The organism is Pseudobutyrivibrio sp. 49 (genome assembly GCF_900100545.1).
In the GTDB taxonomy this organism is placed as follows: Bacteria; Bacillota; Clostridia; order Lachnospirales; family Lachnospiraceae; genus Pseudobutyrivibrio.
Genome location: NZ_FNDP01000009.1, coordinates 57,672 through 115,342, shown reverse-complemented (window position 1 = coordinate 115,342; position 57,671 = coordinate 57,672). Strand labels below are relative to the sequence as shown.

At 40.8% G+C, this 57,671-nt stretch carries 43 protein-coding genes (2 of these 43 cut by a window edge); 36 read left to right on the top strand and 7 right to left on the bottom strand.

What is annotated here, in order from left to right:
• The 6 genes from BLP54_RS09445 to BLP54_RS09420 all read left to right on the top strand — a co-directional run.
• A protein-coding gene (locus BLP54_RS09445; RefSeq protein ID WP_090169105.1) for a collagen binding domain-containing protein crosses the window boundary here: on the top strand, window positions 1-2,324 show its 3' portion. It extends 4 nt beyond the left edge of the window; 2,324 of the gene's 2,328 nt are visible here — the last part of the coding sequence; the start codon falls outside the window, past its left edge; the stop codon is at window positions 2,322-2,324.
• Complete coding sequence (locus tag BLP54_RS09440) at window positions 2,290-2,910, top strand: class D sortase (RefSeq protein WP_176754520.1); 621 nt, start codon at window positions 2,290-2,292, stop codon at window positions 2,908-2,910. Before BLP54_RS09445 ends, BLP54_RS09440 begins: the two co-directional genes overlap by 35 nt.
• A 252-nt stretch (window positions 2,911-3,162) precedes the next feature.
• Window positions 3,163-3,837 (top strand): hydrogenase nickel incorporation protein HypB, encoded by a 675-nt coding sequence (gene hypB, locus BLP54_RS09435; RefSeq protein ID WP_090169100.1) that lies wholly within the window; start codon window positions 3,163-3,165, stop codon window positions 3,835-3,837.
• 69 nt (window positions 3,838-3,906) lie between these two features.
• Window positions 3,907-6,690, top strand: coding sequence for an FAD-dependent oxidoreductase (locus BLP54_RS09430; protein ID WP_442960171.1), 2,784 nt, complete (start codon window positions 3,907-3,909; stop codon window positions 6,688-6,690).
• A gap of 88 nt (window positions 6,691-6,778) precedes the next feature.
• On the top strand, window positions 6,779-7,777 hold the full coding sequence (locus BLP54_RS09425; protein ID WP_090169097.1) for an alpha/beta hydrolase: 999 nt from the start codon (window positions 6,779-6,781) through the stop codon (window positions 7,775-7,777).
• A gap of 114 nt (window positions 7,778-7,891) precedes the next feature.
• A complete protein-coding gene (locus BLP54_RS09420; protein WP_090169095.1) occupies window positions 7,892-8,647 on the top strand; it encodes a helix-turn-helix domain-containing protein in 756 nt (251 codons plus the stop codon).
• A 406-nt stretch (window positions 8,648-9,053) separates the two neighbouring features.
• On the opposite strand, the gene BLP54_RS09415 is transcribed toward BLP54_RS09420, so the two are convergent.
• The 5 genes from BLP54_RS09415 to BLP54_RS09395 form a co-directional block, all read right to left on the bottom strand.
• Window positions 9,054-9,656, bottom strand: a complete 603-nt coding sequence (locus tag BLP54_RS09415) for a cytidylate kinase-like family protein (protein ID WP_090169094.1) — start codon at window positions 9,654-9,656, stop codon at window positions 9,054-9,056.
• A gap of 33 nt (window positions 9,657-9,689) precedes the next feature.
• Entirely contained in the window at window positions 9,690-10,346 is a 657-nt protein-coding gene (locus BLP54_RS09410) for an arginase family protein (protein WP_090169092.1), read from the bottom strand.
• Between the two features lie 3 nt (window positions 10,347-10,349).
• Window positions 10,350-11,858: a TrkH family potassium uptake protein gene (locus BLP54_RS09405; RefSeq protein WP_090169090.1), complete on the bottom strand. Its 1,509-nt coding sequence runs from the start codon at window positions 11,856-11,858 to the stop codon at window positions 10,350-10,352.
• Window positions 11,859-11,865: 7 nt separating this feature from the next.
• Window positions 11,866-13,254 carry a Trk system potassium transporter TrkA gene (gene trkA / locus BLP54_RS09400; RefSeq protein ID WP_090169088.1) on the bottom strand — a complete coding sequence of 463 codons (1,389 nt, stop codon included), beginning with the start codon at window positions 13,252-13,254 and terminating at the stop codon, window positions 11,866-11,868.
• An 83-nt stretch (window positions 13,255-13,337) separates the two neighbouring features.
• The gene (locus BLP54_RS09395; protein WP_090169086.1) at window positions 13,338-13,838 is read right to left on the bottom strand and encodes a hypothetical protein; all 501 of its coding nucleotides are present in this window, start codon (window positions 13,836-13,838) and stop codon (window positions 13,338-13,340) included.
• Window positions 13,839-13,990: 152 nt separating this feature from the next.
• Here BLP54_RS09395 and guaA point away from each other — a divergent pair, with 152 nt between their 5' ends.
• The 6 genes from guaA to BLP54_RS09360 all read left to right on the top strand — a co-directional run bounded on the left by guaA (window position 13,991) and on the right by BLP54_RS09360 (window position 22,815).
• Window positions 13,991-15,538 carry a glutamine-hydrolyzing GMP synthase gene (gene guaA / locus BLP54_RS09390; RefSeq protein WP_090169085.1) on the top strand — a complete coding sequence of 516 codons (1,548 nt, stop codon included), beginning with the start codon at window positions 13,991-13,993 and terminating at the stop codon, window positions 15,536-15,538.
• Window positions 15,539-15,777: 239 nt separating this feature from the next.
• A complete protein-coding gene (locus tag BLP54_RS16100) occupies window positions 15,778-16,884 on the top strand; it encodes a GNAT family N-acetyltransferase (protein ID WP_242870676.1) in 1,107 nt (368 codons plus the stop codon).
• A 554-nt stretch (window positions 16,885-17,438) separates the two neighbouring features.
• The gene (locus tag BLP54_RS09375; RefSeq protein ID WP_143002011.1) at window positions 17,439-18,236 is read left to right on the top strand and encodes a PDDEXK family nuclease; all 798 of its coding nucleotides are present in this window, start codon (window positions 17,439-17,441) and stop codon (window positions 18,234-18,236) included.
• A gap of 91 nt (window positions 18,237-18,327) precedes the next feature.
• The gene (locus BLP54_RS09370) at window positions 18,328-18,810 is read left to right on the top strand and encodes a GNAT family N-acetyltransferase (RefSeq protein ID WP_090169081.1); all 483 of its coding nucleotides are present in this window, start codon (window positions 18,328-18,330) and stop codon (window positions 18,808-18,810) included.
• 248 nt (window positions 18,811-19,058) lie between these two features.
• Window positions 19,059-21,446 (top strand): response regulator, encoded by a 2,388-nt coding sequence (locus BLP54_RS09365; RefSeq protein WP_090169079.1) that lies wholly within the window; start codon window positions 19,059-19,061, stop codon window positions 21,444-21,446.
• Window positions 21,439-22,815, top strand: coding sequence for an ABC transporter substrate-binding protein (locus BLP54_RS09360; protein ID WP_090169077.1), 1,377 nt, complete (start codon window positions 21,439-21,441; stop codon window positions 22,813-22,815). The genes BLP54_RS09365 and BLP54_RS09360 overlap by 8 nt, the downstream gene beginning before the upstream one ends.
• A gap of 6 nt (window positions 22,816-22,821) precedes the next feature.
• On the opposite strand, the gene BLP54_RS09355 is transcribed toward BLP54_RS09360, so the two are convergent.
• The gene (locus tag BLP54_RS09355) at window positions 22,822-23,403 is read right to left on the bottom strand and encodes an Hpt domain-containing protein (protein WP_090169075.1); all 582 of its coding nucleotides are present in this window, start codon (window positions 23,401-23,403) and stop codon (window positions 22,822-22,824) included.
• A 123-nt stretch (window positions 23,404-23,526) separates the two neighbouring features.
• On the opposite strand from BLP54_RS09355, the gene BLP54_RS09350 reads away from it, so the two are divergent.
• From BLP54_RS09350 to BLP54_RS09245, 23 genes are all read left to right on the top strand, one after another.
• On the top strand, window positions 23,527-24,561 hold the full coding sequence (locus tag BLP54_RS09350) for an HD domain-containing phosphohydrolase (RefSeq protein WP_090169073.1): 1,035 nt from the start codon (window positions 23,527-23,529) through the stop codon (window positions 24,559-24,561).
• A 1-nt stretch (window position 24,562) separates the two neighbouring features.
• Window positions 24,563-24,721 (top strand): hypothetical protein, encoded by a 159-nt coding sequence (locus tag BLP54_RS16095; protein ID WP_242870675.1) that lies wholly within the window; start codon window positions 24,563-24,565, stop codon window positions 24,719-24,721.
• Window positions 24,685-25,437 carry an aldose 1-epimerase family protein gene (locus BLP54_RS09345; protein WP_242870674.1) on the top strand — a complete coding sequence of 251 codons (753 nt, stop codon included), beginning with the start codon at window positions 24,685-24,687 and terminating at the stop codon, window positions 25,435-25,437. The genes BLP54_RS16095 and BLP54_RS09345 overlap by 37 nt, the downstream gene beginning before the upstream one ends.
• 83 nt (window positions 25,438-25,520) lie before the next feature.
• Window positions 25,521-26,657 (top strand): GGDEF domain-containing protein, encoded by a 1,137-nt coding sequence (locus BLP54_RS09340; RefSeq protein WP_090169070.1) that lies wholly within the window; start codon window positions 25,521-25,523, stop codon window positions 26,655-26,657.
• A gap of 92 nt (window positions 26,658-26,749) precedes the next feature.
• Complete coding sequence (locus tag BLP54_RS09335) at window positions 26,750-27,094, top strand: helix-turn-helix domain-containing protein (protein WP_090169068.1); 345 nt, start codon at window positions 26,750-26,752, stop codon at window positions 27,092-27,094.
• A 94-nt stretch (window positions 27,095-27,188) separates the two neighbouring features.
• Window positions 27,189-28,118, top strand: a complete 930-nt coding sequence (locus BLP54_RS09330) for an alpha/beta hydrolase (protein WP_090169066.1) — start codon at window positions 27,189-27,191, stop codon at window positions 28,116-28,118.
• A gap of 129 nt (window positions 28,119-28,247) precedes the next feature.
• On the top strand, window positions 28,248-28,934 hold the full coding sequence (locus BLP54_RS09325; RefSeq protein WP_242870673.1) for a GntR family transcriptional regulator: 687 nt from the start codon (window positions 28,248-28,250) through the stop codon (window positions 28,932-28,934).
• A gap of 139 nt (window positions 28,935-29,073) precedes the next feature.
• Window positions 29,074-30,033: an ABC transporter permease gene (locus tag BLP54_RS09320; protein ID WP_072910937.1), complete on the top strand. Its 960-nt coding sequence runs from the start codon at window positions 29,074-29,076 to the stop codon at window positions 30,031-30,033.
• A gap of 12 nt (window positions 30,034-30,045) precedes the next feature.
• A complete protein-coding gene (locus BLP54_RS09315) occupies window positions 30,046-31,011 on the top strand; it encodes a carbohydrate ABC transporter permease (RefSeq protein ID WP_090169063.1) in 966 nt (321 codons plus the stop codon).
• Between the two features lie 72 nt (window positions 31,012-31,083).
• The gene (locus tag BLP54_RS09310) at window positions 31,084-32,757 is read left to right on the top strand and encodes a type 2 periplasmic-binding domain-containing protein (RefSeq protein ID WP_090169061.1); all 1,674 of its coding nucleotides are present in this window, start codon (window positions 31,084-31,086) and stop codon (window positions 32,755-32,757) included.
• A 112-nt stretch (window positions 32,758-32,869) separates the two neighbouring features.
• Window positions 32,870-33,520, top strand: coding sequence for a YesL family protein (locus BLP54_RS09305; protein ID WP_090169059.1), 651 nt, complete (start codon window positions 32,870-32,872; stop codon window positions 33,518-33,520).
• Complete coding sequence (locus tag BLP54_RS09300) at window positions 33,492-35,633, top strand: glycoside hydrolase family 3 protein (RefSeq protein ID WP_090169057.1); 2,142 nt, start codon at window positions 33,492-33,494, stop codon at window positions 35,631-35,633. Before BLP54_RS09305 ends, BLP54_RS09300 begins: the two co-directional genes overlap by 29 nt.
• A 12-nt stretch (window positions 35,634-35,645) precedes the next feature.
• Window positions 35,646-37,349: an SGNH/GDSL hydrolase family protein gene (locus tag BLP54_RS09295; RefSeq protein WP_242870672.1), complete on the top strand. Its 1,704-nt coding sequence runs from the start codon at window positions 35,646-35,648 to the stop codon at window positions 37,347-37,349.
• A 12-nt stretch (window positions 37,350-37,361) separates the two neighbouring features.
• A complete protein-coding gene (locus tag BLP54_RS09290; protein ID WP_090169055.1) occupies window positions 37,362-38,912 on the top strand; it encodes a glycoside hydrolase family 43 protein in 1,551 nt (516 codons plus the stop codon).
• Window positions 38,913-38,992: 80 nt separating this feature from the next.
• Window positions 38,993-40,537 carry a sensor histidine kinase gene (locus tag BLP54_RS09285; RefSeq protein WP_242870671.1) on the top strand — a complete coding sequence of 515 codons (1,545 nt, stop codon included), beginning with the start codon at window positions 38,993-38,995 and terminating at the stop codon, window positions 40,535-40,537.
• 2 nt (window positions 40,538-40,539) lie between these two features.
• Window positions 40,540-42,120 (top strand): response regulator transcription factor, encoded by a 1,581-nt coding sequence (locus BLP54_RS09280; protein ID WP_090169051.1) that lies wholly within the window; start codon window positions 40,540-40,542, stop codon window positions 42,118-42,120.
• A gap of 143 nt (window positions 42,121-42,263) precedes the next feature.
• On the top strand, window positions 42,264-43,937 hold the full coding sequence (locus BLP54_RS09275) for an extracellular solute-binding protein (RefSeq protein ID WP_090169048.1): 1,674 nt from the start codon (window positions 42,264-42,266) through the stop codon (window positions 43,935-43,937).
• Window positions 43,938-44,030: 93 nt separating this feature from the next.
• Window positions 44,031-44,948: an ABC transporter permease gene (locus BLP54_RS09270; RefSeq protein WP_090169047.1), complete on the top strand. Its 918-nt coding sequence runs from the start codon at window positions 44,031-44,033 to the stop codon at window positions 44,946-44,948.
• A 66-nt stretch (window positions 44,949-45,014) separates the two neighbouring features.
• Window positions 45,015-45,917 (top strand): carbohydrate ABC transporter permease, encoded by a 903-nt coding sequence (locus BLP54_RS09265; RefSeq protein WP_090169122.1) that lies wholly within the window; start codon window positions 45,015-45,017, stop codon window positions 45,915-45,917.
• Between the two features lie 21 nt (window positions 45,918-45,938).
• Window positions 45,939-47,063 carry a glycosyl hydrolase family 8 gene (locus BLP54_RS09260; RefSeq protein WP_090169045.1) on the top strand — a complete coding sequence of 375 codons (1,125 nt, stop codon included), beginning with the start codon at window positions 45,939-45,941 and terminating at the stop codon, window positions 47,061-47,063.
• Between the two features lie 103 nt (window positions 47,064-47,166).
• Entirely contained in the window at window positions 47,167-48,861 is a 1,695-nt protein-coding gene (locus BLP54_RS09255) for a phospho-sugar mutase (protein ID WP_090169043.1), read from the top strand.
• 105 nt (window positions 48,862-48,966) lie between these two features.
• A complete protein-coding gene (locus BLP54_RS09250; RefSeq protein ID WP_090169041.1) occupies window positions 48,967-51,780 on the top strand; it encodes a glycoside hydrolase family 3 protein in 2,814 nt (937 codons plus the stop codon).
• Between the two features lie 176 nt (window positions 51,781-51,956).
• Window positions 51,957-53,723, top strand: coding sequence for a methyl-accepting chemotaxis protein (locus BLP54_RS09245; RefSeq protein ID WP_090169039.1), 1,767 nt, complete (start codon window positions 51,957-51,959; stop codon window positions 53,721-53,723).
• A gap of 58 nt (window positions 53,724-53,781) precedes the next feature.
• On the opposite strand, the gene guaB is transcribed toward BLP54_RS09245, so the two are convergent.
• Window positions 53,782-55,239: an IMP dehydrogenase gene (gene guaB, locus BLP54_RS09240; protein ID WP_090169038.1), complete on the bottom strand. Its 1,458-nt coding sequence runs from the start codon at window positions 55,237-55,239 to the stop codon at window positions 53,782-53,784.
• Window positions 55,240-55,596: 357 nt separating this feature from the next.
• On the opposite strand from guaB, the gene nifJ reads away from it, so the two are divergent.
• A protein-coding gene (gene nifJ / locus BLP54_RS09235; RefSeq protein WP_090169036.1) for a pyruvate:ferredoxin (flavodoxin) oxidoreductase crosses the window boundary here: on the top strand, window positions 55,597-57,671 show its 5' portion. Its footprint extends 1,459 nt past the window's final position; 2,075 of the gene's 3,534 nt are visible here — the first part of the coding sequence; the start codon lies at window positions 55,597-55,599; its stop codon lies off the right edge, out of view.

The following is a 57,671-nucleotide window of genomic DNA, read 5'->3' as shown; positions in this document are numbered from 1 at the left end:
AAAAAAGTGTATTTAGCCTTTTGTTAGGGGTGATTGTACTTTTTATGACAATCAGCCCTAATTTTATTGCTCAGGCACATGAGCTTGAGAATGAGGCAAAAGAAAATGTTGTTAAAAGTGTTACCTTTTTAGCAAACGGAAATCCAGTATCTGATGGGGATACGGTTTCATTAAATGATGAATTTCAGGTAGAGTACAGGCTTGAATCTCCACTTTACATGAATTATTCAGATGAGGATAAAGAAGAGGGGCATATTTATCTGGCTGAGGGAGATGTTGTTGATCTTCCATCGATAATGAGCACAGCCTTCGATTTATCTAACATAGAAGATTTTGATCTTAATCTTGATGATGGAACAAAATTTGGAACAGTAAGTGTTTCACCATCTGGAGAGGTTAAGCTTACAGTTACTTATTCAGAAAATAAGAATGTAAATGATGTTGTAGTTGGCCTTACCTTAGGCCTAGATTCAAAGGTGGTTAAGGATAAGCAGCAGTATACTTTCCAGATTCCAAGCATTGAGCCAAAAACAGTGATAGTAGATTTTGATGAGGAAGACCCAGAAAATCCAACACCACAGGAGCCTGAGGATGTCACAACTCTTTCTAAGGATGGCGGTGTGTTTAAAGAAGATGGAACTGCCAGCTGGGAGATTAATCTTACTAACAACGGTTCTGAGCTTACTGATGTTGTATTATATGATTTCTTTAGCACAGATAAGACTACTGAGTTTGAACTCCTTACAGACAGTGTTGTTGTAAAGGATGAGTCAGGAAAGGTCCTTGAAGAGGGCGTTGATTACACTCTTTCGTATGAGAAGGGGTGTACAGGCACATCTGAGGGTGGACAGAAGTACAGCTGGAAGTTGGAGCTTGGCAAGGTATCACCTAACCAGAAATTCACAGTTACCTATGACACAAAAATAAAAGATTATGATAAGTTCCTTGCTAACAATCATTCCATTCCTGCAAACAAAGCATGGGTAGAGTACAGCTATCTTAACGGTGATGAGCCTGTATTTATTCAGGGCATGACTGTTGAAAAGCAGGGAACAGGAAAGAACGTTGCCAAGTATTCAGTAATTGAAAAATATCCGATGGCCACAGATCCTGTTAAACATCAGATTACATGGCAGATAATTGTAAATAAAAACTGGAGAGAGCTTACAAATGCTTCAGTAACAGAAAAGCTTGGCGAAGGCCAAAAGCTTGCAAAGGTTAAATCTATATGGATATACGATCGTAAGTGGAAGGTTATTCCATCTGAGGATATCAAGCCAATCAAGGTTTCTGACGACGAGTATAGATTTGATTTTGGCGATTTATTAAACGGTAACATGGCTGTTATTAACGTTGTGACAGAGCTTACCGATGAAGAACTTCCTGTATGGGAAGCTGCAAATTGTGATAAATATTATAGGAATTATGCAATTCTCGAGTGTGACCAGCACGAGAGAGTGAGCTTTGGTACAAGTACACGCTGCAGATGGAAGACTAACCTTCTTCAGAAGAGTGGAAAGATAGATGAAGCCACTAAAAACATAGAGTATACAGTAGTAATTAACGCTGGCGGTCAGACTCTTCCAGAAAGACTAGAGCTCAAGGATACCTTGGGAAAGAGCCTTTCTTTTGTGGCAGATTCAGTGAAGCTTTATTTTGCTAAAGTAGATTCTTCTACTAAGGAAGTAGAAAAAGGCGAACTTATCGAAGAAGGATATACAAAAAATATTTCTAAAGAAGGGGATAACGAGGTACTTACCTTAATTGCTCCAGAGTTTAAGGAGAACAATTATACTTATGTTCTTACTTACACTGTTACTCCTAAGGAAATTGTTAAAGATGGTGATTACACCAACAGCATTCAGCTTTTAGGTTACGGTGAGGAAGAAATTCAGAGAGTTGAGGAGACTATAGCTTATAAGAATTTTGGCGGAGGCTGGGCTGAGGATCCAAAGAAGCCATCTAAGACAGAACCTACACCAACACCAGTTGTAACACCTACACCAACACCACAGCCATCCTCTAATTCTTCTAATGGAAGTGGAAGTGGTTCATCGTCTTCATCAGGTTCATCCAGCTCGTCATCAGATGATCCAAATAAAGTAGTAGGCTACGGCGAGACTGTTATTTCAATTGGTTCAGATATGGTTCCTGGGGCTGCTATCGGAGGAACTGATACTGATACAATAAATGCTGGTAGTAGCTTGGCTAAAACAGGCGGTTTCATTGGTACAGTTGCAGGTTATCTTGCAGGTATCCTTCTCATTGTAGGTGGATGCATAATTGCTTTTGGCGGAAGAAAAAAAGCAGGTAATGAAAAATAAATCAATTATAAAATTAGTAGTTGGGATTACTCTGATTTCAATAGGGTTTGGGCTTATCCTAAGCTCAGTGCTTGTGAATGTAAAACAGCATATTGAGCAGGATAAGCTTATAGTTGAGTTCAAGGAGGCAATTGAAGCCTCAGAGACTCAGGAAGAAGCCTTTACAGAACCTACGTTGGATAATCCAGCCATCGAAGGAGATGTTCTATATAATTTAAGGATTCCATCAATAGAATCTGAAAATCCGGTCCGCGAGGGAATCAGCAAGGGTGTACTTGCTGATTCTCTCGGACACGAACCGGGGACAGCTTATATTGGTGAAAAGGGCAACTGTGTCATTGCCGGCCACAGAAATTACACCTTCGGAAAGTTTTTCAATCGTCTGGATGAGGTTCAGGTGGGAGACGAGATTTACGTTGATACCAAAACAGGTACACGTAAGTATATTGTTAAAGAAATAAAGGTTGTTGAGCCAGAGGATGTTTCTGTTTTGGAGTCGGCTGATGAGGAGCAACTTACTTTATACACATGCACTCCAATTTATGTAGCAACACATCGACTTGTTATCATTGCAGATCCCGTTTGACACTTTCCACAGATTTTTCATACAGTTGTTGTATACTATTCCTATATTGAATAGGTGCATTCCAAAAGATAATACACACCTGTGTATTAATGGCGTTTTGTACTAGAATTTATACGGACTTAAGACACGAAACCTAATTGACATTTTTTTATCAATTAGGTTATATTTATATTCAGAGGAAACTCTAATTACTCGTTAGAGTTTACATAAACGAGGTTTATTACACACTCATTTAATTGCGTGGAGGAATAAATGGAAGACTATAAAGTAATAGAAGTAAAGCAGAGCATCTTTGAAGATAACGATGCAGATGCTGAGAAGCTTAGGGGCGAGCTTAAAGCTCAGAAGACATTTTTAGTTAATCTTATGTCTGCTCCAGGCTCAGGAAAGACCACCACTTTATGCCAGACAATCTCACGTCTTAAGGACGAGATGCAAATCGGCGTAATGGAGGCTGATATTGATTCTGATGTGGATGCTGCCACTATTCAAAAAGCTGGCGCTCGCGCAATTCAGATACACACAGGAGGCATGTGCCATTTGGATGCCGATATGACCCGTCAGGGACTTAAGGAGTTTGGCACAGAAGATTTAGATCTTGTCTTTCTGGAAAACGTTGGAAATTTGGTTTGTCCAGCAGAATTCGATACAGGTTCATTGAAGAATGCTATGATTCTCTCAGTTCCAGAGGGAGACGACAAGCCACTTAAATACCCACTGATGTTTTCAGTATGTGATGTGGTGCTTATCAACAAATGTGACACCCTGCCGGTGTTCACGGAGTTCTCAAAAGAGGCTGTAAAAGAAAGAATTCACAAGTTAAATCCAAATGCAAAAGTCATATTTGTTTCGGCAAAAACTGGCGATGGCTTTGATGAATGGGTTGACTGGTTGAGGGGCCAAGTGAATTCTTTCGTTAATGATTAGTCTTTTTGAGGTTGAGTATAAATAGTTTAGTAAGGTTTTAGTTAAAAGGAGGAAATAAATAATATGGGTATGGGACCAGACCGTTTAGGAGATTTTTATCCAGATTGGGTAAATGAGTTAAAAGATGAGGATCTCCGTCCAGAGATTCTTCAGCTTGGTAAGGTAATCACAGACCGTGCAAAGATTAAGCTTGGTCTTCAGAAGATTACAAAGTACGATCCAGAGTACTGGGCTGTAGCAAACCTTGCACCTACAAAGGAGATTGCTGAGCTTGCACTTCAGATGGGTGGCATCAGAAAGCCTAAGACATTCAAGCAGATGCTTGAAATTACAGGTCTTGATGAGAAGACTCTTGAGGAGAGATTAGAGCAGGCTAGCTACACAGGTCTTTTAGAGTGGAACTATGAGAATGAAGCTCATGAGAAGCAGTGGGTTCTTCCAATGTTTGTTCCAGGTTCTGCTGAGTTCTCTAATATGAACAGAGATGTTCTTAAGGAGCACCCAGAGATGGGACGCTTCTTTGAGCGTATGAGCCGTCTTCCACTTGAAGGGCTTACACATATGGTACCACCAGGAGGCGCTGGTGTAGGTATGCATGTTATCCCTGTAGAGGAAGCTATCGGAATGGATCAGGAAGCAATTGGACTCGAGAAGATTTCTTACTGGCTCGATAAGTACGAAGGAAAGTATGCAAAGTCTCCATGTTCATGCCGTCTTTCGAGACAGACATATAATGAAGGTTGTGCAGATGATCCAGAGGGTTGGTGTATCGCCGTTGGTGATATGGCTGACTATGTTGTTGAGACAAACAAGGGTGGCGTTTATATCACTAGAGAAGAGGCTCTTGATATTTTCAAGCAGGCTGAGGAGAATGGTTTTGTTCACCAGATTACTAATATCGATGGCGAGAACAAGATTTTCGCTATCTGTAACTGTAATGTAAATGTATGTTACGCACTTCGTACATCACAGCTTTTCAATACTCCTAACATGTCACGTTCAGCATATGTTGCTCACGTTACAGCCGAGGATTGTGTTGCTTGTGGTAAGTGTGTTGAGAATTGTCCAGCAGGTGCTGTTAAGCTTGGTCAGAAGCTTTGCACAGCTGATGGAAAGCAGGTTGAGTATCCAAAGCACGTTCTTCCTACAGAGAAGAAGTGGACTCCAGATGACTGGGATGACGATTATAGAGACAACAATAGAATTAACTGCTATGAGACAGGTACAGCTCCATGTAAGACAGCTTGTCCTGCACACATCGCTATCCAGGGTTACCTTCGTATGGCTGCTCAGGGACGCTACAAGGAAGCTCTTGCTCTTATTAAGCAGGACAATCCACTTCCAGCTATCTGCGGTCGTGTATGTAACAGACGTTGTGAGGCAGCTTGTACAAGAGGTACAGTTGATGAGGCTATCGCAATTGATGAGGTTAAGCGTTTCTTAGCTGAGATGGATCTCAAGGCTGAGACAAGATATATTCCAAAGAAGATTGTTCCTTCACAGAAGGGCGAGTTCAACGAGAAGATTGCTATCATTGGTGCAGGTCCTGCAGGTCTTTCATGTGCTTACTACTTAGCACTTAAGGGCTACAAGCCAACAATCTTCGAGAAGAGCAAGTATCCAGGTGGTATGCTCCGCTATGGTATTCCTTCATTCGTACTTGAGAACAACGTTATCGATGCTGAAATCGAAATCATCAAGGAGCTTGGTGTAGAGATTAAGTGTGGCGTTGAAGTAGGTAAGGATATTTCACTTGCAGAGCTTCGTTCACAGGGCTACAAGGCATTCTATGTAGCTATCGGTTGCCAGGGTGGTAACCTTCCAAACGTTCCTGGTGATAAGGCTATCGGTACAGCTACAGCTGTTGATTTCCTTCACGAATGTTCAGAGAACGAGAAGTACGATATCAAGGGCGACCTTGTTGTTATCGGTGGCGGTAATGTTGCTATCGACGTTGCTCGTTCTGCTAGACGTGTTGGTGATGAGAAGGTTTCTATGTTCTGTCTTGAGAGCAGAGACATCATGCCAGCTTCACCAGAGGAAATCGAAATCGTAGAGTCAGAGGGCGTAGAGCTCAACTGTGGTTGGGGTCCTAAGGAAGTTCTCGTTGACGAGGCAGGCGCTGTAAAGGGTATCGTTCTTAAGAAGTGTACACGTGTTAAGGATGAAACAGGCCGTTTCTCTCCACAGTACGATGAGAATGATACAATGACAGTAGAGTGTAAGCACGTTATCTTCTCAGTAGGACAGCGTAGCGTTTACGGAGATCTCTTCAAGGATTCTAATGTAGTTATCGAGAGAGGCCCTAAGGCTGATGCTCTTACATACCAGACAGATGAGCCAGATATCTTCGTTGGTGGTGATATGTACACTGGCCCAAGATTTGCTATCGATGCTATCGCAGCAGGTCGCGAGGGTGCTATCTCAATCCACAGATTTGTACAGCCTAACAGCTCACTTACAATCGGACGTAACCGTCGTGATTTCATCGAGCTTGATAAGGAAAATCTCATGATTGGTGATTACGATCACAGCCCACGTCAGATTCCAGGTGTTTCTAAGACAACTGTTGATGGTGAGCTTACATTCCGTGATAAGACTGTAGAGCTTACAGAGGAGCAGATTAAGATTGAGACAGCTAGATGTCTCAAGTGCGGTGCTTCTGTTGTTGATGAGAATAAGTGTATCGGTTGTGGTGTTTGCACAACTAAGTGCGAATTCGACGCAATCAAGCTTTACCGCGAGCATCCAGAGTGCTCAAAGATGACTCCTTCAGAGGAGAAGCTTAAGCACATCCTTCCATACGGATTAAAGCAGGCCGTAAAGGTTACTTTCAAGGGTGGACGTAAGTAAAATATAACAAACTACACTTAGGTGTGGTAAAATAAAGCCTAGCGGAAGCTATCTAGCTCCGCTAGGCTTGTTTTATTGGAGGACTAGAATGAATTTTTACTTATTTAATGAAGGCTTCGGCGAAGCAGTGCGCACCATAATATTAGTTTATCTTATTCTCACATTCGTATTTACGGTTTATTCCGTGGCGCGAATGTATTATTTTGAACATATTGCAAATGATGTTAAGGGCGGCAGAGCAAGAGTTAAGGAGCTGTCAGCCAGCGGAAGATATATCCAGATGCCAGTATATTCTATGCAGGATATGGCTGCGGATAAGCATAAAAGAGATGTAAGACTTATGTATTTTCCTGCTGATGAGCCAAGGGATAACAGGTTTGCAATGGTCCTTCCAGGAGGTGGCTATGCTCATGTATGCCTCAAGGAAGAAGGCTATCCAGTGGCAGCTGAGCTTAATAAGATGGGAATCAACGCCTTTGTGCTTGATTACAGAGCAGGTCGTGATTGTGCCCCATTTGCTCCCATGGAAGATTTAGGAGAGGCGCTTCGCCTTATTCAGGATAATCCTGAGAAATTCGATGTGACAATAGAGGATTATGCACTTATAGGTTTTTCTGCTGGAGGAAATCTTGCAGGAATATTTGGAAGTAAAAGTCATGGCTATTTAGATTATGATTTACCAAAGCCAGGAGCACTTATTCTTGGATATCCATGGACATGTGTAAATGACTTCCTACATCATCCTTATTGGAATATTTGGATTGGATTACTTGGAGTATGGCTTTCAAACAGGGGTAGTTACTACATGTTTGGACTTAGACACATTAAAAGTGGAAGAGAAAAGCTTGATGTTGCAAAATATATAGAAGAGGATTATCCAAAGACTTTCATGTATTCAGGTAGTTGGGATGTGCTTGTGCCAGCCAGCCGCCATGCAGATGTATTCGATGCTGCATTGACTGAGCATGGTGTAGAACACGAGTATAAGAAGTATTTTGGAATACCACATGGCATCGGACTTGGCAAACGTACCAAAGCACACGCGTGGCTCGAAGAAGCGGTTTCGTTTTGGGAAGCTGTTATATAGAGATTCTATTTTTCATAGAGTTTGAGTTTTGGGGGATTCTAGTTTACATAGGTACAATTCTTACGTTTTTTCATATAGCATTAAGATGTAACAGATAGAGCGTCAGGAGGTCACATGTTAGATTTACTAAAGACTGGTTCATTTATTTCAGAAATGAGGAAGGACAAGGGGCTAACACAAAAACAGCTTGCTGATTTGGTAGGTGTTAGTGACAAAGCTGTCTCTAGATGGGAGACAGGTAAAGGATTACCAGACACTAGCATAATGCCAGAACTATGTAAGGCTCTTGATATTAATGTAAATGAACTGTTATCCGGTGAGCGCCTGAACGCAGAGGCTTATAGCGGAAAGGCGGAAGAGATTATGGTTGATTTAGTGAAAGATGTTCAGAATAACAATAAAGCTAGAAAACTAGAATTATTAGGTTTGATACTGGGATTGTTGCTCTTGTTAATAGGTTTATTTGGAATAATGATAGTGGGTGGCAGTGAGGTAGTATATTTTATTGATCCACCATCATTTATTATGGTGCTGGCAATCCAGTTAATTATACTTGCAGCCAGTGGCCAGATTGGATGTTTTATCAAGGCATTTAAGTATGTGTTTAGAAAGAAAACTTTGGTTGAGAGTGAGCTTGCTGAAGATGTGGCTAAATGTGAGTATGCTATAAAAATCGCACAAAAATCTGCACTCCTAGGAGGTGCAATTTCTAGCATCATAGGATTTGTTACAGTATTTGCCATTGTATGGCGCAAAGCATATGACGTACTTGGTCCTAACATGGCAGTAGCAGTATTGTCACTTTTCTATGGTGTGTTATTCGCACTACTCCTTATACCAATTCAAGGCAGATTGCATAATATGAAATAAATAGGGAATTATTCGAAGAGACTTAGCTTATGACTGAGTCTCTTTTTGAGACTATGCATCCCAAATGTTAGTGTCAGCACTTTGGGATGCATAATTTTTAATATAATTTTTGTATTATGCATCCTATAAGTATGTTTTATGATTTTGGGATGAATGCTAATACATCCTAAATGTATAGTTCTCCTATTTGGGATGCATTTAAAATTAAATAATGCATCCTAAAAGTTAGATATTCAGATTTGGGATGCATTTTTCTGAAATGGAATCAATTTTAATACATCCCCAAAATGATTTTGTCTATCTAGGGATGCATAGTTGATATTTTTGTGCCATATACAATGTAACAAGCTGGATGAAGAAAAAAGACCTTAGCCAATATGACTAAGGTCTTCAACTAAATCCATATTTATTCTGGGAATTTTTCTGCTAATTTACAGATTGTGTCGACGCAAATTTCTTCTCCAAAGGCTCCGCTGTCTAGAATAACATCATATTCTCGGAAATCACCCCAGTTTTTATCTGTATAGTATTTGTAGTAGGTCTTACGTTGTTTATCCTTCTTGGCTAAGCGCTTTTCGATGCTGACGTTTTCTATGTTCTCGTAGCGTTCTAATACACGTTTCTTACGATGCTCCATGTCAGCGTGAATCATTACGTTCATGCAACGAATGCCTTCTTTGCGAAGGATATAGTCAGCACAACGACCAACGATTACGCAAGGTCCCTTACTTGCACAATCGAGGATAACCTTTTTCTGTGCGATAAAAATCTCATCCTGTGGGCTCTGGAAATACATTGTCCCAGCAGCTGAAATATCAAACCACATTGCTGTTGAGGAAGTATATTCGCCCTGAGTTTCGATAAGTTCCTTGGCATAGCCGCTTTCTACAGCAACTCGATTTACAATTTCCCCATCATAAAAAGGAATATTTAATTGCTTAGCAACAGCTTCCCCAATGCTATGACCACCGCTGCCGAATTCTCTGGATATAGTAATTACTGGATACATAGTGGTTCCCTCCAATCTATTTTCTTACCCTTATTATATGATATTTTCGGATAAAAAGTCAAAAAGAGTTGTATTTGTCAGATTATTAATTTTTCCACCAGCTGCGGCGTTTTCGCCTGAGTCGCCGCATATATCTACGCCAATTATTTTGTGGTTCATACACAATTCTGAGAGCATTTCTAACATGGTTGAAAGAGTCATATCTCCCTGATCCCAATCTGTGATGGAATCGTCTGTGCGCATAACATCCTTATCTATAGAAATATATATAGGTAAATCCCTTGGAAGCGTATCTATAGGTACTTCTTCACCTACGCCATAGGTGTAGATGCCTTTAAGATGTGGAAGGGTCTCCTGTGCCTCTAAAACCCATCCTCCGCAGGAGGTAATCATACCAAAGCTAGGAGGCTGGTTGTCAGGATGATGATCAAAAAGAACAAGGTTGAAATCCTCCTGAACTTTTGTGAGCCAAAGCAGGCTTAGATAATGATAGTTGCCAGAATCTATAAAATGGATTCCGTCAGCGCCAAAAGGCACAAGCCTATCTATCAGGACTTCCTTGGCAAGGTCGTCCAGATAGCAGCGTGTGCCTTCTATTGATTTGCAATCTAAAATGCAACAATCTTCAATTTTCTCGTAGAATGACTGATAGTCGTAGGCTTCAGTCATCTTCATTAGTACTGTATTCATATATTATTTGAAATCGTCGTTAAGTACCTTTCCGGCATGTTTTAATTCTTTGTGCTTGCGTTTTGTAAATAAGTCCTGCCAGATATTAGGATGGAAGAGCATCAAAATAGGGAAGAGCTCAAGTCGTCCTGCCAGCATATCAAGAATAAGAACAATCTTAGATAAATCTGTGTAGAACGCAAAGTTACGTGTAGGACCTACCATGCTGAGACCAGGTCCTATGTTACTGAGGCAGGCGATTACAGATGTAAATACAGTTGAAAAGTCCAGGTTTTCAAAGGATAAAACAAATACACTTACGAAGAATACTAGCATAAATGTACCAAAGAAAACGTTGTTTGATCGAACTGTATCGTGAGTAACAGGCTTGCCATCCATAAGAGTCTTTCTTACGCTACGTGGATGAATGTAGCTGATAAGCTCTTTGTGTACAGCTTTTCCCATAAGCACGAAACGTGAAACCTTAATACCACCACCTGTGGAACCTGCGCAGGCACCGATAAACATGAGAAGTACTAAAACACAACGGCTTGTCTGTGGCCATAAATCAAAGTCTGCAGTAGAGAAACCTGTTGATGACTGGATTGAGGTAACCTGAAAGGCTGCCTTGGTAAGTGCATCGAAAAGTCCGGCACTACAGCTTATAGTGTTTGCAGTAATGATAGCTATTGAGACACCAGTAAGGAGAGCGTACATTCTAACTTCCTCCATACGGAAGGCATCTCTTGCGTGATGGAACAGTACATAGTAGTAGAAGTTGAAATTTACACCAAATACAAACATGAAAATAGCAACAATCCACTGACATGCCACGTTGAATCCACCAATGCTGCTTGAGTAAATACCAAATCCTCCAGTACCTGCTGTTGCGATACCTGTATTGATAGCTTCAAATGGAGTCATTCCTGCTAAAAGAAGAAGAATGATTTCCAAAGCACATAATCCTAAATAGATGAAATAAAGCATCTGGGCTGTGTTTTTAAGCTTTGGAACAAGCTTTCCAACTGATGGTCCAGGTGACTCAGCCTTCATAAGGTTGAACTGTGAGCCCTCACCACCGGCAAGAGGAATTATAGTAAGAAGGAATACTAAAACTCCCATACCACCAACAAGGTGAGTGAAGCTTCGCCAGAAGAGTGAAGCGTGTGAAAGCGCTTCAACATTATCTAATATAGAAGCTCCGGTTGTAGTGAAGCCGGAAACAGTCTCGAAAACAGCATCAACAAAATGTGGAATCTCATTTGTAAGCCAAAGTGGAATGGCACCGATGACTGATAAGATAACCCACGAAGCGCCTGTGCAGAAGAAACCTTCCTTCAAATAGAAGGAGACCTCCTTAGGCTTTACTCGACTGTTAAGTATGCCGAGGATAAGACAAGGAACCGCAACTACTGCGTAATCAATCCAAACATCCTCGTGATATATAAGTGCTACGAAAATCGGTAGCATCAAAAATATTCCCATGAATCCCACTACGTAAAGCAGGATAAAACGAATGACGGAATTATTCATGCATTATTTACCTCAATGTATCTAATATAGTTGCAAAGCCAGTGTGTGTGGTAACAACCATGACTGTGTCCCCGACCTCGATAGTATCAGAACCACTTGGAATAATGATTTTACCGTTACGATTGATAAAGGCAATTAAGACATTGTCTTTAAACTGTAAAACTGAGAATGGAACGCCTGTAGCATTTGATTTCTCAGTAATGTTGAACTCGATAGCCTCAACCTTTCTATCAAACATGTGGTAGAGAGTAAGGATATCATTTCCATCTCCAGAAGCGCTCTTGGCACGTACATAGGCGATGATAGATTCAGCTGTGATATGGCGTGGATAAACCACAGAACCAAGGTTAAGCTGAGATAATACATTATCAAAATTAATACGGTTGACTTTTGTTACAACCTTAGCATTGCTAACCTGATTAGCATAAAGTGTAAGAAGAACATTCTCTTCATCGATTCCTGTAAGAGGAACGAAGCTCTCAACATATTCGATGCCTTCTTCGCGAAGTAACGCCTCGTCGCCACCGTCACCATTGATGATAGTAGCCTTTGGAAGTGCTACAGAAAGCTCCTCGCAGCGCTCCTTGTTTCGCTCGATAATACGTACATTAATACGAGCCTGAAGTAGAAGATTTGCAAGGTAGTAAGAAGATTTACCACCACCAACGATAAGGCAGTCTTTAACCTGACGTGTCTTGAAGCCGATTTCATTTAAGAAGGTACGGGCAAAACGACGTGCACCTACGGCACTGACGATATCGTTAGCCTGAAGAGTGAAATCACCAGTTGGAATGATAATTTCGGAACCGCGCTTAACAGCAGTAACCAGCACCTTGCTTGAAATATTAGAACTTAAGTCTTTAACTTTAAGCCCATCAAGAACATTTCCTTCTTCGATTTTAAACTCAACCATTTCAGCCTGACCGTGAGCGAAGGATGAAACCTCAAGAGTAGAAGGAAGAGAGAGAATTGATGAAATCTCCTTTGCAGCCTCCAACTCAGGGTTAATGATCATTACAAGACCAAGCTTTTCCTGAAGGTATGAAATTTCCTTTGAATAGTCTGGGTTTCTAACTCGTGCGATAGAAGCGCAATCACCTACCTGCTTTGCGATTGTACAGCAGAGGAGATTAAGCTCATCTGAGTTAGTAACAGCGATGATAAGATCGGCATCCTTGATACCTGCTTCCAGCTGAGTGCTGTAGCTGGCACCATTTCCCTGAATGCCCATGATATCGTAAAGATTTGTAAGATTATCTATTCGATCTTGTTTCTGGTCGATGACGACGATGTCATGACCTTCCTTGGATAGTCTGTCAACAAGGGTGCGTCCAACTTTACCGCATCCTACAATAATTATTTTCAGTCCTCTTTTTTGAGACGAACTAAACAGCATTTAAAAATTGCCTCCAAAATAATATTAGGAGATTACAAAATCTCCCATATGATAATTTAATCCATATGGGGCAAAAGTTCAAGTTAAATCCTAACGTCTACGCGGCGTGTAATCCTTTGTGCTGCGCTATATAAATCATTAAGGTATTTGGAATCTTTATCAAAAAACTTGGAGAACTTTTCTTTCTTATAAAGCTTTGAGGCTGACTCGTATAAAGAAAGGGTGCCATCTTTTGCCACCGAGATACCAATCTTTTTTAGGTCTGAAGCATATTCTTTATTAAGATTCCTTATCTTTGATACAGCGTTCTTAACTGAAGAACTGTTGCTGGAATATTCAGCCCCTGATTCCAAGGTGCTATTAACAGTATCAGTGAAAGCTTTAAGCTTTTCCTGAATCTCAGCCTCAGTACCATCTTCGAACTTGTAGTCCTGGAGTCTTCTGACAGCATTACGAAGCGCACTTGCATCGGCAAAAGAAAGAGTACCTTTTGTGGCATCCTTTCGGGTCGAGTTTTTTGCAAGTGCTGAATACTGTCCATAATATATTCTTAGTGAAAGAGAATTGGTAAGGCTAATATTCATATGAAACTCCAAAACCTAACATAGTTACATATTTCTATATACGTTATCGGATAATAAAAATAAATTATTAATATTAACTGTTGAAGAAAAAGGTAAAAGCATATATTATATAGGAAATTTAAATATCAATTTTAATTTCAAAGGAGCGACTAATGAACCAGGAAAAAGTCATTGTTATTGACTTTGGCGGTCAGTACAATCAGCTTGTAGCCCGCCGTGTCAGAGAATGTAACGTCTATTGTGAAATCTATTCTTATCGTACCCCGCTTGAACAAATCAAAGAAATGAATCCTAAGGGAATTATCCTTACAGGTGGTCCAAATTCCTGCTATGAGGAAGGTGCCCCTACTTACACTAAGGAGCTTTTCGAATTAGGAATACCTGTGCTTGGCCTTTGCTATGGCGCACAGCTTATGATGCATGTTCTCGGAGGAAAGGTTGAAAAGGCCCCAGTTCGTGAATATGGTAAGACAGAGACATTTATTGATGGAGCAGGCGATACTTTATTCGCAGGCGTTGAAAAATCAACTATTGTTTGGATGAGTCATTTCGATTACATCAGCAAGGTTGCTCCTGGTTTTGAGATAATTGCCCACACAGCAGATTGCCCAGTTGCAGCATCAGCATGTGAGGCAAAGAAGCTTTATGCAATTCAGTTCCACCCAGAGGTGCTTCACACTGTTCAGGGTAAGGACATTTTATTTAATTTCGTTCGCAATATCTGCGGTACAGCAGGTACATGGCGTATGGATTCCTTTGTTGAGCAGACAATCGGTGAAATACGTGAGCGCGTTGGTTCAGGAAAGGTACTTCTTGCACTTTCAGGTGGTGTTGATTCATCTGTACTTGCAGCCCTTCTTGCTAAGGCTATCGGAAAGCAGCTTACATGTGTATTTGTAGACCACGGTCTTCTTCGTAAAAACGAAGGCGATGAGGTTGAGGGCGTATTCGGACCTAAGGGTTCTTTCGATATCAACTTTATTCGCGTAAATGCTGCAGACCGCTACTATGCAAAGCTTGCTGGCGTTGAGGAGCCAGAGCAGAAGCGTAAGATTATCGGTGAGGAATTCATCCGTGTATTTGAGGAAGAAGCTAAGAAGATTGGCACAGTAGATTTCCTTGCACAGGGAACTATTTACCCAGACGTTGTAGAGTCAGGTCTTGGCGGCGAGTCAGTAGTTATCAAGTCTCACCACAATGTAGGTGGTCTTCCTGATTATGTTGACTTCAAAGAAATCATCGAGCCACTTAGAAACCTTTTCAAGGATGAGGTTCGTAAGGTTGGTCTTGAGCTTGGGCTTCCAGAATACCTTGTATTCCGTCAGCCATTCCCAGGCCCAGGCCTTGGTATCCGTATCATCGGAGAGGTTACAGCAGAAAAGGTTCGCATCGTTCAGGATGCTGATTATATTTACAGAACAGAGCTTGCTGAGGCTGGCCTTGAGAAACTTCCAGATCAGTACTTCGCAGCCCTTTCAAACATGCGCTCCGTAGGTGTTATGGGTGACGAGCGTACATATGACTACGCAGTAGTCCTTCGCGCTGTTGAAACAGTAGACTTCATGACGGCCGAGGCTTCTGAGATTCCATTCGAAGTACTTCAGCGTGTTATGAGCCGCATCATCAACGAGGTTAAGGGCGTTAACCGCGTAATGTACGACCTTACTTCTAAGCCACCAGGAACTGTGGAACTTGAGTAACCAATAAACTTTATACTGAGAAAAACGTGACAATTATTTAGTTTTGTGGTACAAATAAATAGTCGTGCTATGAATGTATAGTTCGTAGCACGGCTTTTTTAATGAAATAACAAATTGGAGGAAAATGAAATGGTTATGTTTTTAAGATTAAGAAATATCTAACAGCATGAAACTTATTGAATAGTTTCATGCTTCGATCAACTCGAAACTAAAAAACTATTTATATAAGGAGAATCGAAATGATATTTCAGGACAATATAATAAAAGAGTATTTAAGAAACGTTTACTTTATTACAGGTACACCTTGCGGAGGCAAGACAACAGTTTCAAAAGCACTTGGCGAGAAGTTTGGTATTCCAGTTTTTGATATTGATGAGCATTTTCCAGTTCATCAGGCTTTATCAGACAAAGAGCATCAGCCAAACATGAATAAAAGATTTGGAAGTGCAGATGAGTTCTTTGGCAGGAAGCCAGAGGAGTACAGGCAGTGGTTACTTGATAACACAAGGGAGCAGTTGGATTTTGTTCTATTGGATCTTATAAGATTATCTCAGAATGGGCCTGTTATTTGTGATTGCCATTTGACACTAGATCAGGCAAAGAAATTAACTGATCCATCAAGGATAGCATTTATGCTTCGAGAGCCTGTTGATATAGTTGATGAGTATTGCAATAGACCAGACCATCAGGGCTTTAAGGAATTTATAGAAAGTACTACTAATCCTGAGGCGGCAAAAGCAAATTGTAATGAAACCCTATGTTCTTTGAATGCCAGTCCTTATAATTCCATCAAAAACAGCGATTACTTCTGGCTTGAGCGTGACGAAAACAGAACTGTTGAGGAAACAGCGAATCTTGTTGCTAAGCATTTCGGATGGTGTTTACCTGAGGACTTTGAGATACAAAAGGTTGATAAAGGTACACCGCTGGCAGAAGATTTATTGAAGTTTATTGAGGGATGTTCATGGATTGAAGTAAAGGAGCATATCGCGAACCTTGTGAGAAACTGGGAGTTTTCTGATTGGGAGACAATGTTTGTAGCAAAGGTCAAAGGCAATATAATCGGAATGACCTCTGTCATGAAAGAGGATTATTATCCTTTGCCAGAACTATATCCTTGGGTATCCTGTGTGTTTGTGACAGAAGAATTCCGTGGACACAGAATAAGTGGAAAGCTGATAGATTATGCCAATGAGTATCTGAAGGAGCAGGGATTCACAAGAAGTTATATTCCTACACCTTGGGAAAACGCTGGATTATACGAACACTTTGGATATTCCTTCGTAAAAGAGATTACTAATTACGGTGGCGATGATGATTTCTTGTATTCAAAGGAAATAAAGTAAATATGAATCAATTTGAATAGATATCTTCAGGAGAGCCGAGTATTTCGGCTCTCTTTTTTGTTTTGTGGGGATGCAGTCATCATATGACTTGACATTTTATTTCATGCACGTTATATTACTATCTATCGTTTGAAAAGTGATATAGATTTATCACTATCATGGCAAAGCTTTTCATTTCGCCAATTATTCCAAGATGAACTTTTTAGATTTATTTGAGGATTTTGATGTGTTATGCATCCTGTAAGGGATACGTTGCATTTCGGGATGCATACTAAATTTAGGCCATGCATCCCAAAGAAGACAAAATATGATTCAGGATGCATGACTATCAGATTTGATGCATCCTAAATAGATAAAAAGACTTATGGGATGCATTTTCAATCAGAGTAGCCGGGAATAATGATGAAATTAGGGCGAAAAGCCGTAATTTATGCATCCTAAATAGGAAGAATTGATTGCTGGGATGCATAGTCAAAAAATCAAAATTATTTTATGCATCCCAAACGTGTTAAATAACTATTTGGGATGAGTTATGAATGAAAATGGAGGACGAGTTGAGAAATTATAAGAATGAATTAGAGGCACAACTAAAAGAGATTGAATCATTGATAACACTTAACAATAAGAATCTAGCTAGATTAAAGAATCTGCCTGAGTTCGGTGTGAAAGCTTCAACAGTCAGAGGGTGCCATCAGTATTATTTGATAGATAAGGACACTGGCAAGCGCAAATACGCTGGTAAAGAGAAGTTTAAGCTTGTAAAGAAACTAATCCAAAGAGATTATGAGGTTGCAGTAGATAAAAAGTTAGTAAATTTAAGAAATAGACTCGATAGATTTATTTCAAATTATGATATATGTGAAGTTGAAGCTTTGTATGAAAAATTGCCAGATGCTAGAAAGAGTATGGTAATTCCTGTAATGGAACCAGATGATTGTTTTATCAAAAGATGGTATGAAGCACATCCAGGCCAACAGAATACATATCATGAAGATGGAATATATCAAACCAATCGTGGCGATATGGTTAGATCTAAATCCGAAAAGATAATTGCAGATACATTGGAGAAATATAAGATACCATATCAGTATGAACCAATGCTAGAGTTGGGGTACAACACAGTATATCCTGATTTTGTGGCTTTAAATGTTAGAACAAGAAAGACCTTGTATTGGGAGCATTTGGGTATTGTTTCTGACATAGAATATGCAACAAAGAATTTTAAAAAGATACAGAATTACGAGAAGCATGGATACCTTTTAGGCAAAAACTTGATTACTACAATGGAATCAGAGGATATTCCTATTGATGTAAAGCTTGTAGAACGGAAAATAAAGGAATTTTTACTATAGGTCGCCTATGCAACAAACTTAAGATTTAGTATACTAATTCAAAATGCGAACTTAGAAGAATGCCTTGTATTAGATGCGTTTGGAGGGAAAAATGCTAAGACTTGAGAAAATTAACGGAAAAAATGTTTGGGATATATTAAAACTATCAGTAGATGATTCTCAAAAGACTTTTGTAGCAAGTAATGAGATAAGTATCATTGAAGCATACACAGCTATTACAGCCAATGGGTATGCCTATCCATTTGGAATCTATGAGGGGGATACCCCAATAGGATTTTTGATGATTGGATTTGATAAGGATGATTATTGGGAAGATGCACCTGATATTGCCATAGGAAATTACAATTTGTGGCGATTGATGATAGATAAGAATTATCAGCACAAAGGATATGGTAGGCAAGCAGTAAAACTAGCGTTGGATTTTATTAAGACCTATCCATGTGGAGCGGCTGAATATTGCTGGCTATCTTATGAATCGGAGAATCAAATTGCTAAAGAGCTGTATGCATCCTATGGATTTGTTGAGACTGGGGATATGGATGGGGAAGAGCTTATAGCAGTTTTAAAAATATAGAGGGAAGAATATTCCGTCAAAGGTTGGCAAAAATAAGGTGCGGTGGATGTTTGGGGAAGTGTGAGAAGAACATGAACCGCTGGTAGAAACAAAAATTATTATGGTTATGGAGGTATAAGTACTTAAAAACCAAAGGGCTTTAATAACTACACTCCCATCATACTTTTTTAACAATATAAAAATAACTAAATGATAGAATTAATCTGTGTTAGTTTGTATAACGATTTGGAGTTTACAGAGGACGCAGATTGAAGAAACGATATATTTTCATCATTAATATATTGATAGTAGGTTTGATTCTTTTCATTATCCTGAAGTATGCCAACGACAGGGCAGAAGAGTCAAACCGTGCTTCTATTGCGTCTTTTGAGAAAATGACAACCACCACAGAGCAAATCATCGCCAACTATCTGGAGGATGAGCAGCATCTGTGCGACATCTGGTCAAACTATATCAACGGCTCTGCGGAGGCTGGCACTCCTATGACTGTTGAAGAGGCTATTTCCTATATTAGAAAAGCAAAAACATCTCCTGAAATCTCAGGACATCTTATTTATATTGATGACGGGTCAATGGCGGGCATTTCTACCACCGCCAGCTCTACAGACTCGTCTGATTACTCTGTAAAATATTCCCATATTAATATTTTTGATAATCTGGAAATTAGTAATGTGGATGGTGTTGTTAACCTGACCAGGGCATATACAAACCCTTTAAATGGCGTTCAGTCTATCGCATTTTTGAATAATGTGAAGGTTGTGGATGAGGAAACAGGCGACATGCGAGAGGGACTGCTTCTTCGTGTTGTACCTGTAAGTCGTCTGGAGCAGAAGCTTGTGTTTTTGAAGGGTGAATATGAAAAAGTGGAGATATCTCTTATCGATTGGGATGGAGATTATATGATTCACGGAAAATCCTTGAAAAACAGTAATTTATTTGAATATTTTAAATCCTACAACCCTATGACAACTCAGGAATATAACAGGGTGGTGGATTCCATTCGTACTGAGACTGGCTCTATGCATATTCGTAACTCAAAGGATGAAGATAGTGTCATTGCCTATGCTCCTTTAAGTAATCTGGATTACTGGTTCATTGTGGCTTATATTCCTGCAAAAGAGCTGACAGCAAACAGGTCTATTGATTGGATTCTTTTAGGAATTGTATCTTTTGGATTGGTAGTTCTCTTGCACTTTAACCTGGCAATACTCCTTAAATTCAATAGAAAGTTATCGGTGGCTGCGGAGGCTGCAAATCAGGCAAATGAAGCGAAATCCTACTTCCTTTCCACAATGTCCCATGACATCAGAACTCCTATGAATGCCATAATCGGCATGAATGAAATGATTATAAGAGACAGCAAGGATGAGAAGGTCCTTGGTTACTCAGAAAATATAAGGGCTGCCGGAAATACACTTCTTGGAATCATAAACGATATTCTTGATTTCTCCAAGATTGAAGCTGGCAGGATGGAAATCATAAATGTGGACTATAACATTGCGTCTCTCTTAAATGATCTAGTGAACATGGTTCAGCGAAGGGCAGAGGAAAAAGGACTTACCTTCGAGCTTAATGTGGATAAGGACATCCCAAGGCTTCTTCATGGTGATGAAATCAGAATCAAGCAGGTTATCACAAATATCCTTTCAAATGCCGTGAAATATACAAAAGAGGGAAGCGTTATTTTTTCTGTAGCCAGCAGTAAATGCGAGGATGAGCCAGACCAAATTACTTTGCATATAAGCGTAAAGGACACAGGTATAGGAATTAAGAAAGAAGACCGGGACAAGCTGTTTGCAGCCTTTGAGAGAATCGATGAGAAGAAAAATCGTAACATCGAAGGCACTGGACTTGGAATGGCCATAGCCCAAAGCTTTCTTAACATGATGGGCAGCAGGCTTCAGGTGGAAAGTGAATACGGGACGGGCTCCGAGTTTTCTTTTGACCTAAAGCAGAAAGTAGTGGAATGGGAGCCATTGGGAGAATTCGATTTGGCATACAAACACTTCCTCAGCGAGAGGAAACAGTATCAGGTACAGTTTGTGGCTCCGAAGGCACGAATACTGGTGGTGGATGACAATGAGATTAACCTGAAGGTATTTGTAAATCTCCTTAACGAAACGAAAATACAGATTGATACGGCAGATAGTGGAGATGCCTGTATAGCACTTTTTAAGCGCAATTCCTACGACGTGATTTTCCTGGACCATATGATGCCGGAAAAGGATGGTATCGAAACCATAAAGGAAATGAAGGAGTGTACCTACACACCAAATCAGAAAACTCCAGTTATCTGTCTTACCGCAAATGCCATATCAGGCATGCGTGAAACCTACATAAATGCTGGCTTTGACGACTATCTCACAAAGCCTATTGATACAAACAGACTTGAGAACATGCTTCTCACATATTTGCCAAAGGACCTGATTGGTCAGGCGGATGTGGAAGAAGAAAAGCCACCATCTAATACCGTGCAAAGTATCCTTGTGGTGAGCGAAGATGTGGGATTTTTAAAGCGAATTAAAGAACGGCTGACTGACCGTTATAAAGTGGTGGTAGTTAAATCAGAAGAGCAAGCTTTAGCTTATTTACAGAAGCAGGAGGCTATCGATAGTGAAAGGAGCGAACATGAATAAACACATTAAAACAATTCTTTCGATGACACTTATTACAGCACTGATATTTGGAATGACAGGCTGTGGCCAGACTCAGAATCAAAATCAGGGAGAGACAACAGGCCAGAATGAGAGCCAGGATCAAAATCAAAGCGAAAACCAGAGCGAGGAAGTCACCAAAGAGTTTTCTCCAAAATATCCGTCCGATACAGAGTATAAGCTGTCTGTAGCAGGAACCTACTCTAATTTTGAATCCTTGGAAAGTGCCTTTGAACGATTCTACAGTCATTATCCAGAAGGTGAAATCCAGTATACCTATCTGGATGATTACAGCAACACCATAAGGCAAGCCATTGTAGGTCAGGAGCAGCCGGACATATACGTGGTTCAGCCATGGATGTATGGGGATGAGCGCTATGATTGTTTATTCGATAGCGCAGAGGTTCTCTCTGCATCAGAGCTGGAAATCGACTTGGAGTGCATTCGCACAGACCTCAGATGGGAAATGAATAATGGTGAAATCAAAACACTCCCTATTTTTGCTACATCCTACGGAATGCTTGTAAACACAGATATATTTGAAAAAGAGGGACTTGAGGTACCAAAGACCTTTGATGAGTTGAAGGCAACCTGTGAAAAGCTGAAGGCCGCAGGCTACGAATCACCTGTTATGGGAGCCAATACTTCAACTACACCAGGAATAGGCTATGCCTTTGCTTACCCAATGTTCGCAAAGACTGTAAAGGATGACAGAAGCGTAGAGGATGATTTAAATAATCTTGTACCTTCTGCAGGTGAAACAATGCGAGCTGCCCTTACCAGATTAAATGAGCTTGTGAAGTCGGGTTGTATAGATGTGGATAAATGTACAGCAGAGATTGAAGATGATTATAATGCAGTAATTCTGAGATTTTTTGAGGGTGATGTACCTATGATGCTCTGCTCTGGAGATGTTGTCTCTGGAACAAAAAAGCGTGAGAGCAAATCAGAGGCTTTCGAGGCAAATCCTTTCAAGTATGACTTCTATGTAGCACCTTCTGGTGATGAAGGTGGATATTATATGGATTCCATGTCCCTTTTATTCTGTGTTAATAAGAACGGTGCAAACATTGATATGACTAACGAATTTATAAGATTCCTTACAAGTGAAAAGGAACTGGGATTGATGGCTCAAGAAAAGAGACTGATAACACCTACCAAAGATTACTCGCTGGATGAAGTCTATGCTTCACTTTCTGAATTTCCAGAAGAAAGGACTATCAGTTTTAGAGATACGGAAATCCTAGATACAGCGGTAAAACAGTTTAGGGCAGCAGCCTATGCTGTTGTTAACGGGGAAATGACCGTAGATGAGGCAGTAGCAGCCTACGGAACTATAGAGACAAAATAAATCAGCCTATAGGCTATCAAGTATCTGCTTTGACAGTGATTTTGCCTCATCATAATCAAGATTAGAAACCAGCTTATCTAAATCTTCAAGTTTGCTAGACAGCGCCTCATCGCAATCATAGGTGAAAAGTTGTTTTGTGGCTTCTTCAGCAGCACCAAGGTCAAACTCATCTAAAGCTGAAATAAGCTTTTCTAAAATATTAGAAATGGCAACCCTGTCAAAGTCGGTTTTTTTGCCTGCAACCCTTGAAGCAAATGGCTCAAGATATGGCTTTAAAGCCCTAAAAGATTTTAAAACATCTGGAGTAAGCTTTTCGATTTGCTCCAGATTGTTATCTTTGCCAAGTTTTTCAAGGGTAAAAAATTCCTCTCCAAGCTCCATGGCTCCAATCATGCGACAGGTGGTCTTGAGAGAGTGAACTTGGATGGTGTAATTATGTACATCCTTCCTAGCAAGGTAAGCTTCTACCATGTCACATTTTTCATCCATGAGCTTATAGACATCACCAAGAAGCTCTGTGAAAAGTGCTTCAGAGCCAGAGTTTTTAATAGCTGTTTCTGTTTCAACACCTGGAATATTAATGTTCATTGAAAGGTTCCTCCGTGGGCTGTTTCAATGTCGTGTTCATTTTGAGTATACCACTGTTAAGTTGAAGCATAAACGGTTTTACGATATGATTTATGGATAGGAATTGTTCTTCTGGAGGTGAAAATGATTCCACATATTATAGTTGTTGATGATGACCCTATAATTTTAAAAAACGCATGGAACACCCTCACCCGTGTTGGGCTTAAGGTAGTTGCGCTCAAATCCGGAAAGGCTCTTTTTGAATACATAAAGGATAATCCTGCTCCGGATCTCATCCTGATGGATATAAGTATGCCTGAAATGGATGGATATGAGGCTATCAAACAGCTCAAAAAATGTGAGACTGAGTGGCGAAACACCCCAGTAATCTTTTTGACAGCCAATGAGGATGAGGCTGCTGAGACTAAGGGACTATCTCTTGGCGCTATGGATTTTATCAGAAAGCCATTTGTTGAAAGTGTTCCTGTGCTCAGAGTTATACATGCAGTGGAGCTGGTAAGGCTTCAAAGAAATCTTGAGGGCATGGTGGAGGAGAAGACCAGAGAAAATGAGAACCTCTTCTTGCACGTGGTTGAGAGCCTGGCAGATGCAATTGACGCAAAAGACAACTACACAAATGGACATTCCGGAAGAGTGGCAGATTATTCAAAAGAGATAGCCAACAGATACGGTTATGATGAAAAACATCAGGAGAAAATCTTTATGATGGGACTTCTTCATGATGTTGGAAAGATTGGTGTTCCTGATGAAGTAATAAACAAGCCTGGAATGCTTACAGATGAAGAGTTTGCCAAAATAAAAAAGCATCCGGGTATTGGTGCCAAGATACTTAACAATATAAAAGAAATGCCAGAGCTTGCAGCAGGAGCTAAATGGCACCATGAAAGATATGATGGAAAGGGCTACCCAGAGGGACTTTCTGGAGAGGAAATTCCTGAAGAAGCCAGAATCATAGCAGTGGCAGATGCCTACGATGCCATGACCAGCAACCGAAGTTATAGAGGAGCACTTCCTCAGGAAATAGTCAGGGCTGAGATAGAAAAGGGCAAGGGAAGCCAGTGGGATCCCCAGTTTGCAGACATCATGCTCAAAATGATAGATGATGATATAGATTACATCATGAGGGATAATCCTGGTGATGAAATAGAAAGGACATAAAATGAATTACACAATCGAAAACGACAAAATCAAACTTACAGTCTCTGACCACGGAGCAGAAATCAAGTCACTTATTAGAAAGTCAGATAACACAGAGATTATGTGGCAGGCTGACAGTGCCTTTTGGGGACGTACATCACCAGTGCTTTTCCACTTGTAGGAAATTATTATGATAAGAAGTCAGTTTATTCTGGAAAGACCTATGAAATGGGACAGCATGGCTTTGCAAGAGATATGGATTTTGAGTTGATAAAAGAATCAACTGACGAGCTGGAATTTCAGTTAAAGGACTCAGAAGCCAGCAAAATCAAGTATCCTTTTGCATTTATGCTTACACTTAGCTACAGAATCATAGATTCAACCGTAAAGGTTGGCTGGAAGGTAGAAAACACAAATAAAGAGACAATGTATTTCTCTATCGGTGGTCACCCAGCCTTCAACTGTGACCTTGATACCTACACACTTAGATTTGAGAAAAACGGAAATACGAATTCTAAAATTACTGCAAACATCATCGCAGGAGATGGCAGTGGTTGCCTTGGAACTGAAATAAGTACATTCGCACTTGATAACGGCATCTTAAAAATGTCAGATGAGCTTTTCAGTAGAGATGCTCTTATTATCGAGGACCAGCAGTCGGATGCAGTGACACTTGTAAATCCAGAGGGCAAGGATGTTCTTACAGTAGCCTTCACAGCACCACTTTTTGGCGTATGGTCACCAGTTGGCAAGCACGCTCCATTTGTATGCATTGAGCCATGGTATGGTCGTTGCGACAGAGTAGGCTTTAATCAGAAGCTTGAGGAAAGAGAATACGGAAATACGTTATCAGCTGGAGAGACCTTCTCGGTAAATTACGATATTATCCTTAAATAAGTCACAATTTCATAAAATTATGGTGTTAGAATCAGAGAGAAATAATGGGAAACTAGTAGTACTATAACCATGTGGGGGCAAAAATGATTGAAGTACCTGGTTGGGTGATACTAAACTTTTTCACATCGTTTCTTCTGATTCTTCTTTTGATTTTTCAGAACAAAACCTCTAGGTTGCAGAAGGGTAAAAGTTACTCTGCAATTCTTATTTGTACGCTCGTTTTACTATTTTCAGAGTCTATTGGTCGTGTCGGTGAGAACAATCCGGATTCACTTTTGATCCTCGCCAGAGTGGGCTATTTCATAATTTTCATATTGGATCCAGTAGATATTTTGTTTGCTGTTAACTATATCGACTGCTGGATGGATAAGGAAAGCAACGAAGCACGAACCAGCTTTAAAACAGCTTTCCAAGCCTTTGCTTTTATTAATATCGTGTTGGTTACAATGTCTTCTGTTTTACAGTTGGGATGGTTTTTCTATTTCAAAGACGGATTATATTTCCGTGGACAGTTTTTCATGATAAGAGCAGTGTTGATAATGGTCTTTATCATATTGCTCTTGGTGTATACCGTTGTATTTAGAAGTGATTTTATGAGTGAATATAAGAATATGATCCTATTCCTTCCTATATTCTCACTTATAGGAGCGCTGTCGCAGGTTTTCTTTTCAAGTATAGATACAACTTACGCAGGTATTTCGCTAGGATGTCTTATTCTGTTTTTCTTCTTCCAAAGTAATGACGTTAACGTTGATTATCTTACAGGTGTTTTGAATCGACGTGGTCTGGATATACGAATGGAAGAGAAAATAAAATCTAGTCAACAGAATAAAAGAAATTTTGCAGCAATCATGATGGACATTGATAATTTCAAGACTATAAATGATACCTTTGGTCATGATGAAGGCGACAGGGCAATAAAATATATGGCAGATATTCTGTTGAATCTTTTTGGAAAAGAATCTACCATAGCAAGATTTGGTGGCGATGAGTTCTGTGTAATCACAGATAATGTCTCACAAGCAGAGCTGGAAGACTTGATACTTCAGGCAAGAGAAAAGCTAGCAAACATCAGGGATAAACGAAAATGGCATCCCGATGTGGATATAAGCTGTGGCTATGAGATATATAGCTATACCAGTGGATTATCGAGAGAAGAATTTACAGATAATATCGATAATCACATGTATGAGCAAAAACAATTGCATCACGGGATGTAAATTAACAGAAAACTTATTGTGAGTATTATTCCAATAGAGTATAATTATCGTATAAACGATAATGAGGTTAATGTGGTGGGGAGGTACCAAGGATGATAATTAGCGAAAGAATTTTCAAGATTATGGAAGAGAAGGGCATGACTCAGCTTGAGTTCTCTGCTGGCACAGGAATCGCCCAAAGTACGATTAGTGATTGGAAAAGAAAGAAGACTAATCCTTCAGCTGAAAAGATAATGGCAATCTGCGACGTTCTTGATGTTTCACCTTTTGAAATCCTGCAGGACACTATTCCTGGAAAGGGTGCCGGAGATGTTGACTTTGTCATCGCCAGCAAGGGTACAGGAGAGTATGAAGTTGTTAAAAAGCTGGAGAAGCTTAACAAGAAGACTAAAGCAGAAGTCGTTGATTATGTTAAGAAGGTAAAGAATAAAAAATAAAATTTAGCGGTGTAAAACTAAAATTATTCGGTTTTCAACCTCCCAAGATTCTAGTATAGTATTCTAAGACTACTAGAAATTGGGAGGTTTTATTATGAAAAGCGAAGTAATCAAGCTTATTGAGGGAAGAGAGGACGTTACTCTCACTACTTATATTTTAGATGATTCTCCTGAGATGACTCAGGGAAAGGCAAGACCAGCTGTACTTATTTGTCCAGGTGGCGCATATCTTTGCTGCAGTGATCGTGAAGGTGAGCCTATTGCAATGGCATTCCTTCGTCAGGGCTACAACGCCTTTGTACTTAGATATTCAATTGCATATGATGGCTCAAAGCCTTACTGGGAGACTGATTTTGCGCATCAGGCTATCAACCCTGACAAGCTCCATCCACAGCCAATGCGTGAAATAGGTTTGGCATTTGCATATATCCATGAGCACAGCAAGGACTGGCAGGTGGATGCAAAGCGTATTGCAATCTGCGGATTTTCAGCAGGAGCACACAACTGTGCCATGTATTCTACACACTGGTCAAAGCCTGTAATCACAGATTTCGTTGGAGTTGATAAGGAAGTACTTAGACCAGCAGCCTGCATCTTAGGATACCCACTTACAGATTATATCTATATGTACGAGGCTACAAAGAAGGATGGAGCAGGAGCCTTTGAATTTTTCTCGGTATCCAACCGCCTTATGATGGGTGAGGATTGGGAAGATGAAGCGAAGCTTCTTGATATGAGCCCAGCACGTCTTGTTGATGAGGATGTTCCACCAACCTTTATTTGGTCAACCTCAAAGGATGAGCTTGTTCCAGTTGCTCATTCAACATTGTATGCTACATCTCTTGCAGAAAAGGGCATTCCTTTTGAGATTCATATCTTCCAGGATGGAGGTCACGGAATGGCTCTTTGCGATCAGAGCACTTCTTGTCAGGATGCTTATGATATTCAGACTAATAGAGAGGCAAAGGTTTGGATCGACCTTGCAGCAGCATGGCTTGAAAAGTATTTTGCCATCTATAAATAAAATAAGTGACAATTTAAATGAACTTAAACTAAACAGTTTTAACAAAAAGGATTTGGCTTGTATACAAGTCGAATCCTTTTTGTTAGAATAATAACAAACTTTCATTCTAACCTTACAATGAGGAGAACTATGAAAAAAATTGAGAGGATAAACTCAGAGACTGCAAGGGAATATGCCCTTAGAGCAATTACTGAGAACATAAAGTCTGCTGATCTGGAGCCAGGTCAGGCAATTAGTGAAAATGAAATATCTGCATTCTTAGGTGTTAGTCGCACTCCTGTCAGAGAATCCATCCAAGAACTACATAAGGCAGCTCTTATCGAAATATACCCTCAAAAGGGAAGTTATGTTTCTCTCATTAATTCACAGTATGTGGAGGAGGCTGTATTTCTTCGAAAGGTTTTGGATATAGCTGTTATTGAGGAAGCCTGTGATATGGCTACTGAAGAGGATATTAAGCTCCTTGAGGAAAATGTAGCACTGCAGGAGTTTTATCTTGAAAAGGATAATACAGAAAAAATCTTTGAGCTTGATAATGAATTTCATCGTATGATTTATGTGGCAGCAAAGAAAGAAACCATTCATCATATGAGTCAGATGATTATGATTCATTTTGACAGAGTTCGTACACTATCCATGCTGACTGTTAAAGACAAGAAGATTGTAGGTGATCACCGTCTTATGCTGGACGCTATCAAGGAAAAGGATAAGGAGAAGGCAAAGGCAATTGTAGAGAAGCATTTGGATCGCTACAGGCTTGATCAGGAGGAATTGATAAAGGCCTTTCCGCAATATTTCGAAACAACACAACAATAATTCACAACAATTTTATAAATTAGTGTAAAACAACCAAAATGCATATGCCATTTTGGTTGTTTTTTTAATATAGACTTATCGAAACTAAAACACTAATATACTTGTATACAAGTTATTAAAAAAGAAGTGGAGGATAGAAATGAAAGTTATGACAGCGGGAAACTCAGCAGTAGCAGTGGCTGAGAAAACAAACTGGAAAGCCTATCTAAAGAGATATTGGCAGCTATATGTTTTATTACTTTTGCCAATGCTTTATTTACTGGTTTTCAAGTATGTTCCAATGAAGTACGTATTAATTGCTTTTAAGAAGTACAGTATCGTACAAAAAGTTGGGGAAATGCCTTGGGCAGATAATCACGGATTTCAGTATTTTATTCAGGCTTTTCACAACAGAGATTTCTTAAATGCTTTGAGAAATACAGTTGGATTGAACTTATTAGATTTGGTTATTGGTTTCCCAATTCCAATCATCTTCGCATTAATTCTTAACGAGCTTAATGTTAAGTGGTTTAAGAAGACAGTACAGACAATTGCTTACATGCCACACTTCCTTTCATGGGTTATCATTTACGGTTTGGCAATTCAGCTTTTTGCACCAAGTAATGGTCTTGTAAATATGTTTATTTCAAATTTTGGTGGTGAGCCAGTTCCATTCTTAAATGATCCACATAAGTGGGTAGGAACTTATATCTTTCTTGGTATTTGGCAGAGCTTTGGTTGGAATTCAATCATTTATCTTGCAGCGATTGCAGGTATTTCACCTGAGCTTTACGAAGCAGCCTCAGTTGATGGAGCAGGAAGATTCCGTAAGATGTGGCACATCACACTTCCAGGAATCAAGAGCACTATCGTAGTACTTTTGATTATGGCACTTGGTAACATCTTAGGTTCAGCCTTCGATAGACCATTCGCTTTACAGAACAACCTGGTTATGCAGAACGCTGAGGTTATTTCGACATTCGTATATAAGAACGGTATTAAGGGACTTCAGTTCTCACTTACAACTGCAGTTGGTTTGTTCCAGTCGGTTGTAGGAGTTATATTCCTACTATTTGCAAACTGGCTTTCACGTAAGCTTGGCGAGCGCGGTATTTGGTAGGAGGTGTGAAGTATGGCAAAAGAATTAGTAATGACAGGAAAAATTAATACAAAAGGCTTTGCACGTTCTAAAAGAAGAGACAAAGATGATGAGACAGAAACAAGCCGTATGGTTAAATCGGACAGCACAAAAGCAGGTGACATTGTATTCATAACAATCTGCGTAATCATCAGTTTGATTTGTATCATCCCTATGATTAACCTTTTAGCTCGTTCGCTTTCAGCATCTGACTTTTTGGTTAGAAGAGAGGTTTACCTTATTCCAAAGGGCCTCAACATATCAGCTTATTCGACAGTACTTGGAGATCCAAAGTACATTAAGTCATTTGTTTGGACCGTGATTTTAACAGTGATTTGTACATTCCTTTCACTGACAATGACAGTACTTTGTGCTTATCCACTTATCTTTAATAAGCTTAAAGGTCGTTCAATTTTTAATATCGTAATTACGATAACAATGTTCTTCAACGCAGGTACAATTCCAAACTACTTACTCATGAAGGAGTTAAACCTTCTTGATAATCCTTTGGTACTTATTGTTCCTGGATGCTTAAGTGTTTACAACATGATTATCATGCGAAGCTTCTTCTATGGAATTCCAGATTCCCTTAGAGAGTCAGCTGAAATCGATGGTGCAAGCTTCTTTAGAATACTTTGGAGCATCTACCTTCCACTTTCAAAGCCAGTTATTGCAACGCTTGCACTATTTTATGCGGTAGGTAGATGGAATGGTTATTCAGATGCTTTGATGTATATGAAGAACAAGGATTTCTATCCTCTTCAGTTATTGCTATACAATATTTTGAACAACATGAATTCGGTAGAGGTAGCAACACAGGAGGGCTTCTCAACACCTGGTCTTTCTGAATCACTTAAGGCTGCAATCGTTATGTTCTCAACGATTCCAATCCTTTGTATCTACCCATTCTTACAGAAATACTTCATCCACGGCGTAACACTTGGAGCTGTGAAAGAATAATACAGGAATAAATGGCTGCGGCCGTTAATTCATAAACTAAAATCACTACAAAACATTATTGGGAGGATTACGATGAAAAAAAGAATCGTATCATTAGTGCTTGCATGCACTATGGGTCTTAGCATGGTAGCTTGCGGTTCAAGCAGCTCAGATGCAACAAAAGAGGGCTCTACTTCCATCGAAGAAGGTTCTGAGGTTTCAGAGCTTGTTGATGGAAAATTTGCTGAGACAAAACACATCACAGTTGAGGTTTACGACAGAGGAAACGATGGCGGTACAGACCCAACAGACAACATGTACACAGAGTACATCAAGAAGGGAATGCTTGAGGATCACAACGTTGAGGTTGAGTTCGTAGCAGTTCCACGTTGGACAGAGACAGAAGAAATTAACAACCTTCTTGCTTCAGGCGGAGCTCCAGATATCTGCCTTACATACTCTTATCCAACAATTCAGACATACGCTAACATGGGCGGTGTTACAGACTTAAAGCCACTTATGGATCAATATGGTAGCGAGCTTACAAACCTTCAGGATTGGCTTGGCGACACAAACATCTACTGGGATTTAGATGATGAGAAGGGTACACTTTGGGCAATCGAAGGAAAGCGTGCTAACAACAGACGTATCAATACATTTATCAGAAAAGACTGGTTAGACAAGCTTGGTCTTGAGGAGCCAACAACAAAGGCTGAGTTCTATGATGTAATTTGTGCATTCCGTGACAACGCTAAGGAGCTCCTTGGCAAGGATGCAGATAAGATGGTTCCATTCTCAGTATCATTTGATGTAGGCTGGAGAGCAGCACTTCTTATCGAGTCAGAGATGGATCCAAAGATTACAGATAAGGAATTCTACATCAACGGATTTGATGATAGAAAGCTTACACAGAACGGTACAAAGACTGCTATGAAGACACTTAACAAGTGGTACAACGAAGGTCTTCTTTGGAAGGATTTCGCTCTTTATACAGCAGGTGATTCTACAGAGGATGATATGATGAAGGCTGGTTATGTTGGTGCATTCCAGCACAACTGGGATTATCCTTTCCGTGGCGGTGATGATTCAATCCAGGCTAACCTTAAGAGAATCGTTGGCGATGATGCTAAGTATGTAGCAGTTGATTGCTTCGAGAACTCAGAGGGCAAGCACCTTAAGTATGTTGACTCAACAGCTGGTGATAGAAAGATCTTCTTCCCAACTACAAATGATGAGCCACTTGCATCACTTCTTTACCTTGATTGGATTTCTGCTCCAGAGCACATCAAGTACTTACAGATTGGTGATGAGGGTGTTACACACAACGTTCTTGAGGATGGCGCTATCGAGCTTATCCCAGCTACAGGCGATCCAATCATGAACTCTGGTAACAACATTGACTACACAATTACATGTAATGGTCTCCACCTTGGTGATGAGGACCTCACACTTCTTTCTATGGCACACAGCTATCCAGCATGTGACCCAGAGGATGTACAGAAGGCACTCGACGTTGCAGCTACAGACAACAAGATTGCAAAGAACGTAAAGGTTCCAGAAATCGTAGCTGAGAACGGTATGGGCGAGGCTCTTGGTTCAAAGAGAGATGTTGTTTATGATACAGCTCTTGCAGCTAAGGAAGCTGATTTTGATAAGGTTTGGGATGATGCAATCGCTGATTACCTTGCATCAGGCTGCCAGGCTATCATGGATGAGAGAACAGAGAAGTTTGAAGCTAAGTATGGCTCTTCAACATCTGTTGATTAATTAAATAATTAAAACTTTTCCCCACTAACATCTGAACTTTGTCAGTAGATGTTGGTGGGGATTTTTTAATACAATATTATCATCCAAGATAGTACCCGGAGGTAGTAATGTTATGCAAATATTTAGTCCAGACAGCGAAGTAATGGAGTTTCTTAGCAAGGTTACAGATTATATCATTTTAAATCTACTTACACTTCTTTGCTCAATTCCAATTATCACTATAGGTGCAGCTCACACTGCAAAATTTTATACATCAATGAAGATTGTCAGAGGTGAGGAGCCTAGCGTAACAAAAAGCTATTTTAAATCTTTTAAAGAAAACTTTTCTCAGGTTACAGTAGCGTGGCTTATTATCCTTTTGATAGGGCTCATACTTGCCTTTGACTGGTATAACGTGCTCTATGGCAGAGCAGCCAGCATGCCTATCATTTTAAAGGCAGTTCTTGGCGTGCTTTCATTTGTTGTGTGGTCAGTTGCATATTGCATGTTCCCTTTTGAAGCAAGATATAAGGTGACCTTAAAGGAGCTTTTTAAAGCATCCATGGTAATGGCGCTTCTTAATTTCCCAAGAATGATTTTGATTTTTATAGTGACATTTTTACCTTACATAATCTGTGCGTGGTACATAGAGTGGGGGCTTGCAATTTGGCTGCTCTGCACCACAGTCACACTTTATTACATAAGTAAGGAATTTAATAAACAGTTAGAAATGCTAAACAAGGAGGAAGAAACAGTTGAATCAGGAAACAATGAAGCGTGCTAAGGAATTAGTATCGCAGATGACAATAGAGGAGAAGTGTTCTCAGATGCTTCATCATGCTGAGGCTATCGACAGACTTGGTATTCCAAAGTACTGCTGGTGGAACGAGGCGCTTCACGGAGTGGCAAGAGCAGGAGATGCCACAGTTTTCCCACAGGCAATTGGCCTTGGTGCTACCTTTGATGAGGAGCTTGTTCAGAAGGTGGCAGATGCCACATCTACAGAGGGACGAGCAAAGTTCAATGAGTTTTTAAAGCACGGCGACAGAGATATCTACAAGGGCCTTACTTACTGGGCTCCAAACGTAAATATCTTCCGTGACCCAAGATGGGGACGTGGCCATGAGACCTACGGCGAGGACCCATATCTTACTGGTCAGCTTGGTATGGCTTATGTAAGAGGTCTTCAGGGTGATGATTTGGACAATCCAAAATCAGCAGCCTGCGCTAAGCATTTCGCTGTTCACTCAGGTCCTGAGGCAGACAGACATCACTTTGATGCAAAGGTAAGTGATCAGGATTTATACGATACATATCTTTATGCCTTCAAGCGTCTTGTTAAGGATGCAAAGGTAGAGGCTGTTATGGGCGCTTACAACAGAGTAAATGGTGAGCCAGCCTGCGGTAGCAAGAGATTACTTAAAGATATATTAAGAGGCGATTGGGGCTTCGAAGGTCACGTGGTTTCAGACTGCTGGGCAATCAGAGATTTCCACGAGAATCACAAGGTAACTACCTGTGAAGTGGAATCAGCAGCACTTGCTGTTAATAACGGCTGTGATTTGAACTGCGGTTGTGTATATGAGAAGCTTCTCTACGCTTACAAAGCAAACCTTGTTTCTGAGGAGACAATCACAGAGTCAGTTGAGCGTCTTATTGAGCTTCGCCTTCGTCTTGGAACTCTTCCAGAGAGAGGCAGCAAGTATGATGACATCCCTTATGAAATGGTAGAGTGCAAGGAGCACAAGGAGCTTGCAAATGAGGCTGCTAAGCGTGCTATGGTACTTCTTAAGAATGACGGACTTCTTCCACTTAAGAAGGATGCTATCAAGACAATCGGTGTCATCGGACCAAACTCAAATTCAAGAATTGCTCTTGTAGGAAACTATGAGGGTATTTCATCTGAATATATTACTGTACTTGAAGGTATCCAGCGTTACGTTGGAGATGATGTGAGAGTATTCCACTCAGATGGAACTCCACTTTGGAAGGATAGAATGCATGTGCTTTCTGAGGCAAGAGATACCTTTGCTGAGGCGATGGCAGTAGCTGAGCACTCAGATGTTGTAGTACTTGCAATGGGTCTTGATTCTACAATCGAAGGAGAGGAAGGCGATGCTGGAAACGAGTTCGGTAGTGGAGATAAGAAGGGACTTAAGCTTCCAGGCTTGCAGCAGGAGCTTGTTGAGAAGATTACAGCTATCGGAAAGCCTGTAGTACTTCTTGTTTTAGCTGGTTCCGCCATGGATTTAAGCTGGGCTAACGATAACGTAAATGCGATAATCCAGTGCTGGTATCCAGGAGCAAGAGGTGGACGTGCAATCGCAGAGGTTCTCTTTGGAGAGGACAGCCCATCAGGAAAGCTTCCACTTACTTTCTATAAGTCAGATGCTGATTTACCACCATTCGAGGATTACTCAATGGAGGGACGCACCTACAGATATTTCAAGGGCACACCACTTTATCCATTTGGATATGGTCTCAGCTACTCAGATATTCAGTACACTAACGCTGCTATCGATAAGACTGAGGGTGCTATTGGAGAAAAATTTACAGTTAAGGTAACAGTTAAGAATGCAGGGGAATACAAAGCACACGAGACTGTTCAGGTATATGTGAAGGATGTAGAGGCATCTACAAGAGTTGCCAATTGCATGCTTCGTAAGATTGCAAAGGTTGAGCTTCTTCCTGGGGAATCAAAGGAAGTAAGCCTTGAGCTTTCAGCCCGTGATTTTGCACTTATTGATGAAAAGGGCAGATGTGTTGTTGAGCCAGGTGCATTTAAGGTATCTATCGGCGGTCAGCAGCCAGATGCAAGAAGTGCAGAGCTTACAGGAAAGCCTGTAGATGTTTTTGATGTGGTGTTAAAGGGAGAAGTAACTGAAGTAGAGTATTAGGAGGATAATGTAATGGAAATGCAAATTGCAAAGGCACCAACAGACCCAGAAAAGAATCGACCATTTTTTTACATTATAAAGGACAAAGAGCTTTTTACACAGTCTGACGAGGAAGGTAAGGGTGTTTCCTTCCTCTACCAGAGTGATGGACGCCTTATCAGCAGCGCCACCTTCACAGGAAACGTTACAGATGAGCACATTTTAAAGCTTATGGAAACAGTAGATGGCTTTAAAAAGCTGGTTCATTCAGTAGGTGTTTCTGTTGAAATGGAAGATAAGGACAAGCAGGCCGAGTTCGTTTTTCAGATGTATGGCAAGAAGGATTTATATGGTGGCGGTGCCAATCTTATTGCTAACGTAAATACGAATTCAAAGGAGGAGAGAATTTACCTTTCTGATATAGACTGGACAGAGGATGATGATGTACCAGGACAGATTCGTGTTCACACAGATGCACCAGAGGAGAAGGCTTTCCTTTCTGTAAGATTCTTCTTAAATGATGGTTTTGAGGCACCACCTCAGCTTGAGGAAAAGCCCGTTGATACAGCTTCACCAGAGTACAAGGAAATGATTGACCGTTCCCTTGTCAACCTTGGAAATACAAAGCGTCTTGTTGATGTTGTAAATAAGGCAAAGGCTGGCGAGGATGTCAACATCTGCTACATCGGTGGTTCTATCACACAGGGTGCAGGTGCTACACCTATCAACACAGAGTGCTATGCATATAAGTCTTTCCTTGGCTTCAAAAAGCTTATGGGTGGAGGAGACAACATTCACTTCGTAAAGGCTGGTGTAGGCGGAACACCTTCAGAGCTTGGTATGATTCGTTTTGACAGAGATGTGCTTCGCGATGGCACAGTTGAGCCAGATCTTTTAGTTGTTGAATTTGCAGTAAATGATGAGGGTGATGAGACAAAGGGAAATTGCTTCGAAAGCTTGGTTAGACGTGCGCTTAAGCTTCCAAGCCAGCCTGCAGTTATGCTTATGTTCTCAGTATTCTCTGATGATTACAACCTTCAGGACAGACTTTCTCCTGTAGGCTTCAGATATGATTTGCCAATGGCAAGTGTAAAGGATGCTGTTGTTCCTCAGTTCTACGACAGAGACAAGAGACTTCTTACAAAGCACCAGTATTTCTATGACATGTTCCACCCAACAAATCTAGGACACACAATTATGGCAGACTGCCTTATCAACATTATGGAAAAGGCAATCTCAGGCGAGACACCAGATAGCTATGATCCACGCATGGATGAAGCACCAGCAATTGGAAATACATTTGATGACGTTATTCTTGTGGATAAAAAAGACAACACAGGCCTAGTTAGTGTACAACCTGGCGGATTCGTATATACGGATGAAGTCCTTCAGTCAGTGGAGATGGATTTAGATTTAAATCTCACAGGAGAGTTCCCATACAACTGGATGTATGATGGCGCAAAGGGCAGTAGCGATCCTTTCGAGATGGATGTAGAGTGCAAGGCTCTTGTAATCGTAATGAAGGATTCAGGAGAGGTTGATGCAGCCACAGCAAAGGTTTATGTAGATGATAAATTCGTACGTGACCTTGATCCGTACGTAAACCGTTGGTGCCACTGCAATCCACTCATCATCATCGACGAAAACGTAACAGCTAAACATCACGTACGAGTTGAAGTTGATAAGGATGACATAAGAAACAAGTTTACAATTTTAGGATTTGGATTAGTAAAATAGGAGAATAATGAAATGACAATCGCACACAACCCAATACTTAAAGGCTTTTATCCAGACCCTTCAGCATGCCGCGTAGGGGATGATTACTATATTGTTTGTTCAAGCTTTGTTTATGCACCAGGCGTTCCTATTTTCCACAGCAAGGATTTGGCACACTGGGAGCAGATAGGACATGTCCTAGATAGAGAAAGCCAGCTTCCAGTAAGCGGTGAGATTTCTAGAGGTATCTTTGCTCCAACAATTCGCGAGCATAAGGGTACCTTCTACATGATTACTACAAATGTAAGCCACGGTGGCAACTTCGTAGTAACGGCAAAGGACCCAGCTGGTCCATGGTCTGAGCCATATTATCTTGGTGAGAATGCACCTGGTATCGACCCATCACTTTTCTTTGATGACGATGACAGATGCTACTATGTAGGAACAAGACCAAATCCAGAGGGCGTTCGCTACAACGGCGACTGGGAAATCTGGGTACAGGAATTAGACCTTAACACAATGAAGCTTGTAGGCGAGTCAATGGCAATCTGGAAGGGTGCCGTTAAGGATGTAATTTGGCCAGAGGGTCCACACCTTTACAAGAAGGATGGCTATTATTATCTTCTTCACGCAGAAGGCGGTACAGGCCCAGAGCACGCTATTTCAGTAGCTCGTTCAAAGGAATTATTTGCATGGTTTGAGGGCTGCCCAAGAAATCCTATTTTTTCTCATAGAAATTTAGGTAAGGATTATCCTATAATATATGCTGGTCACGGTGATTTAATCGATGATAAAAATGGCAACTGGTACATAGTAATGCTTGCTTCTCGTCCATGCGAAAAGCACTGTAGCATTGGTCGTGAGACCTTCCTTGCAAAGGTTGTTTGGGAAGAGGGATGGCCAGTAATTAATCCAGGTATCGGAAAGCTTGAAGATGATGTGGAGCTTCCTTTCGAGGAGCATCCATTTGCAGCAGAAAATGAGTGGAGTGATGAGCTTCATTTCTGGACAAAGGAATTAGACCAGCGTCTCGTTGGTATCGAAAAGAGAAACGAGGACATATACTCACTTACAGAGCGTCCTGGTTTCCTTCGTCTTTTCACTCGTCCAGAGCGTGCAGAGGAAATGTGCTATCCATCATATTTAGGATTGCGTCAGAAGGATTATTCATTTAAGGTAAATACTGGAGTTGATTTTACTCCTGCAAATGAAAATGAATGTGGTGGTCTGGTGCTTTTCCAGAATCATGCTAATCATCTTACACTTGAGATAGTATTAAAGGGTGGTAAGAAGGTTCTTCAGGTTCGCAAGACTATCAAGGGAGAAGAGACTGTTACAGCATCAGCTGAGGTTAGTGCAGAAGTTGTTACAATCGAGCTTCAGGCTAAGGCTCAGAAGGCAGATGCTTATCTTGTGGAGAATGGTAAGCACACTCTTCTTGAAGCGGGTATCGATTTATTGCCATACACCACAGAAGAAGCAGGCGGATTTGTTGGATGTACAGTGGGAATGTACACTTCTTCAAATGGTAAGCCAAGCGACAACCACTGCGATTTCGCATGGCTTACTTTAGAGAGAAATTAATTTATTGGGTGATGTTAATGACAAAATTTGATTCTTATTTCGGGAGATTTATTTCTAAAACAACTTCAAAGAGAAGACTGATGGCATTCTATATTGTGTTTGTCATCATCCCTATCCTTGCGGTTGATGGTCTTGTTGTTTCAGGAGCATATCGTGCAGAGCTGGCAGCAAGAGAGCATACCATGGAGAATCAGGCTAATGCCATTACCTACACCTTTGAAAATCAAATTGATCAGGCTGCTAAGTTGGGCAATGCTCTTTATAGCAGCCTGTATGTTGATAGATTTTTAAACACAAAGTTTAAAACAAATCTTGAATACTATAATGCATATCACGATTTCTTTGATGACACTCTTCTTAAGCTTGTAGAGGGCCAGTCTGGTCTTAATTTTTGCATTTACATAGATAATGACACAGTGACAAATGGTGCGGAGTTTCAGCGCTTGGATCAAGCTGTTGGAACAGACTGGTATACCTATGTGGAGGAATCAGAATTAAATAAGGGCCTCTATTTTGGCAGGAGAAAAACTGCCGACAGACAGATTCAAAAGACTATCTATTATTTCCAAAAATTAAATTATTATAATAGTGTTTCTCAGAATATATTGCTTGTTATTATAGACTACGGAAAGATTTCCGATAATATTGCCAATCTGAATTTTGAAAATCGTGCTTATGTTTGCGATAGCACAAGAGTAATCTTGTCTAATAGCAAATATAGCAATATAAATAAAGACTATGGTCTGAAACGTGATTTGAAAAACATTGCTTATACACAGGAGTTTCAGAGCTACAATCAGATTCTTACAGTGGATGTTTTAGCGGGAAACGATTCTTTCCTGAAGGCTTTTAAGAGCCGCTGGTATCAGCTCCTTCTTCTGATTATTGTAAATATGGTTTTACCTATTTATGTCAGCAGTATTTTGAATACTGTTTATCAGAATAAGTTGAAGGAACAGGAATCCTTTGTGGCAAGAAAGAATGCAGAGCTTCTTGCTCTTCACAGTCAGATTAATCCGCATTTCCTGTTCAATGCACTTGAAAGTATCCGTATGCATTCCCTTTTGAAACAGGAAACTGAGACGTCAAAAATGGTGGAGCATCTTGCTAAGCTACAGCGTCAGTATACTGAGTGGAATGAGGATAATGTTACCATTGAAAAAGAAATTGAATTCGTAAATGCGTATCTGGAATTACAGAAATATCGCTTCGGTGACAGACTGTCTTTTGACATCGATGTGGAAACTGAGTGCTTGAAATATTTCATTCCAAAGCTTACTATAGTAACGTTCGTAGAAAACGCATGCATCCATGGAATCGAAAGTAAAATCACGCCAGGATGGATATTTGTAAGGATTTCCACCGACGGTGAATTTATGATTTTAGAAATTGAGGATACTGGAAACGGAATGGAAGAAGAGGAAGAAAAAAATCTTCTTCGCAGAATGCGTTTTGCAAATATAGAAATGCTCAAGGAAAAAGGTAGAGTGGGTATAGTTAATGCCTGCCTTAGACTGAAAATGATGTCTGAGGATGAGGCAATCTTTGACCTTGATTCGGAGCCAGGTACAGGTACACTTGTACAGATTATGGTTCCAGTGAAATATCTAAAGGGGTTATTGTAGTAATGTTAGAGGTTTTATTAGTAGATGACGAGCCATTTATTTTACAGGGCTTGCAGCTTTTAGTGGATTGGGAAAAGGAAGGCTATCATATCACCACCGCATCAAATGGTAAGGAGGCATATGATTACGTTTCGAACAATCCAGTTGATCTGATTATTTCAGATATTAAAATGCCAGTTATGACAGGAGTAGAGCTTTTAAAGGCTATCAGAACTGAGCTTGCTAAGGATATTTATTTTGTTATCCTTAGCGGTTATGCAGAATTCAGCTATGCTCAGGAGGCGCTCCGTTTTGACTGCACCGATTATATATTAAAGCCTGTTGAAAGTGATCAGTTACTTTCTATTCTTAGAAAGGTATCTGTTTTAAATCAGGCGAAGACATCCCGTACCAAAGACGGTATAAGAAAAGAGAAGGCATACATGGAACGTACTCTTATGCATCTTCTCAGTGGTAAATATGAAGTTAATGATTTAGAGTACGTATCTCAGAAGACAAATATAGATGAGGAAAAGTGCTATGTGGAGATTCAGCTGGATGAGCAGAATCCTGCAGAAGAATTTTCCGATGATGATAAAAAGGCAATGCTTGCTAAGCTGTATACGGCAGCCTGCGATTATTTGAAAGATGATTCCATATTCTGTATTCGAGATATTTCTGACAGTGAGCAGGTATATGATATAGGCTTTGTTTACAGTGAGAGCATGGCACAGCGCTTGCAGCTTACAGCAAAGGAATATCTTATCAGTTTTCTGGAATATCTGGAGGCAAATACAAATCTTGCCATCACAGTTCTTGTGGGAAAGCCGGTTACAGGTATTAGAAATATTTCAAAGTCCTATGGAACTGCCAACATGCTTCATTCTCTTCAGGGCTTCCGTGAAAAGAAGAATATTTACTTCTACGAGGAAGAGTACAAGGTTGGAGAGACCGGTCTGATTATTTGCAAAAAGCAGCTGGATGCGTTGATAACTGCCATCGAAAGAGGCGAGCATGTGGAAATTCGTAAATGCGTAGAGGATTTCTACGGGGAAATGCAAAAGACAGGTGTGACAGGTTCTACGATGAATCTAAACATCAATTATCTCTTATTCCAGCTTATACATCTTGCCAGTGAGCTGGACAGCGAGGTTAATCAGGAAGAGATTCTGCGTATCATTTCAGAGACCACCTCAGAGGAAGGTATTAGACGTGGTGGAAGAACTCACCTTTGCCGTATGTCTTACGCTTATGGCGAGTATCTTGCTCAGCTTCGTAAAAACGTATCAAGAGGTGTTCTTGGTGATGTGGAAGAGGAGATTAAGAAGAACTACGCTTCAAATCTTACACTGAAGGATTTAAGCGAAAAGTACTATGTTAACTCAGCTTATTTGGGTCAGCTTTTCAGAAAGAAGTACGGTTGCTCCTTTAAGGATTACCTAAATAAAAAGAGGATTGAGGAGGCAGCAAAGCTTCTTCGCAAAACAGATATGAAAATATACGAAGTGGCAGAATCTGTAGGCTATAAGGACGCAGATTACTTTGTAAATAAGTTTATAGAAGCAATGGGTTGCACACCTACAAAATATAAAAAGAACTTTTAGACAACTATAAAAAAGGGGGTAGAAATTTTAAAATTTCTCCCCCTTTTATCTATACTTTATCAGATGTTTTGTTCACAATTCTGACATAGAATAATATCATAGCAAAGGGACAATGGTCCCGGGAAAACATAGGAGGGTTATTTATGAAAAAGAAAATTGTAAGCGCTGTGCTTTGCGCTGCAATGCTCTCAAGCATGTTCGCTGGATGCGGTAAGCAGGCAGCAAGCGGCGGAGCAGTGAACGAGGATGGTATCAAAGAATTTACAGCATTCTTTGCAGTACCTGGTTCGGAAATCAATGATGACAACGAGATCCAGCAGATCATTGCTGAGAAGACTGGTTGCAAAGTAAAGGAAACATGGCTTACAGGTCAGACAGCTGAAGAGGCAATTGGTACTCTTATCGCTGGTGGGGAATATCCTGACTTCGTAGAAGCTGGTAATGGTTCAGTTCAGATGTATGAGGCAGGCGCTCTTGTAGCACTTGATGATTATATTGATAAGTATCCAAACATCAAAGAGTACTTTACAGAGCAGGAATGGGATCAGCTTCGTCAGAGCGACGGACACATCTACTGGATTCCACAGTTCTCTAACATCTACGGTGAAGAGCGTTCTTGTACACACAACGACGAGGCATTTTGGATTCAGGCAAGAGTACTTGAGTGGGCTGGTTATCCAAAGATTGAGACAATGGATGAGTACTTCGATCTTATCGAGGCATACAACGAGGCTAACCCAACAATGGCTGATGGTACTACAGCAAATATCCCTTACACAATTCTTTGCGATGACTGGAGATACTTCTGCTTAGAGAATGCACCAGAGTTCCTTGATGGATATCCAAACGATGGTTCAGTTATCGTTGATCCAGAGAAGCTTCAGATTATCGATTACAATACAACAGATACAGCTGTTAAGTACTTCAAGAAACTTAACGAAGAGTATCACAAGGGTATCGTAGATCCTGAGTCATTTACACAGACATATGATGAGTACATCGCTAAGATTTCTTCTGGTCGTGTACTTGGTATGATTGATCAGTGGTGGGATTTCGCATACACAGGCGAGGATGCAATCAAGTCAGCAGGTCTTGATGAGCAGGGTTGCCAGTACGTTCCACTTCCAATCACAATTGAGAAGGGAATGAAGAACCAGTGGCACAACTCAGGCGGAGTTCTTAACGTAGCTTCAGGTCTTGCTATCACAACATCATGTAAGGATGTTGAGGGCGCACTTCAGTTCGTAAATGATCTTCTTGATCAGGACATCCACGATTTAAGATTCTGGGGTGTTGAAGGAACAGATTACCTCGTAGGTGATGATGGATTATACTACAGAACACCAGAGATGAGAAAGCAGGCTTCTGATACAGCTTACAAGGCTTCTCATACATGTTCTTACTCATACTTCCCACAGTATTCTGGAACAAGCCGTGATGGCAAGAATGCTATGAAGTCTGATGGACAGGAGCAGGAATTCTTCGATGGTCTTTCAGAGCCAATCAAGAAGTGCTTCGAGGCTTATGGTGCTAAGACATATGTAGAGATGCTTGGTACAACAGAGAAGCCAGGTCCATGGTATCCAATGTACACATTCTCTAGCTCAATGACAACTTCTACACCAGGTGGTACAGCTTGGGCAAAGATGGGTGAGATTAAGCACCAGTATCTTCCAAAGGTTGTTATGGCTGACAATTTCGAAGAGGGATGGGCTGAGTACATGAAGGTTTACGAAGAGTGCAAGCCTGAGGACTTCATTTCAGAGATGCAGACAGAGCTCGAGAGAAGAGTTGCAGAGGCTGCTAAGTACGAATAAAAAATTATTAAGGTAAAAAGATAAACCCTTGGCGGGCATTATCGCAATGCCCGCCATCTTTATACCTTTTTATAGTATTTTTGGGAGGTAATTATGACTAAAAAAGCTTTTAACATGGCAGATTTTAAGCGCCAGAGAATTCTTATCATCTGGGCAGCAGCGATCGTTATCTACGGTATAGTATTCCACTATGCACCACTTGTTGGATGGCTTATGGCATTCCAGAATTATAAGCCAGTAACAGGTCTTTTACATTCAGAGTTCGTTGGACTTGCAAAGTTCCAGTATTTATTTTCAGATGTAACATTCCTTAGAGTTATTCGTAACACACTTGCAATGGGCGTTATCAACTTGGCAGTTACATTCTTTATGGCAATTTTATTCGCCATCCTTTTAAATGAAATGGCATTCAAGGGTGGAAAGAAGGTGGTTCAGACAATTTCTTATCTTCCTCACTTCCTTTCATGGATTATCGTTACTGGTATCCTTCATGATGCACTTTCAGGAACAGGTATTATTAATACACTTTTACTTCATTTTGGTTTGATTGATCAGACAATCAACTTCTTTGCACATGAAAAATACTTCTGGCCAATCGTAGCCTTCGCTAATGTTTGGAAGGAGACAGGCTGGAATGCAATTATATATTTAGCAGCAATCACATCAATTGACCCATCACTTTATGAAGCAGCAGCTATTGATGGCGCAGGCAGATGGGCAAAGATTAAGCACGTAACACTTCCAGGTATCAAGCCTACAATCATGATTCTTTTACTTATGAATGTTGGTAACGTTCTTAACGCAGGTTTCGAAATTCAGTACTTACTTGGAAATGGTCTTGTACAGAACGTATCACAGACAATTGATATCTATGTATTGAAATGGGGTATCAGCCAGGGTGACTACTCAATCGGTACAGCAGCTGGTATCTTCAAGAGTGTAGTATCAATCATTCTTATTGTATTCTTCAACCATATTGCTAAGAAGCATGGTGAAGAAAGATTATTCTAGGAGGTGGACATCATGGATCAGACAATAGATTTAACAACCACATCTTCTAAGAAGAAGGAGGCAACTATGGAAAAAGCCAGAAGACATAAGAAAATTTCAGGTGCTGATTTAGCATTTAGAATTTGCAATGGCATTTTCATGATTTGTTTTGTAATTATTACACTTTATCCAGTTTTAAATACACTTGCAGTATCTTTAAATGATGGTACTGATGCACTTAGAGGCGGTATTTACCTTATGCCTCGAGTGTTTACTTGGAAAAACTATGAGACAGTATTAGCTAAGGACAACCTTATCACTGGTGCTGTTGTTACTGTAGCGAGAACAATTATTGGAACAGTTCTTGCCCTTGTTACAAATGCAATCCTTGCATTTATCGTTAGCCGTAAGAACTTTATGTTCTCAAAGCAGGTTTCACTGTTTTGGGTTATTACAATGTATGTTAATGGTGGATTGATTCCTACATTCCTCCTTTTTAAATCCCTTGGACTTACAAACAGTTTTGCAGTTTATGTAATACCTGGAATGATCTCCGCCTTTAACATGTTAGTTATCAGAACCTATATGAGGGGTATTCCTGACAGTTTGGAGGAGTCAGCACAGTTGGATGGAGCTGGTTACACAACTATTTTCCTAAAGATTATTTCTCCATTATGTAAGCCAGTTTACGCTACTGTTGCTCTCTTCGTAGCTGTAGGACAGTGGAACTCATGGTTCGATGCAATGCTCTATAACAGAATGGCCTCACAGTACACAACCTTACAGTATGAGTTAATGAAACTCCTTTCTTCAGTATCAAACCAGAGCTCATCTGCTGAGGCCATGAAGAATGCTGGTGAAGGTTCAGTAACTCCTACATCTGTAAGAGCAGCAGCAACAATTATTACAATGCTTCCAATTATTTGTATTTATCCATTCTTACAGAAGTATTTCGTAACTGGACTTACACTTGGTGGCGTAAAGGAATAAGATTTTTTAGACTAGACGATTATGACATACAGAAATTTATTTTTAGAAATAGGTAAGACCCCTGAAGAAATAGAACGCAGGGTAAATGAGACTTTTGAAGAGATATTCTATGGTGTCAACAAGTTTTATGAAACTACAGAAGATGGCACCATGGGATACCTTGTAGATACAGGAAATATTGATACTCGTACTGAAGGTATTTCATACGGTATGATGATGGCTGTTCAGATGGACAAGAAAAAGGAATTTGATCAGCTTTGGAACTGGGCAATGACAAACATGTACCTTGATGAAGGTGAAAACAAAGGTTACTTTGCCTGGTCAGTAGACCCTAGTGGTCGCAAAAATGCTTATGGACCAGCTCCAGATGGTGAGGAGTTCTTTGCAATGGCACTTATCTTTGCAAGTCACCGTTGGGGAGATGGCGAGGGCATCTATAACTATAGTTTAAAAGCTAAAGAGCTTTTAAAAGTGGTTCTTCATCATGAAGAAATGTATGGAGGCCACAATATGTGGAACGAGGATGGTCTTATTAAGTTCGTCCCAGGACTTGAGTTTACAGATCCATCTTATCATCTTCCACACTTCTATGATTTATTTGCGGAGAATTGCTTTGACGAAGACAAAGAGCTTTGGAAAAAATGCGCTAAAGCCAGCCGCGAATATCTCAAGAAAGCATGCCATCCAGTAACAGGTCTTTCCCCAGAATACAGTTATTACGATGGCAAACCTTATCCCGACCATGAACATTTCGGTGGAAGACATGACTGGTTCTATAGCGACGCTTATAGAACTATAGCAAACATCGGCCTTGACTATGAATGGGCCGATAAGGACACCGAATTTGGACAGTGGTGTAAAGCTACTGCCAACAACCTTCAGGCTTTCTTCGCAAACCTCCCAGTCGAAGACAGCAGAGGAATCTATGAGATTGATGGAACTATCTTAGAAGGCAAGGCACTTCATCCAGTAGGCTTGACTGCAACAATCGCTCAGGCGTCACTTGCAGCGGATGGAGAGTATGCTCTCAAGGCCGTAGAAGAGTTTTGGAATACACCTCTTCGTACAGGCGAGAGACGCTACTATGATAATTGCTTATATCTCTTCGCTATGTTGGCGCTTAGCGGAAATTACCGAATTTGGTAATTACTTCTTCTTCATTTCACAGACATAACAAATATTATGTGTTAAAATGCTATTGGGTTTGTTAAAACCTGATAGCATTTTTTAGATTAATGGAGGAATTCGTATGGATTACAATTCAAGATATAATGAGTGGTTGGAGAAGCTTGCAGATTCAGATCCTTTAAAGGCTGAGCTTCAGGCTATCGCTGGCGACGAGAAGGAAAAGGAAGATCGTTTCTATCAGGATCTTTCATTTGGTACAGCAGGTCTTCGCGGTAAAGTTGGCGCAGGAACCAACCGCATGAATTTCTTTACAGTTGGCAAGGCTACACAAGGTGTTGCTGATTTTATCGTGTCAAAGGGTAAGGAAGCATGCGAGAAGGGTGTAGTTATCGCCCATGATCCACGTCACTTCTCAAAGGAGTTTTCACAGCTTGCAGCTGGTATTTTTGCAGCTAACGGAATCAAGGTTTATTGTTTCCCTGATCTTCGTCCTACACCAGAGCTTGCCTTTATGATTAGAAGACTTGGAACAGTTTCAGGTATCAACATCACAGCATCACACAATCCAAAGGAATATAACGGATATAAGGCATACTGGGATGACGGCTGCCAGGTTTCATCAGAGATTGCTGATGGCATGACAGAGTGCATCAACGCTGTTGATATGTGGTCTGGTATCAAGAAGTCTGACTTTGAGCAGGGCGTTAAGGAAGGTAAGATTATCGTCCTTGGCGAGGAATATGACAGAGAGTACCTTGATAAGATTGAGTCACTTGCAATTCATGAGGGGGATGAGCTTGATCTTACAATTCCACTTGTATATACACCACTTAACGGATGTGGTTCTATCCCATTCCGTCAGATGCTTAATGATAGAGGTTTCTCTAACTGGACAATCGTTCCTGAGCAGGAGAATCCAGACCCAGATTTCAAGACTGTAGGCTATCCAAATCCAGAGGATACAAAGGCCTTCAGATTATCTGAGGAGTATGGTCGCAAGTTTGGTGCAGAGCTTCTTATGGCCACAGACCCAGATGCAGACCGTTTCGCTATTGAAATTCGCGATAGCGAGGGCAACTACGTACCTCTTAACGGAAATCAGACAGGTTACCTTCTTGTAAATTATGTTCTCGAGGGACATAAGGATGCAGGCACACTTCCAGCAAAGGGTGCTATGGTTAAGTCTATCGTTACATCTACCTTATCCACAATTATGGCTAAGGCTTACGGTGTGGAAATGTTTGAAACTCTTACTGGTTTCAAGAACATTTGTGGAAAAATCCCTTATCTTCATGATAACGGATATACATATCTCTTCGGTTATGAGGAGTCAGTTGGATATGCTATCTGCGAGGATATCCGCGATAAGGACGGTATCTCTGCAGGTATGATGGTTGCTGAGGCAGCTGCATATTATCGTAAGCAGGGCAAGACTCTTTGGGATGTTCTTCAGGAAATCTACGCTAAGTATGGTTTCTTTGCAGAGGACGAGCCAAACATCATCTTAGAGGGTATTCCAGGAGCTCAGCGTATTCAGCGTATGATGAAGTGGTTCCGTGAGAATATGCCTACAGAGGTGGCTGGTGCAAAGGTTGAGAAGGTAATTGATTATATAAATGGATATGAAGATATTCCACCTCAGAATGCTATTCGCTTATTCTTAGACAATGGTTCATGGTTTGCCATCAGACCATCTGGTACAGAGCCTAAGATTAAGTTCTATTTCTACTCAAATCAGGATTCTCGTGAGAATGCTCTGAAGGTAAATGCAGAGATTAAGGATGAGATTTTCGCTTTGATTAACTCTGTAGAATAATTAGCTAATCATAATAATGATAAAAATGGAGGGTTTTTGATATAAAAGACCCTCTTTTTTATTCTAGAATATCTTCAGCATGGAATATTTTGGAGGTTTATTTTAATGAGTTCAAAGATATTTGATACTGAAAAATTCGCCAAAGTGGCTAGGCGTGCTGTTGCAGAGGGTACAGTCCTTCTGAAGAATGATGGCGTACTTCCCCTTTCGGCTGGTTCCAATATAGCACTATTTGGCCGAAGCCAGTTCAATTATTACAAGAGTGGTACTGGTTCAGGCGGAATGGTAAATACAAAATATGTCATCGGTGTACGAGAGGCATTAGAGGTTGATGAGCGCTTCAACCTTAATGAAGACTTGAAGGCTACCTATGATGAGTGGATTAAGGATAATCCCTTTGATGCAGGCGTGGGCTGGGCTTCAGAGCCATGGTTCCAGAAGGAGATGCCAGTTTCTGCAGAGCTTGCAGCAAAGGCAGCAGAGTCTTCTGACCTTGCAATCGTTCTTATCGGACGTACTGCAGGAGAAGATCAGGATAACAGCCTCTCTCAGGGAAGTTACCTTCTTACAGATGACGAACATGAAATGCTTAAGAATGTAACAGAGGCCTTTGATAAAACTATCGTTCTTTTGAATGTTGGTAACATCATCGATATGAGCTGGATGGAAAAGTACAACCCATCAGCAGTTCTTTATATCTGGCAAGGTGGCCAGGAAGGTGGATATGGTGCTCTTGACGTAATTTCAGGAGATGTTAATCCATCAGGCCGTCTTACTGATACTATTGCTAAGAGTATTGAAGATTATCCTTCTACACCAAACTTTGGTGGCAAAGAGACTAACATCCAGCGTGAGGATATTTATGTAGGCTACAGATATTTTGAGACTTTTGCTCAGGATAAGGTACTTTATCCATTTGGATATGGATTGTCTTACACTACATTTGATATTCAGGCAGGTACTTGCCTCTATGACGGAGAGAAAGTCAAAATCAAGGCTACAGTTACAAACACAGGTGATTTGGCAGGTCAGCAGGTAGTTCAGGTGTACGTTTCAAAGGATCAGGGAGTCCTTGGCAATCCAGCTATGGAGCTTGTGGACTTTTGTAAGACTAAGGAGCTTGCTCCAGGGGAGACACAGGAGTTCGAGTTCGTAATTACGAACTATCAGCTTTCAAGCTTTGATGACAGTGGAGTTACCAGCCATAAGAATGCATATGTTATGCAGGCAGGTGTCTACGAGTTTTACGTAGGTGAGAATGTCCGTACTAATGTTGAAGCAGGAACAGTTAAGCTTGAAGATTTAAAGGTAATTGAGCAGCTTTCTGAGGCTATGGCACCAGTAGTTAAATATACAAGAATTAAGCCTGTTAAGCTTGCTGATGGAAGCTTCAAGACATTTTACGAGGATGTTCCTACAGCAACAGTAGACTCTGAAAAATTCAGAAAAGAAACTCTTCCTACCGAGATGAAGGCTAAGGAAGGAAAGACATTCAAGCTTGTTGATGTATTAGATAAGAAGTGTACCATGAACGATTTTGTGGCACAGCTTTCTGATGAGGATCTTTGCTGCATAGTTCGTGGTGAGGGTATGAGCTCACCTAAGGTTACACCGGGATGTGGTGGAGCTTATGGTGGTGTGACAGATTCACTTTTAGAGAAGGGTATTCCAGTGGCATGCTGTTCAGATGGCCCTTCAGGAATTCGTATGGATTCAGGAAAGAGAGCCTTTGCTATGCCAAACGGTACATGCCTTGCCTGTGCATGGAATCTTGAGCTTGTAGAAGAACTTTATAACTGGGAAGGTCTTGAGCTTAGAAAGAATAAAATCGACTGCTTACTTGGACCAGGTATGAATATTCACAGACACCCTCTTAATGGACGTAACTTCGAATATTTCAGTGAGGACCCATTCGTTACAGGAAAGAACGCAGCTGCCATGCTTAAGGGTATGCACAAATACGGTGTTACCGGTACCATCAAGCACTTCTGCATGAATACACAAGAGACTGGCAGACATACAGTAGAACATGTTGCATCACAGCGCGCTATCCGCGAGATTTACCTTAAGGGTTATGAGATGGCTGTCAGAGAGGCAGGCGCTCACGCTGTAATGACTACTTACGGCTCAGTCAACGGATATTACACATCATCAAGCTATGATTTGGTTACAAGAATCCTTCGTGAGGAGTGGGGCTTTGATGGAATCGTCATGACTGACTGGTGGGCAAAGGGCGGCAAATCATATCATGGAAATAATTCTGATATGGCAGCTATCGTTCGTGCTCAGAATGATTTATATATGGTTACAAGCAGCGCTGAGGATAACACTAATAAGGATAATACTGCAGAAGCCATTGCTGATGGCAGCCTTTCAAGAGCTGAGCTTCAGCGATGTGCAGCTAATATCTGTAAATGGATTATGGAAAAGCCTGTTATGAATCGTTATCTTGAGAGAGATAATGACCTTGACGTTCAGCTTGCTTCAGAGGCAGATGATGACGAGCTTGATTTCGATAAGATGATTGATCTTAGAATTGATGAAAGCGGTGTGGCTGAAATCAATCCAGAGGAAATAGTAACTGCAAGAAACACTACTAACATGGTTACTGTTTCCTTTAAGGAGCGAGGTGACTATAAGCTTTCCCTTACTGTTCGCGCTGCTGAGAACCTCAGTGATTTGGCACAGATTCCACTTAGCATCTATAAAGACAAAGAGCTTGTGAAGATGGTGACTCTTACTGGAGCAGATAAGGAGTGGCAGACCATTGAGGTGCCATTCGTTGGATGCGCTATGACCTTCTTTTTGAAACTTCACTTTGCTCAGGATGGAATGGAAATAAATGATATTCACTTTGAACTTGTTAAGTCAAGAGAAGAGGAGTTCCGTCTTATGTTCGCACGTATGGGCGAAGAGTAACAGGTGTCAATTAAGCTATGTAATATTTATAGTGTTGCAAAATATAATTGCTCACAATATATTCGCAATTTGTTAAAAAATCTCCCACACATTGGGAGATTTTTTTTGCTAAAATCATGCTAGCTTACTTTAGGCATGGGAGAATAAACAAGCTGTTTTTTTAAGGAGTGTTTAGCATGAAAAGTAGCATGAAAGCAAAGATTATGGCCAGCATTGTTCTTCTTGATTTGGTAATGGTGTTTGGTATAGCCTTTATAGGCTTCAATTTCAGGTCAGCTGTTACCACTGCCAACATGATGTCCCAGACATATTTGTTGGTAGAGCGAGACTTTGGTAATGCCAATACTAACTTACAAAATCTGGTTAAGAGAATTTTCATTCTTGAGACCATGAATTATATGTACCAGGACAACTGGACTGATACTGCCACAAGAGACACAATCATCGGTGTAGGCGAAGGAGAATATCAGCTTGTTGCAGAGGCTGTTGCTGATTTGAAGACTCATGTGGATGCTATAAATGACCCTGAGTTTACAGAGCAGTATCAGACAATGAGTAATGCAGCCAATAGCTTTCTTGCTGAATATAAAAAGATGGAAGCAAGCTTTTATGAAGGCAAATTTAGCGATGCTATGACCACTTATTTTGCCGGAGCACATGAATATGTGACAGTGTACGAGGAAAATGTAGGACTCATGCGTGAAAAGCTGGAGCTTCTTGTGCAGGAAAATGAGGAAGCCCTCATAAAATATGAAACAAGAGTACAGCAGTCTATAGTCTTTGGTATTATAATGCAGATTGTTGCCACCACATTTGCTGTAATCATAGTAAGAAGATCAGTCAATCCACTTATAAGCTCAGCTAAGGAGCTTGATAGTATGATTGCTGAAATGAATGCAGGAAATGCAAATCTTGCCCATAGAATCAATAATAAATCAAAGGATGAGGTTGGTGTTCTTGTATCAGGTATCAACAACTTCTTAGAAACCTTAGAGAAGATTATCTTCACTATAAAGGATGAGTCGGGAAATATTTACACTTCTGTTGAAAATACTGTTGGTATAGTAAATGCTTCCAAGGATGATGTAAGTAACGTATCCGCAGTTATGGAAGAGCTTTCAGCCAGCATGGAAACAGCAAACAATACACTCCTTTCACTTAACGATGAAGCAGGTGATGTAAATTCTGCGGTAGGTAATGTATCTAACCAGGTTAATGAGGGAACAAGCCGAGTATCAGAAATCAAAGAGCATGCAACAGTTATTCGAGAGAAGACAGTTAAGATGAAGGCGTCCACAAATGAAATGGTTTCTTCTATTAAAGATACACTTGAGAATTCTATTGCAGAAAGTAAGAATGTTGAACAGATTCAGACCCTTACTGAGGACATCCTTTCAATTGCAGCACAGACAAACCTTCTTGCTCTTAATGCTTCCATCGAGGCAGCCCGTGCAGGTGAAGCTGGTAAGGGCTTCGCAGTAGTTGCTGACGAAATCAGACAGCTTGCTGAACACAGTAAAGAGACAGCTAATTCTATTCAGGAAATCAGTAATCAGGTTATCTCAGCCGTTGAGGCTCTTGCAGATAATTCAAACGAGATGCTAACATATGTAAGTGAGACAGTACTTGCTGATTACGATGGCTTCGAGGATGTTGCGAAGCAGTACTATCAGGATGCTGAAGATATCAACGCAGTTCTTGATAGCGTAAATGACAACACAGTAGTACTGAATTCTACAATCAGTGAAATGACATCAGAGATTGACCATATTTCAAAGGTAATTAATGACTGTACTCGGGGTGTTTCAGAGGCCACAGAAAGCACCTCAGGAATCCTTGAGTCAATCACCACCATCCACGACGACTCCGAGACCAACCGAGACATTTCTCAGCGTCTTCAGGAAGAGGTATCACGCTTCACAAGCGTTGCGGATGAAGAATAAATCGATAATACTTAAAAGGTCCAGCTGCTATGGCTGGACCTTTTAATAATTTCTATTATTAACCTTCTACAGAGTAGTTAGGAGCTTCCTTTGTGATGTGGATGTCATGTGGATGTGACTCCTTAAGTGAAGCAGCGGAAATCTTTACGAACTTGCCGCGCTCCTGAAGCTCAGGGATAGTAGGGCAACCGCAGTAACCCATACCTGAACGGATACCACCGATGAGCTGGAAGATAACGTCCTCAAGGCTTCCCTTATAAGCAACACGTCCTTCAACGCCCTCTGGAACGAGCTTCTTAGCACCTTCCTGGAAGTAACGGTCCTTAGAACCATTCTCCATAGCTGCAAGAGATCCCATACCACGGTATACCTTATATTTACGACCCTGGAAAAGCTCGAATGAACCAGGAGCTTCGTCGCAACCTGCAAACATTGAACCCATCATACATACTGAACCACCAGCAGCAAGGGCCTTTGTCATATCACCAGAGTACTTGATACCACCATCAGCGATGATTGGAACACCGTATTCCTTAGCAACAGCGTAGCAATCCATGATAGCTGAAATCTGTGGAACACCGATACCTGCAACAACACGTGTTGTACAGATAGAACCAGGTCCGATACCAACCTTAACTGCGTCAGCGCCAGCTTCGATAAGAGCCTTTGTAGCCTCGCCTGTAGCGATGTTACCAGCAACTACCTGAAGGTCTGGATAAGCAGCCTTAACCTTCTTAACAGCCTCGATGATGTTCTTTGAGTGACCGTGAGCTGAATCCATAACGATAACGTCAACCTGAGCATCAACAAGAGCCTGAACACGCTCCATCATGTTTCCTGTAATACCAACACCAGCACCGCAGAGAAGACGCCCCTGGTCATCCTTTGCAGCGTTAGGGTACTTAATCTGCTTTTCAATATCTTTAATTGTAATGAGTCCCTTGAGCTTGAAGTTGTCATCTACAATAGGAAGTTTCTCTTTACGAGACTTGCCAAGGATTTCCTTTGCTTCTTCGAGGGAAATACCTTCCTTTGCTGTAACAAGACCTTCAGAAGTCATTGACTCGCTGATTTTCTTTGTGAAATCTGTTTCGAATTTGAGGTCACGATTAGTGATGATACCGATAAGTGTGCCGTCTTCCTTTGTGATAGGTACACCAGAAATTCTGAACTTGCCCATAAGCTCATTAGCTTCTGCAAGTGTGTTGTCAGGTCCTAAGAAGAATGGGTCAGTAATAACACCGTTCTCAGAACGCTTTACTTTATCAACCTCTTCTGCCTGCTGCTCGATAGACATGTTCTTGTGGATGATACCAATACCACCCTGACGAGCCATAGCGATAGCCATGCGTGACTCTGTAACAGTGTCCATAGCGGCACTCATCATAGGAATATTTAACTTAATTTTCTTTGTAAGATTTGTGTGAAGATCAATAAGATTTGGGGTAACTTCCGAATACTGTGGAACCAGTAAGACGTCGTCGAAAGTAATACCATCACCGATAATCGATGCCATAGGGGGGAACCTCTCTTTCTTTAACTACGAATTAAATTTTTATAGATTATAGGTTACAAAACTGACAGTGTCAATGAGAGATTTTGATTTATTTTGCGTTTTTTTGAAAGCACAATAAACAGTTAATGAAAATAATTGACACATAATTGATAAACCAAAGATATTTAACAATTTTGTACCCCAAAATAAACAGAAAATCGATTTTGTCTTATTGAATAATTTTATCAATAGTTCTATCATATAATCACGACATTATGGGGATGAGCGCCGGTTTGTTTTTGTCAATCATTCGTTGCAGAAATTTAGTTCGTCCCAGTAACTATAAAAATGTCTCTATATAATAAGGAGGAATTAGAAATGCCAAGAGCAAAACAGTCTATGGATGGTAACCAGGCTGCAGCACACGTTGCTTATGCGTTTACAGATGTTGCTGCTATTTACCCTATCACACCATCCAGCCCAATGGCCGATTTCGTTGACCAGTGGTCAGCAGCAGGCCTTGAGAATATTTTTGGAAATCAGGTAAAGGTTGTAGAGATGGAGTCTGAGGCAGGTGCTGCAGGTGCCGTTCACGGTTCACTTGGTGCAGGTGCACTCACAACTACATTCACAGCTTCACAGGGTCTTCTTCTTATGATCCCTAATATGTACAAGATCGCTGCTGAGCAGCTTCCTTGTGTATTCGATGTATCAGCTCGTACAGTTGCTACACAGTCACTTAACATCTTTGGTGATCACTCAGATGTTTACGCTTGTCGTCAGACAGGTTTCGCTATGTTATGCGAGACAAATCCACAGGAAGTTATGGATCTTGCTCCAGTAGCTCACCTTGCAGCTATCGAGGGTAAGGTACCTGTACTTAACTTCTTCGATGGTTTCCGTACATCACACGAAATCCAGAAGATCGAGAAGTGGGATTATGCAGATCTTAAAGAGATGGTTAACATGGATGCTATCAACGAGTTCCGTGCTCGTGCACTTAATCCAGAGCATCCTACAATGCGTGGTTCTCATGAGAACGGTGATGTTTTCTTCCAGCACAGAGAAGCATGCAATACATACTATGATAACTTCCCAGCAGTTGTTCAGAAGTACATGGACAAGGTAAATGCTAAGCTTGGTACAGATTACAAGCTTTTCAACTACTATGGTGCTGCTGATGCTGATAGAATCATCATCGCTATGGGTTCTATCAACGACGTTGCAGAAGAGGTTATTGATTACCTCAACGCACACGGCGAGAAGGTTGGTGTACTTAAGGTACGTCTTTACAGACCTTGGTCTTCAGAGGCATTCCTTGCTGCACTTCCTAAGACAGTTAAGAAGATTGCTATCCTTGATAGAACAAAGGAGCCAGGTGCTCTTGCAGATCCTCTTTACCTTGATGTTGCTACAACACTTCGTGAGGCAGGTCTCAATGACATCACTATCTGCGGTGGTAGATATGGTCTTGGTTCTAAGGATACTCCTCCTTCATCAGTATTCGCTGTATACAAGGAACTTGAGAAGGATGCTCCTAAGGCTAGATTCACAATCGGTATCGTTGATGATGTTACTAACCTTTCACTTCCAGAGGTTAAGCCAGCTCCTATCACTTCAGCTCCTGGTACTAAGGAGTGCAAGTTCTGGGGTCTCGGCGGTGATGGTACTGTAGGTGCTAACAAGAACTCTACAAAGATCATCGGTGACCACACAGATAAGTTTATCCAGGCATACTTCCAGTATGATTCAAAGAAGACTGGTGGTGTTACTATTTCTCACCTTAGATTTGGTGACAACCCAATCAAGTCTCCATACTATATCAATCAGGCTGACTTCGTTGCTTGCCACAACCCAGCTTACGTTACACAGGGCATGAAGATGGTTCAGGACGTTAAGCCAGGCGGAGTATTCATGATCAACTGCCAGTGGTCAGACGAAGAGCTCGAGCAGAAGCTCAACGCTGAGGCAAAGAAGTACATCGCTGATAACAACATCCAGCTCTACACAATCAATGCTATCGATAAGGCTATCGAGATTGGTATGGGTAAGAGAACAAACACAATCCTTCAGTCAGCATTCTTCAAGCTCGCTGATGTAATGCCTATCGATGAGGCTGTTGATTACATGAAGCAGGCTGCTAAGAAGTCATACGGTAAGAAGGGTGACGATGTTGTAAACATGAACTACAACGCTATCGACGCTGGTGTTGACGCTGTACACAAGGTTAACGTTCCAGATTCATGGAAGAACCCAGCAGCTGATCCTGCTAAGCCAGCACTTGAGGGTCGTCCAGAGGTTGTTAAGATGGTTAAGGATCTCCTTGAGCCTATCTCTAAGATGGATGGAGATTCACTTCCAGTATCTGCATTCTCAGGAAATCCAAACGGACAGTTCGAGCTTGGTGCTGCTGCTTACGAGAAGCGTGGTACAGCTGTAACAGTTCCTACATG

Bases quoted from the DNA above. Each gene is read 5' to 3' on its own strand.
- BLP54_RS09335 (WP_090169068.1), top strand. From the start codon at position 26,750: ATGATAATTAGCGAAAGAATTTTCAAGATTATGGAAGAGAAGGGCATG.
- BLP54_RS09280 (WP_090169051.1), top strand. From the start codon at position 40,540: ATGTTAGAGGTTTTATTAGTAGATGACGAGCCATTTATTTTACAGGGC.
- BLP54_RS09250 (WP_090169041.1), top strand. From the start codon at position 48,967: ATGAGTTCAAAGATATTTGATACTGAAAAATTCGCCAAAGTGGCTAGG.
- guaA (WP_090169085.1), top strand. From the start codon at position 13,991: ATGAACCAGGAAAAAGTCATTGTTATTGACTTTGGCGGTCAGTACAAT.
- BLP54_RS09330 (WP_090169066.1), top strand. From the start codon at position 27,189: ATGAAAAGCGAAGTAATCAAGCTTATTGAGGGAAGAGAGGACGTTACT.
- BLP54_RS09295 (WP_242870672.1), top strand. From the start codon at position 35,646: ATGGAAATGCAAATTGCAAAGGCACCAACAGACCCAGAAAAGAATCGA.
- BLP54_RS09415 (WP_090169094.1), bottom strand. From the start codon at position 9,656: ATGTATCCAGTAATTACTATATCCAGAGAATTCGGCAGCGGTGGTCAT.
- BLP54_RS09350 (WP_090169073.1), top strand. From the start codon at position 23,527: ATGATTCCACATATTATAGTTGTTGATGATGACCCTATAATTTTAAAA.
- BLP54_RS09370 (WP_090169081.1), top strand. From the start codon at position 18,328: ATGCTAAGACTTGAGAAAATTAACGGAAAAAATGTTTGGGATATATTA.
- BLP54_RS16100 (WP_242870676.1), top strand. From the start codon at position 15,778: ATGATATTTCAGGACAATATAATAAAAGAGTATTTAAGAAACGTTTAC.
- BLP54_RS09255 (WP_090169043.1), top strand. From the start codon at position 47,167: ATGGATTACAATTCAAGATATAATGAGTGGTTGGAGAAGCTTGCAGAT.
- BLP54_RS09310 (WP_090169061.1), top strand. From the start codon at position 31,084: ATGAAAAAAAGAATCGTATCATTAGTGCTTGCATGCACTATGGGTCTT.
- BLP54_RS09245 (WP_090169039.1), top strand. From the start codon at position 51,957: ATGAAAAGTAGCATGAAAGCAAAGATTATGGCCAGCATTGTTCTTCTT.
- BLP54_RS09270 (WP_090169047.1), top strand. From the start codon at position 44,031: ATGACTAAAAAAGCTTTTAACATGGCAGATTTTAAGCGCCAGAGAATT.
- BLP54_RS09275 (WP_090169048.1), top strand. From the start codon at position 42,264: ATGAAAAAGAAAATTGTAAGCGCTGTGCTTTGCGCTGCAATGCTCTCA.
- BLP54_RS09425 (WP_090169097.1), top strand. From the start codon at position 6,779: ATGAATTTTTACTTATTTAATGAAGGCTTCGGCGAAGCAGTGCGCACC.
- BLP54_RS09305 (WP_090169059.1), top strand. From the start codon at position 32,870: ATGCAAATATTTAGTCCAGACAGCGAAGTAATGGAGTTTCTTAGCAAG.
- BLP54_RS09410 (WP_090169092.1), bottom strand. From the start codon at position 10,346: ATGAATACAGTACTAATGAAGATGACTGAAGCCTACGACTATCAGTCA.
- BLP54_RS09290 (WP_090169055.1), top strand. From the start codon at position 37,362: ATGACAATCGCACACAACCCAATACTTAAAGGCTTTTATCCAGACCCT.
- guaB (WP_090169038.1), bottom strand. From the start codon at position 55,239: ATGGCATCGATTATCGGTGATGGTATTACTTTCGACGACGTCTTACTG.
- BLP54_RS09325 (WP_242870673.1), top strand. From the start codon at position 28,248: ATGAAAAAAATTGAGAGGATAAACTCAGAGACTGCAAGGGAATATGCC.
- BLP54_RS09420 (WP_090169095.1), top strand. From the start codon at position 7,892: ATGTTAGATTTACTAAAGACTGGTTCATTTATTTCAGAAATGAGGAAG.
- BLP54_RS09265 (WP_090169122.1), top strand. From the start codon at position 45,015: ATGGAAAAAGCCAGAAGACATAAGAAAATTTCAGGTGCTGATTTAGCA.
- BLP54_RS09360 (WP_090169077.1), top strand. From the start codon at position 21,439: ATGAATAAACACATTAAAACAATTCTTTCGATGACACTTATTACAGCA.
- hypB (WP_090169100.1), top strand. From the start codon at position 3,163: ATGGAAGACTATAAAGTAATAGAAGTAAAGCAGAGCATCTTTGAAGAT.
- BLP54_RS09405 (WP_090169090.1), bottom strand. From the start codon at position 11,858: ATGAATAATTCCGTCATTCGTTTTATCCTGCTTTACGTAGTGGGATTC.
- BLP54_RS16095 (WP_242870675.1), top strand. From the start codon at position 24,563: ATGAATTACACAATCGAAAACGACAAAATCAAACTTACAGTCTCTGAC.
- BLP54_RS09340 (WP_090169070.1), top strand. From the start codon at position 25,521: ATGATTGAAGTACCTGGTTGGGTGATACTAAACTTTTTCACATCGTTT.
- BLP54_RS09430 (WP_442960171.1), top strand. From the start codon at position 3,907: ATGGGACCAGACCGTTTAGGAGATTTTTATCCAGATTGGGTAAATGAG.
- BLP54_RS09315 (WP_090169063.1), top strand. From the start codon at position 30,046: ATGGCAAAAGAATTAGTAATGACAGGAAAAATTAATACAAAAGGCTTT.
- BLP54_RS09395 (WP_090169086.1), bottom strand. From the start codon at position 13,838: ATGAATATTAGCCTTACCAATTCTCTTTCACTAAGAATATATTATGGA.
- BLP54_RS09320 (WP_072910937.1), top strand. From the start codon at position 29,074: ATGAAAGTTATGACAGCGGGAAACTCAGCAGTAGCAGTGGCTGAGAAA.
- BLP54_RS09285 (WP_242870671.1), top strand. From the start codon at position 38,993: ATGGCATTCTATATTGTGTTTGTCATCATCCCTATCCTTGCGGTTGAT.
- BLP54_RS09260 (WP_090169045.1), top strand. From the start codon at position 45,939: ATGACATACAGAAATTTATTTTTAGAAATAGGTAAGACCCCTGAAGAA.
- BLP54_RS09355 (WP_090169075.1), bottom strand. From the start codon at position 23,403: ATGAACATTAATATTCCAGGTGTTGAAACAGAAACAGCTATTAAAAAC.
- trkA (WP_090169088.1), bottom strand. From the start codon at position 13,254: ATGCTGTTTAGTTCGTCTCAAAAAAGAGGACTGAAAATAATTATTGTA.